The following is a 41,040-nucleotide window of genomic DNA, read 5'->3' on the forward strand; positions in this document are numbered from 1 at the left end:
TAAAATCGCTACTAATAAAAGAAGAATTAGAGAGATAAGTAGGGTAACCAGTAAAATCGCTACTAATAAAAGAAGAATTAGAGAGATAAGTAGGGTAACCAGTAAAATCGCTACTAATAAAAGAAGAATTAGAGAGATAAGTAGGGTAACTAGTGAAATCGCAACTAATAAAAGAAGAATTAGTTATTAAGTAGGGTAACCAGTGGAATCACTACTAATAAAAGAATAATTAGTGATATAAGTAGGGTAACCAGTGGAATTGCTACTAATAAAAGAAGAATTAGAGAGATAAGTAGGGTAACCAGTAAAATCGCTACTAATAAAAGACTACCCTGCCATTGAATTCGCAGAAATGAGTAGCGCTAAAGCTAGTTCCGTGAATTTTGATTAGTATTAGCGTGAATCAATCTCGATTATGATAGATAGAAAGGAGACTTCTCTTGCCAACTTATAACAAACTAGTACGTGACAGAATTCCCGACATCATCCAAAAGTCAGGGAAATTATACAATACAAGAATACTATCTCACTCTGAATATACAATGGCACTTAAACGTAAACTTCAAGAAGAAGTGAATGAATATCTACAGGCAGGGCACTTGAAGGATCAAGGTGAAGAGCTAGCTGATATTCTCGAAGTCGTTTATGCATTATCAGAAGCTCAACAAATGTCAGTTGATGAATTAGATGCGATTAGAAGGACAAAAGCTCAACAAAGAGGAAGGTTCGAGAGTAGGGTGCTTTTGATAGATGTGCAAGAATAAGCTTATTATCATCTTTAAGGCAAAATCAATGGCATTACAAAAGGATACATAAGAAAGCACATGATGCATGCATCATGTGCTTTCTTAATATATGTGAAAAAATCTAACAAGTTATCCTATATAACAACCAACAAGTGCTTTTATATCCATAAAAAGTACCTGATAGCGCTCTCATAAAAGCATTGTAATAGGAAGATAATCTGAATTTTCTTGTTTTGTAGTGTTTTTATGTCACATTTCCTTACAAGTTTGTTGACGTTGCCTTTTATAACAAAGATAATTAACGACATATTAAAGACAAGGAAGTTGGGAGGTGTGTTTTTATTGAATTGAAGATGGCGGTTGTTGGTCCTGTTCCACTTGGTCAAGAGATTTGTCACATTGCCTCAGAGTTTGAGGGGATAGATGTGATTCCACTATTTTATGAATCTGCAGAACAATCACCAAGGTTGATTGAAAACTATAAATTCCCAGTAGATATGTATATTTTTGCTGGTCCTTCACCATTTCAACTAGCATTAAAATTTATTCCAAATTCAAGTATGGCTTATTATATTCCTTTTGAAGGAGCGGATATTTACCGATTACTTTTACAGGTATATGAGCAGTATAACCGATTTCCAGTCATTAGCTACGATATTGTAGATCAAGACTATTTAATAGAAGTATATGAGGAAAATAATCTGACTCTTATTCCTTATTTTTTACATTCTCACAAGGATGGTTTTTTAGATAGTAACGCTTTAGTCCGTTATCATTTAAAGTTATTAAAGAATCAACAAGTTGAAGTGATTGCAACGACAATGAACGCGGTTTATGAGCAGCTAAAGTCGCAGGACGTTCCCGTTTTCTTAATAAAACATACGAAATCCACAATCCGCGATATGTTAGTTAAGGCGATATTAAAGGAGCAAGACATAAAGAAAAAGGAGCTTCAGCTGACGGTATTACGTTTTGAAATTAAGGCGATAGGGGTCCATGATAAGCAGGCTGTAAAGGAAATGATTACTGAAATTATTATTTTCGGACAGAACTATTTATTGAGTACAAGTAATGTAGAGAATATGGTCGTTAGTTTGTTTTCAACAAGAGGTGTGTTTGAAAAGGTAAGTAAGGAGCGAACAGATTTTACATTTATTGAAGCTATGAATCGCAAGAAGCAATTGCTAGTTCACTTAGGGATTGGTATAGGCGATACAGCAGAAAGTGCTAATTTTAATGCACAGAAGGCACTTGAACACGCAAGTTCGAATGAGCGTGGAAGTTGTTATCTTATTGATGAGGATAAGAGAATTTATGGCCCGTTAGGAACAAAGGAATCAGTTAGTTATCCATTATTGTTCAGTAACCGAAAGAATATTACCTTAACACTAAGAAGATTATATGCATGGTTATTCTTGGTGAGAAAGACAAAGGTAACAACGCGAGATATTAGTATGGGCATGAATACGAGTGAGAGACATGCTTCGAGAATACTAAAAAGCTTATGTGATCAAGAGGTAGCAGAAATAACGGGAAAGGAGTCCATGAATCAAAAAGGAAGACCACGCCATATTTACTTCATTCATTTAGATAAATTAAAGGAAGCGGCGAATTAGAGGTGAGGAGGCTTAAACGGTAATGAAGAAGATGTACCACTATTTTATCCTACTATTATTTGTCACAACGTTAGCAGCTTGTACCACTATGCCTAGTGCAGCAAACAATGGAAAAACATATGGGAATGAATTAATCATTGGTATGGAATCAGAAGCGGATGTGTTAGACCCCCACCGGGCAGGGGGGTGGGTAACGATGAGGATTAACTATCAAATGTTTGAACCATTAATCGGGGAAGATTTGAGCAAATCTTCTGGTGAAGCATCTGTACCAGAGCTCATTCCAGTGTTAGCGAAGAGTTGGCAAGTATCTGAGGACGGAAAGATGTATACTTTCCACTTAAGAGAGGGTGTCAAGTTTCATGATGGGACACCATTTAATGCAGAGGCTGTGGATTTTAATATAAAAAGATTAACGGATGAGAATTTTGAATATTTCGATAAAATCGGGTCGAGTCGTACATTTAGAACATGGAAGTTTTTTGATAGAAGTGAAGTGGTGGATGAATATACCCTCAATATTCATTTGAGCTCACCTTTTTCTGAGTTTCCAAGAATGCTAGCTCAGATTAATTCATTACAAATTGTTAGTCCAGAATCGATCATTACAGGGGGCAATGATAGCGTCGGGGAAAATCCCGTTGGAACGGGACCATTTAAATTTAATAATCGTAATCGTGGAGAGAATATAACGCTAGTAAAAAATAAAGACTATTGGGGCGAAAAAGCGAAGTTAGACACAGTTATTTTTAGACCAATGTCTGATCCAGCTAGTAGAGTATTAGCCTTGCAAAATGATGAAGTGGATATCATTGCTGTACCACCGCCTGATGGGATTGAAAATTTAGAAGAAAAAGGATTCGATATTTTATCGGGCACACCGCCACATGTATGGTACTTAACATTTAACTTTGATAACGAATATATGCAAGATCAAAGGGTTAGACAAGCGATTAATTATGCAATTGACCGAGAGGGAATTGCCAATCAGTTGTTAAAAGGAACGGTTTCTCCTGCCTATACCATACAATCTCCAGGGTCGGTGAACTTTGATCCGAGTCGTAAATGGTATGAGTATGACCCAGAAAAGGCAAAGGATTTATTAGCCGAAGCGGGTCTAGAAGATGGGTTTAACATGATATTACAAACTTCTGTAGATGGTTCGGGGCAATTAATGCCTGTTGATATTGCTGAATGGATTCAAAGAGATTTGAAAAAGGTAGGTATTGACGTCACATTGGATACGCAGGAATGGATTACTTATTTCTCAGGATATAGTGATGGCATGGATTCTTCTATTGCTATGAATCAAATGTCTGCTGGTAGAACATCGCCATTCTTTTTATCAATGGTCGCTCATTCGGACTTTGTTGCTCCCGGTGGCTTCAATTCAGGTAAGTATGCAAGTGCAGAAACAGATGAATTGTTAGACCGTGCGTCTACAGCAACAGACGATGTCGAGGCATTAGAAATATGGAGACAAACAGAAGAAAAGATTATGACAGATGCGGCTTTCGCACCAATTGTTCATGATACGGCACCTTATGTAGTGAATAAGCGAGTGAAAGGCTTTGTGGTTCCATCAGAAGAATGGTATACGCTCGCACCTGTTTGGATTGATCAATAAAAAGTGCTGGGAGGAGAAGTAAATGACAAGGTTCTTATTCAAACGAATATTATCAACAATTCCTGTACTTTTAGGAGTAACCATCTTTGTCTTTTTATTAATTCAATTAATTCCTGGTGATCCTGCAAAGTCGATTTTAGGAGGAGATGCGACAACTGAAGCGGTTGAGGCATTGCGAGTGGAAATGGGATTGAATGAATCGATGATTGTGCAATATACGAGCTGGATGGGGGATCTGTTACAGGGAGATTTAGGTTATTCACATACACTTCATACACCGATTACAGAAGAGCTTCTCCCACGATTTTTGAACAGTATGATTCTCACTGTTGCCAGTCTCTTCATATGTGTGGTTCTTGGAGTAATCTTAGGACTCATTAGTGCATTAAGAAAGGGCAGTATTTTTGATAAAGCAAGCATGGGTGTAGCTTTAATTGGTGCGAGCATGCCGGTGTTTTGGATTGCGCTTATGCTTATGTGGCTTTTCTCTTTAGAAATGGGATTATTCCCTGTAAGTGGCATGTACAATATGAGAAGTCCTGGAGGATTACCAGATTTACTACATCATTTACTATTACCAGCTTTCGCAACAGCAACAGTTTCATTAGCGGTGATTGCTAGACTGACTAGAAGTACAATTATTGATACGTTGCAAAAGGATTATGTGAAGTACTTTCAGTCATTCGGATTATCAAATTCGAAGATAAATATTGTACATGTATTAAGAAACTCCTTGCCTCCAATCATTAATATTTCTGGTATGCAAGTGGGTTACCTAATGGGCGGCGCCCTATTTAGCGAAGTTGTTTTTAATTGGCCTGGCATTGGGCAAGCGTTATATGTTGCTGTGACATCAAATGATTATCCAACGATACAAGCAGGAATATTATTGATTTCCATTACATTTGTCATCGTTAATCTCATTGTTGATCTCTTAAATGTATGGCTTAGTCCAAAGTTACAGGATTCAATTAAATCTAATGCGGGGTGAAGATATATGAAGGGATGGAAGATAGCCTATAAGGCTTTTTTAACAGATAAAGTAGCAACAGTTGGTGCATTGATTATAATTATTTCTTTCTTAGTCGCATTATTCGCTCCATGGCTCGCACCTTATCACCCGAATGAAGTGGCTGATGGTAGCATAAGGCTCATGCCACCAGGTACAGATGGTCATCTATTAGGAACAGATCAACAAGGAAGAGATATTTTAAGCCGAATTATCTTTGGGACACAAACATCACTCATATCAGCAGTTGTCCCTGTCGTAATTGCGGCAATGATAAGTATTGGATTAGGAATTATTGCAGGATTTTATCAAGGAATTGTTGGCAATATCATTATGCGTTTAATGGATATTTTCTTCGCATTTCCTGCCGTGTTGTTAGCAATCGCTATTGCTGCGATTTTAGGACCGGGTTTACTTAATGTAATTATTGCGATGATCATTGTCAGAATTCCTTATATGACTCGTGTTGTATATACTGATACCCTTCAAGAAAGTCAGAAGGAATACATTGAAGCAGCGAAGGCTTTTGGTGTGAGCCGTACGGAAATTATGTTTAAACAAATCTTACCGAATGTCCTGCCATCACTAATTGTCTATAGTACAACACTTGCTGGGGTAACGATTGTGACAGTAGCTGGTCTGAGCTTTATCGGGCTTGGTGTTCAGCCACCTGAAGCTGACTGGGGCAGAATGGCTAGTGACGGTAGTGATTTACTAATGCTAGGACATCCCTTTGTTACTTTCTTTCCAGGAATTGCGATTTTAATTCTGTCGTTTGCCTTTAGCATGATTGGTGATGGATTGAGAAACGCACTCGATCCATATGAAAGGTCGAAGGTGAAAAAGGAAAATGTGACCGCTAAAAAACCAATGGTCGCTTGATAATAAATGAAGGATGTGGTGGTGAAATGATTCAGGCGGTAGGACAGAAGCAAGCGTTTCTAGATGTAAGCCATTTAACGACGAAGATTCATACATCAGACGGTTCAATGACAGTACTTGATGATATTAATCTATCGATTGATAATGGTGAAATCATGGCAATAGTAGGAGAGTCAGGGTCGGGGAAATCGATGACTATCCATTCCATCTTACAAATGATAACGAAGAATTTACTAGATAGCTATGAAGGTGAAATTCAAGTGGAAGGGAAAAGTATTTTGGACATTGGGCAGAAGGAGATGCAGAAGATTAGAGGAAAAAAAATCTCACTCGTTGCTCAGAATGCAATGACTTCTCTAGATCCTTCTTATCGTGTAGGTAAACAGATTATCGAAATTATTTTAGATAAAACAAATTTATCTAAGAGGGAGGCGATAGAAAAAGCCATATATTTATTAGAGGAGATGGGGATTGATGAAGCCAAAAGAGTGTTTCAATCATTTCCACATCAATTGAGTGGAGGACTGAGACAAAGGGTAGTTATTGCCATGTCTCTCGCCTGTGATCCAGATCTTATTATTGCAGACGAACCGACTTCTGCTTTGGATCCCACTGTACAATTGCAAGTACTTGAGCTATTCCAAAAGATTAATCGTGAGTTAGGGACAGCTATTCTTATCATTACACATGATTTCGGCGTAGTTGCTAGAATAGCAGAAAGTGTGGCTGTGATGTATGCTGGACAAATTGTTGAGCAAGGGAAGACGAGTGAGGTGATTTACAATCCACAACATCCTTATACAAATAGTCTGCTCAACTGTATACCCGATTTAGATTGGATTTTCCAAGATAATGTGGGAAAGAAACCGTTATTTCAAATTAAAGGGGAGCCACCCAATTTAATGAATATAAGTAGTGGTTGTCGATTTGCAAGTCGCTGTCATATGGCTAAAGATATTTGCCATGCTAAACAACCAGACCTTAAAAGAGTGCATTCACTTGATTTGAACCACGCCGTTCGTTGTCTATTAACTGAAAGGAGAGAATCCTATGCAAAGTGAGTCCTTATTAGATGTAAGTGGTCTAACAAAGGTATATGGTAACAAAGGTTCATTGTTCGTACCGCGAAAGGAAATACTAGCTGTTAATAAGGTAAGCTTTTCTATTAATAGAGGAGAGACGTTTGGTTTAATTGGTGAGTCTGGTTCCGGGAAAACAACGATTGGTCGGATGGTGATGCGATTAATTGATGCAACGGCTGGCGACATTCAATATAAAGGTAAGTCCATTCTGTCGATGAAGAAGGGAGAGATGGATAAGTTAAGAAACGAGATGCAAATCATGTTTCAAGACTCTGGTTCGGCATTCAACCCAAGAAAAACGATTGGGGAGCAAATTCTTCATCCTTTGAATAAATTCTATCCTGGTAATGAAGCTCAGATTCAGTATAAAAAGGTGATTGAAATGCTTGATGTAGTTGGATTGCGTTCAGACTTTTACCACCGATATCCACATGAATTATCTGGTGGTCAAAGGCAGCGAGCAGGTATTGCAAGGGCATTGATCGTGAAACCGAAATTTCTTGTCCTAGATGAACCTGTATCAGCTTTAGATGTTTCAGTTAAAGCTCAGATTATGAATCTCTTAATAGAGCTACAGAAAGAATTTCAATTAACCTACCTTTTTATAGCCCATAATTTAGATTTAGTTGCTTACTTCTGTGATCGTGTAGCTGTCCTTTCAAAGGGGAAAATGATAGAAACGGCACCTACAATCGATTTGTTTAGAAAGCCTCAACATGAAGTGACACAAAAACTATTAAGTTCCATTCTAACATTAGATGGGGATTTAGGAGATTACTATCGCAAGCAATCTGTCATATAAAATGGAGGGGTTTTACATGGAAAATGTGTTTTTCAAAGATATTGAGTCCGTTGCACAGATGTTAAAGGTTCAGGAAGTATCGCCTATAGATTTAACGAAAAAGTTACTTGAACGGATTCAATCAATTAATCCTGTATTAAATGCATATATCACTTTGATGAGTAAAGATGCATTAGAGCAGGCTACGGTACTTGAAAAAGAATTAAAAGAAGGGATTATTAGGGGTTCACTCCATGGCATACCAATTGCCTTAAAAGATATATTTGAAACGAAGGGGAGCGTGACTACTTCTGGTTCTAGAATCTTTGAAAACTTCATTTCCCAAAAGGATGCCGAAATCGTAAAGCTACTAAAAAAAGCAGGGGCAATTATAATAGGGAAGGCAAATCTTCATGAATTCGCGATGGGGGCGACAACAGAAAATCCTCATTATGGTCCTTCAAGAAACCCATGGAATATATTGAAAATTCCTGGTGGATCGAGTGGTGGATCTGCTGTAGCCGTTGCAGCGGGGATGGCATTTGCTGCTATTGGTACGGATACAGGAGGTTCCATTCGCTTACCGTCTGCTTTATGTGGTGTTGTTGGTTTAAAACCAACATATGATTTAATTAGTACCGATGGATGTACGCCTTTAAGTAAGAGTCTGGACCATATTGGGCCAATGACAAGAACGGTTGCTGATAGTCGTATACTCCTTCAAGTCATGGCAGATGCCAAAAAGTTAGAACGAGTCGATCTTAGTATCCGACTGAAGGATTTAAAAGGTGTAAAAGTAGCTATTTGCAAAGATTATTTCTTTGAAGGAATGGATGAAGAAATAGCCATTCATATTCATCAGGCATTAGCTAAGCTTGAAAATCTCGGAGCAGAAATAATTGAAGTAGATATTGTTGGTATACAGGAGGCGCTACAAGCACAAAAAATAATTTTCAAAGCAGAAGCCTATGCTTTTCATGAATCTATGTTTATGGATAAATCACACCTCTATGGAGAGGATATACAGTTCCGCTTACAAGCTGGAAAAGATGTGTTAGCAAGTGAATACATTCAGGCCAAACAATATCAGCAAGCCTTCCAACAACATATCGAACATAAAATGCAAGCAGAACAAATTGATGTCTTCTTTTCACCAACGAATATAATACCGCCTTTTGATATTGGAAGTGTTGGTCCCGAAGAATCGGTGAATAATATTTTTCGATTAGGCAAGACACCACTAGGGAATTTGTTAGGGCTACCTATATTGTCGGTTCCTTGTGGTTTTACATCAGAAAGACTACCTATTGGGTTCCAAATCATGGGAAGGATGTTTGAGGAAGGGAAAGTATTAGCCATCGGTGAAGTATACGAACAATCAGAGGGTTGGGTATCATATTTAGAGAGAAATGAAGTTTATCAAATAGAGAAAACGATGTAATTTGCAAAGGGAAACTCTAGAGGGGTTAAGGCTCTAGAGTTCTTCCTTTTGTTAAAAACGCTGCTATTTCCTTGCTACTTCTAAGTGTGATTATCTTCAAATTTGGCTTAGTATCTTTATATTTACGAAACCGCTCATGCATTTTTGTCTTTCTTCTATAATAAGTAGTCACGATAAACTTAAAGAATACCCAGTCAATTTTTTCATGACAGCCTTCAGTTATATCAGGTCTTGATCTTTTATGAAATTGGATACGGCGTTTAAAAATCCGGTAGAGACAGGTGGAGAGAGGGAGTTCTAAGTAGATGATTGTATCTGCTGCTGCTGTTCTAATGGGGAAGGTACTAGTGTAATTCCCCTCAATAATCCATTCAGGTTGTTTTATAATGCCTTGTTGAAGGTGTATGAATCTCTCTTCTGTTGATTCTTTCCAATTGGGGAGCCAGTATAAGGTATCTAAATGATGGACATCTATTTGTAGCTTCTTGCTAAGTTTTCGAGCAAAAGTGGACTTGCCAACACCTGCAGATACACCTATAACCATGATTTTTTTCATACAATATACTCACTCCTCTTCTACATAAGCTTATTTACGCTATTAGAGAGCTTCATTTTCCTTTAAAATGATAGTAACTGTCAAGTAGGAGGAAAATAGAATGATTGAAGAAGAAATGTACAATCGAGCCATCACATTTATTGAACAGCGCTATCCTAAAGGGTGGGGTGGAGCGGCTGTGATTCATACTGGTGATGAACGTTATCTCATTAGTGTCGCACCAGTCACGTTTAACGCTAGTACGGAGTTATGTATTGAAGTTGGTGCCATTTGTGAAGCACATAAATTCAATATTGATGTCACACATTGTTTATGTGTCGTCCGTGATAATGAGAATAGCCCCTTTAAAGTTCTTTCACCATGTGGTATTTGTCAAGAGCGTTTGCGCTATTGGGGACCGGAAGTGAGAGTCGGAGTAACGACAAAAGAAAAGCTACTTAAGTTTGTTCCTTTAGGTGAACTTCAACCTTTTCATTGGACAAATGCTTATCCAGCTGAAGAAATCGAGAGCTTTACTAGCAATGTAGAAAAGTTGCGTTGATTAAGGATTAATGTATAGATATAATCAAATAAAGACATTTGTGCAAGTAGTAATAAAACCACACCCTTCATAAAATCATTTTAAAAATTGATTTTGTGCTAGGTGTGGTTTATTATGGAAAATTATAGTGTCAAGCCACCATCAACCATCACTGTTGTCCCAGTCATGTAGCTTGATGCATCAGATGCTAAGAAGCTCACCACGTTCGCGATTTCTTGAGGTTCAGAATATCTACCCATGCGCATCACACTGATTTCAGCAGGGACATAACCAGTTGTTTTCATTTGCTCTTCCACTCCTTTAGTCAGCGGAGTGGCTACGCCACCGGGACAGATGGCATTTACACGGATTCCTTTTGATACATATTCGAGTGCAGCCCCTTTTGTTAAACCAACTACAGCATGTTTACTTGCAGAATAGGCTGCAGCACTATGCTCAGAGCGAACGCCTGCAGTAGAAGCGGTATTGATGATGTGTCCATGGCCTTGTTGTTCCATCACTTTTAAAACCGCTTTCATACCAAGGAATACTCCTTTAGTATTAATATTCATCACACGATCGAATTCGGATTCTTCGATATCAGTGAACATCGAGAATTTTTGTACAACTCCAGCATTATTGAAAAATACATCAATGGTGCCGAAAGTATCCACTGCTTTTTGGACATAATGATTAACATCATCCGCATTAGATACATCTGCTTTAATGAAAATGGCTTCCACGCCTTTTTCTTTTACTAGATCGAGTGTTTCATTGGCAATTGTTTCATTGAAGTCAACGATAACTAAGTTAAAACCGTCTTCTGCTAATTTAATCGCAGAAGCGCGTCCAATTCCTCCACCTGCACCTGTTATAACTGCTGTTTTCTTACTCATATAAACATCCCCTTTTGCGAATAAAATTGGTCGACAAGTTCAGTGTTAGACACCTTGTCTATTTAAATGATAAACTATTTGAGATGTTGTTAGGTACAAAGAAACCTTCTTTTCTAAGAAGATAGACATAAATAAAGTATGTGTTGAGGATGGTGGTTTCGTGATAAAAGACCCAAGGGTGTTGCAAACTTTTGATTTGTTGTGCAAAGGGTTTACAAATTTACTCCAATCAGATGCCCTCGAGCAAATCAATATTAAGAAGCTAACGGAAGCTTCGAAAATCAACCGCACGACCTTTTATTTACATTTTGCCGATTTACAAGCTTTTGTTACCTATTATGTTAATCGCCTTTTCCAACATTGGTCGGATATCGTAAATAGTGTTCCTTCTCTTCCAGAACATAAATCACTACAAGAGCCTTATCCAGGTTTAGTGCAATTATTAGAATATATTAAAAGTGAACAAGAGCTTTATCATTGCTTATTAGTTGAGCATCGTTTGCCATTATTTACAGTAGCTTTAAGAGAATGGATGATTAAATTTACTAACCAAGGTTTTGGTACGGTCACACAAACTCCTACCTTAAGCGAATCGGAGAGAAAAGTAAGGGAAGTTCATATTCTAAGCGGTACGATTGGGTCCATTGTATGGTGGCTAGAAGAGGGATTTCCGATATCATCGCAAAAACTTGCAGAAGAATTGACCTTAATAGCGGCGAAGGGACCTTTTTATTTAAAATAGAAAAAAGTACTTGAAAATTCAGAATTAGAGATTATAATAGTAACTAATCAAACTTAATGCCTATTCATTAGCTATTAGAGAATAACCTTCTTTAATAATAACTAATGAACGAATGGCTATCTTAAACTATAACTGTCAAATGTATGGTGACAGTTGTATTTGAGATAGCCTATTTATATTGGTATGGGTAAACGAGAGTAGTTAGTTTTGTGACAATAATCATGTAAGCGCTTTGAAAAGTTAATATGTAATCAATATATTAAATGAAAGCTTCAGAGTGGAAATACTCCATCATGAAGCATGTACGCATATCTCCAATTACTAGTTTTGAAAAGAGCATAGGAGATAAATGGAATCGTTAGAGATGCATGAATGATGTAACCAGATATGGATTTAATTTTAGGAACAATGATTTTAAAAAAGAACTTCTGTAAAGCAGCCTGTTTATTAACGATTAAAAATTCCCTTTTTTAATCTCCATTAGTAAACGCCCGTCCTTTGAAATATAGATGGTGTACTGCTATCCATTTATTTAGAAGGTTTTTTATGGATTGTCAAAGGGAGAGAACAGAATGAAGATTCGTTCAGTTAACAGTTTTATTTTAGATATTCCAACAATTCGACCACATCAGTTGGCGATGCACACAATTACTAAACAAGCGATAGTATTGGTTTGTATTCAAAACGAAGAAGGTCAAGAAGGTTGGGCAGAAGTAGCTACGATCGGCGGTGCATCTTATGGAGAAGGTACACCGGAAGCGATTAAGGTCAATATTGATACTTACATTACACCGCATTTGATTGGTAAAAATGCAAATGATTACGCGAAAATAATGACCGATTTAAATAAAGTGGTTAGAGGGAATTATTTCGCTAAATCTGTAGTCGAGTCAGCGTTAATTGATTTAGCTGCAAAAGAAAAACAATTACCAGCATATGAATTACTTGGAGGGAAAATCCATTCTTCTCTCCCACTTGCGTGGACATTGGCAAGTGGCGATACAGCTAAAGACATCGCAGAGGCGGAACGATTTTTAGAGGAAAAACGTCATAGAATTTTTAAATTAAAGATAGGGAAGGGCGATCCATATAAAAATGTGAACCATGTATTGGAGATTATTCGCTCCGTAGGTGATCGAGCAAGAGTAACGGTAGATATTAATCAGGCATGGGATGAAACAACTGCTGATTATTGTATTGCAGCACTTCAAGAAGGTGGTGTTTCAATGGTAGAGCAGCCATTACCCACTTGGAACTTAGAGGGAATGGCTAGATTAACAGAGAAATATGCTGTTCCAATTATGGCTGATGAAGCAGCTAATTCTATCCATGATGTTTTTCAGATTACTAAACTGCGTGCGGGGAATAGCATTGCCCTTAAACCGTGTAAGCATGGTGGATTATTAGAAACGAAGAAGGTAGCAGCTATTGCTGAAGGTGCTGGATTTGGCCTTTATGGTGGGACAATGATTGAATCAACATTAGGAACAGCTGTCTGTGCTTCGGTTTACTCTACAATAGGTGAATTTACATTTGGTACTGAATTGTTTGGTCCTTTATTATTTAAGGATCGTATAACAGTAGACAATTTGCGCTTCGAAAATTTTGAGTTAATTATTCCAGACGGTCCTGGATTTGGAATGGAAATAGATAAGGATAAAGTTGAATTTTACCAAAGATAAAAAAGTGGTTAGGGCAGAATATTCTGATAGAATATAATTAACTGTATGGTTAAAGGAGTGTTATAAATGGCGATGTCAACAGCTTTCTTAACTGCGTATGCGAAGGCTCCCCAAAATACGCCTATGTATGAAAATAATAAACAGATTGGAATCATGCTAGAGATAAATAAACAAAGTCATACAATCGTTAATGTCGATTCTACTTTTATGACAGGACTTGCCAAAGATTATTTGAAGAGAATGATTATTGGGACAGATTTTAGTATAGATATATCAGACTTGATTTTAGATATAGAGATGAACTGTATTATTCCTTCACAACAAGCTTTAATTGTAGCCTTAAAAGTCGCGCACCAGAAGTATCGTGATACGTTTCTAAAAAAACCTATTGAATAATTGCCCGTTTATTTACGATTTCAAGACTCTACTTGAAATAAAACTAGATAAACTATTCGGCCTTTTAAAAAGAGCACTTATTAACTGTGTTGCTTTTTGGAGGGCCATTTTTTTTACCCATAATGAAAGCGTTTTTTAAAAGGAGTTAGATAAAATGAGTAATCTATTTAAACAAGTGAATCAAACGCTTTGGCAATCGCATAAGCGTTCGAAGGATTTATTAACATTTGCTAGTTTACGTGAAGTGAAAGAGACAAGTGTGACATCAACCTCATCAATCGCTAAAGAGGAAAAGAATAATCGTAAAAACAATCCAGGTTCGTATAAAACTAGTCAGGTTATCGGATTACTATTAGGTCCTGTTCTATTCTTCATGATCTGGTTGATACTTCCATTAAATGGATTGAGTGATGAAGGAAAAGCAGTCCTGGCTATTACAGCCTGGGTGTCAACGTGGTGGATTTTGGAGGTCATGCCTTTAGGATTAACCTCCTTGTTACCGATTGTATTATTACCTTTATTAGGAGCAATATCTGGTAGTGAAGCAGCAAGTAGTTATGGCGATCCTAATATTTTCCTCTTTCTTGGCGGGTTTGCGATTGCGCTTGCGATTGAGAAATGGAATCTTCATGAAAGGATCGCGTTGTCAATCATTAGTCTTGTAGGAACAAGTACGTCAGGTTTAGTATATGGATTTATGTTCGCAACAGGTTTTCTTTCTATGTGGATTTCTAATGTGGCGACTGTAATGATGATGTTACCGATAGGAACAGCGATTGCTTTCAAAGTAGGAGAATTAATGAAAAAAGAGGGACAGTATACTTTTGCAGAAGAAAAGAAGTTCACTCAATCTATCATTTTCTCTATTGGCTTTGGTGGAATTATCGGAGGAAGCGCGACACTGATTGGAACGCCACCGAATCTGATATTGGCAGGATTAGTAACTGAAATGTTCGGTATAGAAATATCATTTGCTAAATGGTTTTTGTTTGCTTTTCCAATGATCCTCATTCTAGGTATTGCAACAGCTTTTTATTTAACTAAAATCGCCTACCCCATGAATGTTAAAAGCCTGCAATCAGGAAAACAATTCGTAATAGATGAGAAGGAAAATCTCGGAAAAATGAGTTTTGAGGAAAAGGCAGTAGGGTTAGTATTCACGTTAACGGCTTTTATGTGGTTAACAAGATCTTTCCTCTGGACGGATATCATTCCGGGCATAAGTGACACAATGATTGCGATTACCGGTGCCTTATTACTTTATTTAATCCCAGCATCTAAAAAGCACGGAGGAAGATTACTCGGTCAGGATTCTCTTAAGAAAATGCCTTGGGATGTCTTGCTTTTGGTCGGAGGAGGTTTAGCCATTGCGGCTGGATTCAGTCAAACGGATCTATCATCATGGGTTGGTAGTCAGCTATTATTGTTAGAAGGAACGCCATATATTGTCATTCTGGCTATATCGACCTTATTAGCAATTGGTATTACTCAGATTGCACCTAATACTGCTGTGACAACTATATTTGTACCTATTGCGGCTACGCTTGCGTTAGCAATTGATGCACATCCGTTACCATTAATGACAGCTGTTGCTTTAGGTGCTGGTTTTGCTTTTATGCTACCGATTGGTACACCATCTCAAGCAATTATATTTGGTACAGGGAAAGTAACGATTGTTGATATGTTAAGAAGAGGAACACTAGTTACCATTTTAGCCACTGTACTGATTATTTTATTTGTATACTTCCTATATCCAATGGTATTTGATCTGAACTTGTTCGAATATCCATCAGCTTTGAAATAAAATAAAACAAAGCCTTGCTCCTTATATAGGAGAAGGCTTTTGTTATACTTATATCCCTTTTTTATAGAGCACAAAAGAATAAACAGTTGGTATGATGACAATAATCACAACTAAAATAATCATGATCAGAATCTGAGCAAAGTTGATAAATCCAGTGAGTATCATACCAAGCCCACCAATAATCCACAAATAACCGGCTAATCGATGGGTTTTATTCCAATTTTCCTCACTTGTAAGTGTCCAAGGTAGCTTGATTCCTACCGTGAAATTTTGCTTACTTTTAGGCATATAATTTCCACAAATGATGAAAATGAGTCCTACCAGAATAGGGGCAATAGATTCAATACGGATGTCATAGCCGAGTGCTTTGAATAAGGTGATGGGTACGATGATAAGCGTCATAATTGGAATTAACCATATAATTAATTGTTTGAGTGCTTTAGCGGTATTTTCTTTCTTTGGGTCATTATTTATCATAAAAATAGTAAATAAGTGAATGGCGGCCATTAATAGGGGCAATCCCCACACAGCAATGGCCTTAGAGGTGAAATTATCAGCTTCACCTGCTGTATTCCAGTGGATGGCGATTTGATCAGGTAAATCAGGATATACAATCAAGCCAGGAATAATAGGAAGTAAACAAAGTAACGTCGTAATCACAAGTGTCCTATTCATTTTTCTTGTCATTTTCTTTCCCTCCAAATTGTGTAAACCACAGCATAATTTCTTCAAATACAGAAATATTTAATTCGTAATAAATGAAGTTCTTATACTTGCTTTCAAGTATAAGATCTGCCTTTTTTAGCTGTGATAAGTGATAAGAAATGGTTGCTCCTGTCATTTCAAAATGCTTCCCAATCTCACCGGCAGATAGCTTTTTATCTTTCAGCAAGACAAGAATCTCTCTACGCACAGGGTCTGAAAGAGCCTTAAATGTATCTGGAAACCCCACGATAACACCTCTTTAATCTATTTAGAAATATCTCTAAATAGATTATATAACATGATATGTAAAAAATCACTATCTGTTTCGAAAAATTTCTAAATAGGTTTGCGAGGGGCTCTAGGTTTAGGAATATTCATCCCCCATTATGAATGTATAGATCGTTTTGGAATGAATCATAATCGTTATATAAGTGATTGTAAAAAGGGGGCCATGTATCATTCAAATTGAAAGGGAAGTGTATTAAGGAGAATGACCTGAATAAGAAGAAGTAATAGGCTAAAAAATGAGGTCAAACATTGCTTTAATCATATGAAATTGAAAGAAGCGAAAAAAAATAACACGAAAAAATGTTAATGTTAAACCAACATTTTTTCGTGTTACAGATAGTTGCAATGTTAATTAACTGCGATGCTTTGTATCATTGCGAAGTAAGCCATTAATACAAATAAAACAGAAGCTAAAAAGGAAAGTGCAACATGTTGTTTCATTTTAAAGAGGACTAAGCTTCCACCAAGGCAGCTAAGGGCAAGAATGCCGAATATGATGCCCACTTCAGTGAAAATAAATGAAACTGAAATTCCTTCAAGTGTTCCTTGATAGAACAGATTTAATATCGGTGCATAGCCACTATGAGCAATTAGATTGTCAATGTTCATTGGGGGAGACTGCTCATTAAAAATACCTGTAAGGATAAAGATAATGGTTATGATAAGAAATTCTGCACGAACCCATGGCTTCGGGTTGAATGAAGACTCTCTTTTTAGGCGGTGTTTCATCCAAAACCCATTGATCAAAGCGAATACAGTTAAAGGCATAACAAAAAGTAGTTTTAGCAATAGGCCTTGACCATATGAAACCAATAAGGCATCTTTATAATCTGTTTCAGCAGTCGTCACATTCGTTAGAAGAATACCACTTAAAACAATTAGTAAAAAGCAGATAATGGCTGTTAGATGGAACCATTTTAGAAAAGGCAACCAACTAGTTGTTTGCCGTGAAAACCAGGATACGACGAGTAATACCCCTGCCCAAGTAGAAACGGCAATTAGATGAAGGGCATGAATTCCAATCCCATAAACTCCTTGTATACTGCCAGCATGGCTTGACCAGGCTACACCGATGGTAAGAAGGAAGAGAAGAATCATTTCTCCAATAATGGAAATCTTTCTTTTATCCTCACCAAAAAGGGTAATGTAAAATGCCAGAACGATACAAATGATGAATGTGAAAAGCCAAGCATTCCCTACGCGGAAACTGAGTAATATATTTTCAAAGGCAGAACCCAGCCCATCAAGTTTGGTGAGATGGGTAACTAATTGTATTAAGGGAATGAAAGATAATACGGCAATCCCCATTGTCGCCACTAATTGTATTGAGATGGATACATTTACAGGTGGCTTAGAATTTGCAGGCACCCATCGTAAAATAAAGGTGCCTGCAAGGAGAGCAAAACATAAATAGAGAAGTGCCTCACTCAAAATGGTTATAAAAAACATCGTTTATTTTTTCCTTTTTAATAAGATGATCGCAATAATCGCAACAATGGCAACAAGGATGATACCAATCAATAACCCGTTTGAGTTTGATTCCGTTTCATCCGCTGTTTCGTTGGATGGTGTTGTCTCGTCTTCTTCTACAGTTGGCTCCTCATTTTCTGTAGTTGGAGCAATTTCTGCTGTATCTTCTTCTACCTCTTCTTCAGGAACATTGACTTCAAAGCCGTAAGATTCTTGCATAATATGACCATCTACTCCGATGATTTCCCAGCTTACCGTATAATTACCGTTAGCGATTGGTTCAGAGAAAGTAGCGATTAACTCATCTTCCTTAACAGTGATGTCACTCGCCTCGACTACTTCGCCTTCACTATTTTCAATTTGCAAAGAAGCGTTATCTTCTATAACAGTGTCAAAATATAATTGAATCGTATCAATTGATTCCGTAACAGTCGCACCATCTTCAGGGTTTGAACCATTTAAATGAGTATGTGCAAAAGCGGTATTTGTGCTAATTAATAAACATGTCACTACGAACAGTAGCATAGATAATTTTTTCATATCATGACCTCCAAAACTTTTTTTCGTAATTAGCGTACTAAATTGGGAAAGGAGATACAACCTTTTACCTGTGTACGATTGGTGTCGTTTTTGTGAATTTCTAAAATACTGCTATGACAAAACAATCTCTTAAGTAGCGATAGGCGGCCCCTTTACTTAACAATTAAACACAATCAATTAAAAATGAGAACACCAATGTAGAAAAAATGTTAGATTCATGACATTAATGTGTAGAAAATATGGAATTTGTATGTAAATATCCTGTAACTAATTACCTTAGGTTGTACGTCGAATCCTTTTTATCTTTCCATAAATCCCTCATATATATTTCTTGCCAATTAAAATATTGTTCTTATCATTTTTTGTCGTTAAAATCTAAATGATGAAAATATTCACAAAAGGAGAAAGGTTAATGAATCGAGTAGATGTAGCTTATTCACTGATTGTCGATGAAAACGAAGAAAATATCTTGATGGTAAAGAATATTAAACATAATAATTGGTCCCCACCTGGTGGAGGGGTAGAGAAAGGAGAAACATTGTTAGAGGCAGCAATTAGAGAAACGAAGGAAGAAACAGGTTTGGATATTGAACTTGGTAATATTGTCTCAATTAATGAAGCTTTTATGGAACAGGAAAATTTTCATGCGATTTTCTTTACTTTTAAGGCGAAAGTCATTGGTGGAGAGATTGAAATAAATGATAGGGAGACGATAGAAGAGGTGAGATGGATGAGTATCGCAGAAGCGGAATCTTGGATGCCTTATCATCAAAAGGGTATTCGATATTTATTAAAACAATCTGCACTTTATTATTTTGAGGGAAATTAGTTTCGTATAAAACGGTCTCCATTAGCAAAAAATGTTAAAAAGGAGATGTTTTTCATGAGGAAATTCGCCATTTTTCTGCTTATATATTTACTCGCTTGCCATGTAAGTCTGGAGGAGGTACATGCTGAAGAGTATAAACAACATGATGCCAAAGATAAGGAACAAGTGGTAGACCAGTTTGTATTAGCTATATTGAATGATGAGGTAAGGAATGCAGTAAATGATTATTATAAAAAGGATACTGTAATCCAATTTGACTGGCAAGCAAAAGACTATAACGTTGTTGAAATGAAGCAATGGAAGAAAGGTAATGAACTAGGACATTCTTTTCTGATTAGTTTAACGGTATTGCCATATGATAATAATAAGTCTAGTCAATTGGGTATTGATACAATTACTTTTGGCATTTCGCCTCAATCCTTAAACACACAGAAAAACAATAAGAGTTTAGCATCTACGGAAGTTGAGTTATTAGATTATAAACATAGAGAGGCTGTGTATAAGGGGAGTTAGTTCAATGGAAGAGAGGAGATTGGGTTGAAAGAGATATCTAGAGTGGTCGGGTTCATAGCGGGATTAATAAGTATGATAATTTGGGGAATGTTTACTTTTTTTAACCCTTATTCTTCTGACTTTGTAGGAATAGGTACAGCCTTATTAACCTTCTTCTTGTTGGCACTCCCTGCTTTGTTCATTATTATATTTATAAGGGTCTCGAATCAGTTCATCATGCTCATTGCTGTTATTTGGTCATTGCCCTGTTCACTTTACTTTGCATTAACCCCAGGATTCTTCGCTATAGCTGGTTTAGCTTGGTTATTATATTTAATAAGTTTGATTTTGATGACTCTTCATAAGAAAAAATATAATTCAGTCAATTCAATTTGATAAATGAAGGAATATATGATAGATTAATAAAAAAATTGAGGTGAAGAATGATGCCTATAAAAGATAATTGCTCATTTTCACAATTGCATCATCATATAATCTAGCTTTGCTATTTCGATCTTGAAAATCGTAAATAGGAAGGCTATTTTTCATTCAACCGTATTTGATTAAGTTCACACTTATATCAAGTGCGGTTTTTTTATTATATAAAAAAGGAGAATGTAGAATGAAGAAAATGCAAGAACAAAACGTAAAAGGGACGCAAGATTATTTACCGGAAATTGCAAAGGTGAGAAGAGACATTACTCGAACATTGGAGGAGGTATTCGTTCAATACGGATGTGAACCGCTAGAGACACCGATACTGAATTATTCAAAATTAATGGCTTCCAAATATAGCGGTGGAGATGAGATCCTTAAGGAAATGTACAATTTATCCGACAGAGGACAAAGAGAGCTGGCTCTGAGGTATGACTTAACCATTCCATTTGCTAAAGTGATAGCGATGAACCCTCAATTGAGGATGCCTTTTAAACGTTACGAAATTGGGAAGGTTTTTCGGGACGGTCCTATTAAAACGGGCAGACTTAGAGAGTTTACCCAATGTGATGTAGATGTAACTGGCATTGAAAGTCAGATGGCAGAAGCCGAATTAATGCTTATGGCCCTTGATGCGTTTGAGAGAATTGGTCTTCAGGTGGAGATTCAATATAATAATAGGAAATACCTAAGCGGAATGTTGGCACTCTTTGGAGTCGATAAAGGCCAACTCAATCAAGTGATATTGGTCATTGATAAGCTGAATAAGATTGGTGCCGATGGCGTGATGAAAGAACTTAATCATCTCAATCTCTCAGGAAATACATTAAGTAGTATTCAAAGGTTTTTAGAAGATGAGGAAAACTCAACGTTATCTTCTTTTGAATCTTATGAATCCACTCAAGTACAAGAAGGGGTCAAAGAAATCGCTGAACTAGAAAGTTTTTTGCAGGCCTTAGCTATAGAGGGACAATGTAATTTTAATCCTTTTTTAGCGAGAGGGTTAGAAATTTACACCGGCACAATTTATGAAATCTTTCTTGTGGATAAAACAATTACATCAAGTATTGGTAGTGGAGGAAGATACGATCAAGCGATTGGAGGTCTTATTGGCACAAATGAAACCATGCCAACAGTGGGAATATCCTTTGGTTTAGATGTCATTTCTACAGCATTCATAGCGAGAAATGTTCAGGATTTAAGCCCCTCTCCAGTTGATTATTATGTGATACCACTTAGTAAAAATATCGAGGCATTAACAGTTGCCAATGACTTAAGGAAAAAAGGATACAATGTATTGCTAGAAATGAGTAAAATGAAGCTTCGCAGAGCACTTGAACGTGCAAATAAAGAAAACATAAAAAAAGTCATTATTATTGGCGAAAATGAAGTGAAGAACAATAAGTACAACGTGAAAGATATGGGAACGGGGGAGGAGATAGAGGTAGTTTTTCTTTTTAAATGAAAATAGAAAAGTTTGCTGCAAATAGTTAATGGAAGGAAGTGTAATTATTATTATGTATATTTATACATTTGGTGTGAGGAAGGATAATATTTGAAATTATGTAGTATAATAGAGCCCTTGATTGTTAATAAAAGGGCTCTATTAGCATAATGTGTACTATAGATAATCATAAAACAGTAGCCAATGATTGTGTGCCAATGATTATTATGATTCCGAAACCGCTTAGAAACAAATTTTTAATGGATTTAGTCATTATTTACACCTCCTATATATGATATTCTTCCTAATAAATGATAGAATAAAATATGTAATAATGCCTGCTTTTTGTCATATATGAAAATCGGAGGGCTTAATATGAATAAATTAGGACATGTTTTTAGAACGATACGTCTTGCCAAAAACCTCTCATTGAAAGATATAGCTCAAGGAAATATTAGCATTTCGTTCTTATCTAAGTTTGAAAGAGATGAATCAGACATTTCCCTATCAAATTTTTATTCATTATTAAACAAAATAAATGTGACAATAGAAGAGTTTAGTTTCATAGCCAACGACTATAAATTACTCGACCAAGAAGTTTTATTAGATGATATCAAATCAGCATATGAGAGCAACAATATTATTCTTTTAGAAAAGTATAAAAAGAAAGAAATGGATTTATATATCGAGACAAATAGTCCTACATATAAGTTTAGTTATATTATGATTAGCGCAATTATACATACACTAGACCCGTCGAAGGATGTCTCTCAAGTAGATAGGGATTATATAAGTGAATATTTATTATCTATTGATACGTGGGGATATTTTGAGATTGTCCTGTTTGGAAACTCTATGAATTTATTGACTATGGATTCAATGGTTATTCTATCTAAGGAAATATTAAAAAAGACTAAAATGTATATGAATTTGAGAGTCAACAGACAAGAGGTTATTAGAATTTTACTCAATGCTGTGATTTTTTGTGTTGAAGGAAAAAGATATGCAGATTCTTTATTTTTTATTAAGACACTGGAAGATTTATTAAAAGATACAGGTTTATTTTTTGAGAAAACAAAACTCTTATTCATTAGAGGATTGTATGAAATTAAGACAAATAAAATAGAACTGGGAACTAAAAATTGTAAAAAGGCAATTCAAATAATGTATGATTTAGGATCTGTTGAGATAGCTGCAAATCATGAAGAATACTTAGATAACTGCTTGTCTAGATAGTATTTTCAAATATGACATTGAAATCTTAACATTTAATACTATATATTAAAATAAAATTAATACAATAATAATAACAAGTAAGGTTAATTTTGGTTATTTGTCGTAATTAATAGCTATTTGTTTTATTTATCAATAAAGCCTGAATTTGAAATTGTTATTTATATTTAGTTTTAAGAAACTCAATTCAAATATAGAAAGATGGACTCGTTATGTCACAGAGATTGAATGAAAAGGAATTAGATGCCGTTATTGATATTCTTAAGGATGTTGTAAATGTTCATAAAACATTGTTTGATGATTTACGACCAATGCAAGAGGAGAACCCTAATCATCAGATGTTTTTGTTGCAGAAGGAAAAAGTGGAGTTTTATCAGACAATTATCCAGAAGTTAAATCAGCAACATAGAAAAGTGAATTGATGTTCGGTAGCTAGTCAAATGAATCTATCTTCATTGTAGAACCACACAAATCTTGTGTGGTTCCCTTTTTTTCCTTTACCCATGCCGTTTTGAATGTAATCATGACTGTTTTGGTGATTAAATCTATTTCCTCTTTAATTATGTAAATGACAATACTTTTCAACTTTGTTGTCCACGTGCTTTTATCAAGATTTTTAAAAAGGGATAAGGTTCTAGCCAGTTGGTTTGTGGCAAGTTGTAGCCAAGCGTTTTCGCTAATGTATCCCTTGTTAAGAGTTTTTCCACTGTACTTATTTAGAACCGGTTATATCAATGATACCTACAATCAAGATAAGGACTCCTTTAAGTAAAGTATATTGAACAGGGAGCTGCTTTTAATAGGTTAATTGAGTTCATGCCTGAGCACTTTTAAGGGTTATAGGGTTGTCTTTGTCCAATCCTAGTAAAAATATGATGATACTTCTTAGTGTCCTTACTATTCGAACCGTCCGTTAAAGCTTGTCCTTCTTAATTAAGGTAATTTTATTTCATTTTACTTCTATCAGTTAAATGTCTAATATTAAGTTAATAGGAAAGGGATGAAGCAATGCATTCATTAGTTTTTCAAGAAAAATGGGCCTCAACCTTATCAGAAAAGGACCGTAAAGAGATTGAGGGGATCTATAGTCAATCTGTTCCTCATCTACAAAAGGGAATGATTGGTTTTACCTCTATTTGGCAAGCAAAAAATCATCGAGAGGACTTATTGATATCGGTACTGATTCAAAATACAACGAAAGAAGCTTTTGTTTTAGAGCATACTGTTGTGTCTTATTTAGCTGAGGATGGAACCCAACTTGCTCAACATATTTTTACAACGAATCAAATACATGTTGAGCCAAATACGTCAATGCCATGGACGTTTATATTTCCGGGTGCAGGGGATGTACTAGAAAGAGGCGCAGGAAGGTTAGTTTTAGTAGATTAAAAAGCCATCTCCAACTGATTGGAGATGGCTTGTTTCATTTTTATTTTCCAGGCTTAAAGTTCATTTTCATCGCTTTTGCCATGTTTACTGGTAGGTCTGTATTTTCCATTGTGCCAGTAAACAGTTCTGATCCTGGGCCATAAGTATAAACGGGGATATCAATTCCTGTATGGCCGGTACTTGTCCAACCGACAGATGCTCTTTCTGAAATGATTTGATTGATAGATGAAGCTGGATTATCAGCATTTTTGATTGCATTGACTTCAGCTTTCGTTAAATCAATCGCTGCATATTCTTTTAGCACTTTCTTAGCGTTTGTCCGTTTCTTATTAAGTTTGGATGCCATATAGTCACCTGTAGCCGTCACATCTCGTAGCATTTCCACATTGGCACTACCATTTCCGTAACCGCCAACAGACATTCCGCCTGTATCATGATCTCCAGCAACAACAACAAGCGTATTGCCATCTTTCTTAGCGAAATCCATTGCTTCAATGACAGCTTCTTCAAATGCTTCGCTGTCTTTCATTGCCCATGCTGCATCATTCGCATGCCCTGCCCAGTCAATTTGACTTCCTTCCACCATTAAGAAGAAGCCGTTTTTATTCTTTTTCAATGTATCGATAGCCGTTTCTGTCATGTCTGCTAGACTAGGCTGTTGTGTGTCTTCGCGATCAAGCTCCGGTGCCATTCCTTCTTCGGCAAATAAACCAAGCACTTTATTCGTTTTCTTCACACGATCCAATTCTCTTTTATTTGTAACTAATTGGTAGCCCTCGTCTTTCGCTTCATCAATTAATTCGTCAGTAAAGTATTTTTGTCCTCCACCTAAGATGACATCCACATCATTGTCGAGTAATTGAGGGGCAATATCTGCTTCATCTGCACGAGAAGCGACATGTGAAGCAAAAGCTGCTGGAGTCGCATGGGTAATCGTTGAAGTGGCAACTAGCCCAGATGATTTCCCTTTCCTTTCTGTTTCTTCCAAAATTGTTTTTAGTTCTTTACCAGTCGGGTCGGTGCTTATCATACCATTATTGGTCTTTACGCCAGTTGCCATCGCCGTTCCGGCAGCTGCTGAATCTGTAATATTGGAGTTCGCTGAGTATGTACGTTGCATCGCGATGTTCATCGAGTCAAGAACGGTATCCTCACCTTTATACCAACGATAGTTTGTTGCATAGGCCGCGGAAAAACCGTCAGGAATAAGGAAAATGACATTTTGTGCTTTATCTTTCCCCTTTGGCTTTCCTTTCGCTTCTACTTCTTGCTCAGGTAGTACGGTAGAGATGCCCCCGACAGCAATGGTAGATACAAGTGCGAGTGACAATAGTTTCTTTTTCCAAGTCTTTTTCAACATGTTTCTTCCCCCCTAAAATGGTTTGTACAAGATAACTATAAGGTCGAATTTTTAACGGTTGATAAAGAGAGGGTGAAAAAAGAGTAAAGAAGAAAAAATGGGTAATTAGTGGCGGAAAGGAGTGATTTGGAAGGGTTTTTACGATTGAAAGGAAAGAATGCTTGCTGAATTTGTTGTGGCAATCGCACTTTTGTTCTAATTTATGTAAAAGTTGCGTGAAGGGGGTGTAAAGGACTTTTACACACATGAATAATTATCGCGATTAGTAGATGGGGGACCACTACAAATCGCGATTGTCTGTCAGGTCATATTTCTAAGCTGTTGTTCCATTATAGAAACAAATTCATCTTCTTTCCAAATGGTGAATGTTTCTTTTATATCATACTGTGTTAATAATGCGTTAACGATTTGATAGCCAAGGTAATAGCCTAAGCGGGTCTGCTTGAAGTTTTTCCCTCCATTAATAGAGAACCATTCTTTATAAATTGTATGACTATCGTTAATGGTCTTCATATCATAAAGAAACTGTTTCGCGATTAAACTTTCATTTTTTTGAGTGAAGTCAAGCCACTTTCTGTCTTCTTCAAAGGCGAAATGTTCGTCTAATCGTGCTTCTACTAATAGCGTGGAAAGGGTCGTTGCGATGCCTTCTTGTAAGAGCCATGTATAGGGATGAGTCCAATTGACAAGATGCCAGTCTTGCGAATAGATGTCATTATATAAATAATGCATGACATGTCCAAACTCATGGGCAATAATAATTTTAATATAGGTTTCGTTATAGGGGAGTTTTTCTAGACAAAAGGCTACATCAGGTTGATATTGCTGATACACAAAGGCATTGCTCCCATATAAGCCGACGAGCAAGCGGACTGTTTTAGTATATTTCACATTAAACATCGCTTCATATCGTTGAAGTATATTTGGTATGTGTTCAAGAAATAAGTCTCTCATCGGTAAAAGTTCTGGTAGCTTAGGTGGGTGTTTCTTCAATGCTGCTCGTTTTTTTGTTTCAATATGTAAACAATGATGGGCGAAATAAACTTCATAGTCTGCTTGAAATTGATGATAGTACTGTTCTAAGTATTCGGATGTTGGTTGATAATGGCTCACAAAATCTCCAACTGTATCAACGATTCTCAAATGATGCTGCCTCCTTATTAGTTTTAATGCTAATAAAGTGTTCGCTTCTCAACTGTTAGAATCCTTCCATTTTCATTAAGTGAAAAGGAAATCTAAGAGCAAAGGCGAATATTTTAGCAATAAGGAGCTGATAAAGAAATGAAGGAACGTCTAGTAAGAATAGGAACGACTTATCTACCTGTAATAGATGTGGAACAATCAGCAAAGTGGTATCAGAAACATCTGGGTGCAGCTGTTAATTATAGGGATCAACATAAAGCTATTCTAGATTTAGCGAATCAAAGTATCTTTTTAATAAAAGCAGAAGATGGAGAGCGTTCCCAATTTCTTGACATAGAAGGCAGAGAACATTTTTCTGTTACTTTTGAAGTGGACGGGTTAGCTGAGCTGGAAAGATTGCATACCCTTTTTATAGAGGAAGAAGTGTTGGTAGGAGCAATTGAAGATCGTGGTCATGCGGGCAAGAACTTTATTTTCTACGATTGTAATGGCAATCAATTTGATGTTTGGAGTGAGTTAAGTCCAGCGTTTAAACAATGGAGAACGGATGTTATCTATGATTGAGATGATAGACGAGGATAATAGAGAAAAAGTGAGTGATTTTTTCGCGAATCATTGGGGAACGACAGAGATGGTTCTCTCCTCTGGCGTCTATCATTGTGATGAGCTGGATGGCTATGTATATAAGAGTGCTAAAGGTGAGATTGTTGGCCTAGTGACTTATATTAGGCATAATGAAGATATATGTGAAGTCATTTCGTTAGACAGTGTATATGAAGGGCAGGGAATTGGTTCAAGTTTGATGTGTGTTATTGAAGAAAAGGCAAGAGAATTGGGGGCAAAGGCGGTTCAGCTCATCACAACCAACGATAATCTACATGCATTATCTTTTTATCAAAAACGCGGCTATGTATTAAAAGCAGTTTATCCAAACGCAGTAGAGAAAGCGCGAACTGTAAAACCTTCCATACCATTTGTGGCAAGTAATGGTATTCCTATTCGAGATGAATGGTTATTATATAAACTGCTTATATAGCACCCTATTTTAAGCAATATTTTATCAGATTGCTCCAACTCATTGGTTATTTCACCAAAGAAGGGGTATGGTAATAGAATCATAGAGTAGTAGGTGAAAGGCAGATGGAGAACTGGATTACAAGTGTGATAGAGCAGTTTGGTTATGTTGGGATTTTTTTGTTGATTATGTTGGAAAATATCTTTCCGCCCATTCCATCTGAAGTAATCTTAACTTTTGGTGGATTTATGACGACTACTACGAATTTAAGTGTAGCTGGCGTTGTCGTAGCATCGACCTTAGGGTCAGTAGGTGGCGCAGTGGTTCTTTATGGTGTTGGCTTGCTGATTGACATCAGAAAAGTGGAGCGAATCGTAGAACGTTGGGGTCATATTTTAAGATTAACCAAAAAAGATATTCATAAAGCAAACGGTTGGTTTTCAACATACGGAAAGTGGACCGTTTTCTTTTGTCGTTTTATCCCTTTAATTAGGAGTTTAATATCTTTACCGGCAGGGATGGCGCATATGAATTTTCTTGTTTTTCTTATTTTGACAACGGCTGGGACATTGATTTGGAATATCGTCCTCGTCCTTATTGGCGCTGCGGTAGGAGAATCATGGGAGTCCGTGGTCGGTTATATGGATATGTATTCCTATATTGTTTATGGCGCCATTGCTCTTGTGTTTATTGTTATAGTGATGATTTTTTTGAAAAAGAGAGTTTTTCATAAAAAGTAAGGTTGTTACGAGAGGGGGAACAACCTTACTCTTTATTAGTTGTTAAGGTGAAAGCCTCTATTTGTTCTCCCCACTTGACCGTTACATCAATCTTTTCATCCTTTAGTAAATGCAAGCTGTTGTCTAAACTACCACTATCTCTAAATACCCGCGGATTAGGTATATCTTCATTTTCATCGAAAGCTCTCGTTCCTCCACCAGCAAACTGACTTGTCTCGAAGCTAAAGCTATAATCTAAAACATTCTTTAACCCTTCTGGATTCCCCTTATATTTAATCGTAAGCTTATACTCTCCACGTTCGTCTGACAGTATGATATAACGAAGCTCTCCTTCCGAATGTTCACTTTCTCCCTTATATAAATAAGGCGAGTCATTGCAGGCAGACAGGATGGAAACTAATAACAAAAATGACAATTATTTTCTTAATTCCTCATACTTCGTTTCATTCTTACATTTATTGATATATATGATAAAAAGCAAGGGATATTTCCTGCCATTTTAGCTGAACGTTTTAGTAGGTTAAAAGTTCGATACAACTAATCTTCAACATTCACTCGTATAAACCTTTCGACATCAAACCAAATAAACCCATTTTTACGTTATAATGGTGAAAAGATAGGAGGGGGAAAGATGGAAGATATCATTCTTGATATTCAAAATTTATACAAAAGATACGGATCTAAGTTGGTGTTGAATGGTGTCTCACTACAGGTAAGACGTGGAGAAATTATTGGTTATATTGGACCGAATGGCGCGGGAAAGAGTACAACAGTGAAAATTCTTCTAGGGATTGAAGGAGATTTTAATGGAGAAGTAAAGATTTTTGGTCGTGATATTGCTGATGGAGACGTTAATTATAAAAGAAGGATTGGCTATGTGCCAGAGATGGCAGAAGTGTATGATAATTTAACGGCACAGGAGTATTTAACCTTTATAGGTGAGTTGTATGGTTTGCCGTTTGACTTTGCGGAATACAAAGCGAAGCGTTTAATGGAGCTTTTTGGGATTGGAGAGGTCTTTCGTTCTCGTATCTCATCCTATTCGAAAGGGATGCGCCAGAAACTATTAATTATCTCAAGCTTACTACATAACCCTGATGTGTTGTTTTTCGATGAACCTATTAATGGATTGGATGCTAATAGTGTAATGATATTCAAGGAAATTATGACGAGACTTGCCCAGCAAGGGAAGACAATCTTTTATTCTTCTCATATTATGGATGTCGTTGAGAAAATCAGTAGTCGAATTATTTTGCTCCATGATGGGAAAATCGCCGCAGACGGTACATTTGATGAGCTGAAAAGTCAGAATACAGAAGGCACGCTTGAGCAAATATTTAATCAACTTACAGGATTTAATCAACAAAAGGAAATCGGAGAACGATTTGTTTCAGTGGTAGAGGAGATGGCATAATGCAGGACATCCCAACACTTAAACTACTCGATCCTTTGAAAAAAGTCTTCGAGAAATTTGATATTGATTATGAAGTGATGAGAGCAATATTAAAGGTGAAGTTAACGATGGATGGTCGTCGCACACCGACAATGTTAGCTCAAAACTCGCAAAAGAAGGATAAGGGTAATCAATTTATTAAGTCATTATGGTTATATGTATTATTTGGGCTCTTTATGATCCCTTTGCTTTTTATTGGTGAGCATTATTTATTTCAAATGAGTATGTTTTTCGGTATGTTTACTTTTTTTATTATGACTTCGATGATTTCAGACTTTTCCAGTGTATTGTTAGATATTCGCGACCGCAATATTCTTTACCCTAAGCCTATTAATCGCAGAACGGTTAGTGCGGCGAAAATGATGCATATCATTATTTATTTAGGGTATTTATCTATTGCCCTTGTGACGATTCCATTAATTGTTGGTCTGATTAGACATGGCATTCTTTTCTTGCTGCTTGCTGTTATTAATCTTATTTTCATTAATTTATTTGTGGTTGTTCTTACTGCCTTATTTTATTTCTTAATCTTACAATTTTTCGATGGTGAGAAACTTAAAGATTTAATCAATTATGTACAAATTGGGTTGTCATTGATGATTATGGTTGGTTATCAGCTACTAGCACGATCATTTGAAATCATCAATTTAACCATCACAATTGAACCGCAGTGGTGGCAAGTATTTATCTTTCCTATGTGGTTCGCCGCCAATATGGATTTACTCTTAAACCAAAGCACAGAGGGATTTTATCTTCTGTTTGCCGCCTTAAGCATCATCGTTCCATGTACAGCGATCATCCTATATTTAAAATTCAATGATATGTTTGAACATAGCCTGCAGAAGCTGACTTATCAAGGGAAGTCAAAGGGGATGAAGAAGGCGAAATGGCGAAAATGGCTACTTCAACTTTTCTGTCGCACACAGGAGGAAAGAGCATTTTACCGTTTTGCTAGTGCGATGATGAAAAATGAAAGAGATTTTAAACTGAAAGCTTATCCGTCGTTAGGGTTTTCAATAGTAATCCCTTTTATCTTCATTTTCGGTGTATTAGGTGATAATGGGGAAGACCTAGCAAATAGTCATACCTATTTAACAATTTATTTTAGTTTACTTGTCATTCCGACGATTATGTTGCTAATGCCGTATTCCGTTAAGTATAAAGGGGCCTGGATTTACAGAACAGCTCCAATTATTGAGCTAAAGCCGATTTTTTCTGGAACGATTAAAGCCTTCTTAGTGAAACTGTTTTTACCACCGTTTTTACTCCTAAGTTTGGTTTTTACTTTTTTGTATGGTCTGAAGATTATTCCAGAATTAATCATTGTATTACTTAATGCCTTTACATTTGTTGTTATTTGTTTTGCGATTCTTAAAAAAGCCATTCCGTTTACAGAGTCTTTTGATCAATATACTCAAACAGGAAATGGAATCATCGCATTCTTCCTGATGTTCTTGGCTGGTGTATTCGCTATTTTGCATTATGTAAGTACGATATATCCTTATGGAACCTATATCTATTTAGGTTTAGCAGTTCTTTATTTAATGGTTAGCTGGAAAGTTGCCTTTAATATTGGTTGGGAAAAAGTAATTGAATAGTCATATTGTTGGAAGGAAAAGCGCTCTATTAAGTGGGAGATGCTTTTCTTTTTTTTGTATTTGTAAAAAGTATTGCATACCTTCATTTGTTTGTGTATATTGTATATAAAGTATATATACAATATGTTGGTGAGGGTTAATGATGCAAATAATCATTTCTAATCAATCGAAAGAACCGATTTATGAACAAATTTGTGGACAAGTGAAAACGCAAATACTGAAAGGCGAGCTTGGAGCAGGGCAGGCTTTGCCTTCTATGCGGCAGTTAGCGAAGGATCTTGGCATCAGTGTCATTACCACAAAGCGTGCTTATGAAGAGCTTGAAAAGAATGGCTTTATTTATTCTGTAGTTGGTAAAGGATCATTCATATCCGAACAAAATAATGAAATGATGAAAGAACGAAAAATGAAGGTAATTGAAGAACAATTACTGTCTGCCGTGGAAAATAGTAAGGAAATAGGCATTCCACTTACTGAATTAATCGAATTACTTTCATTTCTATACAGGGAGGAAAATTAATGGAGAATGTAATTGAGTTAAAAGGTGTCCATAAATCATTCGGGAGTTTTCAATTAACAGACATGAACCTAACTGTGAAAAAAGGGTTTATTACTGGGTTTATCGGGGGAAATGGGGTAGGGAAATCCACAACAATCAATTTGATGATGAATTTACTGCAACCGGACAAAGGCGACGTGAAGGTATTTGGACTTGAATATAAACAATTTGAAAAAGAAATCAAACAACGGATTGGCTTTGTTTTTGATGAGAATGTCTACTATGAACATATTACTCTTGCTCAATTACGCAAACTTCTACGCCCTGCTTATCGTAATTGGGATGATGCATTGTTTGATGAGTATGTAAGAAAATTTGAGCTGCCTTTAAAGAAAAAAATTAAGACATTCTCCAAAGGCATGTTAATGAAGACTTCTTTAACAGTTGCTTTGTCGCATCATGCTGAACTGATTATCATGGATGAACCGACATCTGGCTTAGACCCAGTTTTTCGGCGAGAATTATTAGATATTTTACAAGAAATTATGGAAGATGGGACGAAGACGATCTTTTTCTCTACTCATATTACTTCGGATTTAGATAGAATAGCAGATTATATTACTTTCATTCATAATGGTGAGCATATTTTCACAAAAGAAGCTTTTCGCATTGAAGAAGATTACGCTATTGTTAAGGGTAGCATCGAGTTATTAGATCGCGATACGGAAAAAGAGTTCATTGGCATTCGCAAATCCTCATCGGGTTTTGAAGGATTAACAGCGAACAAAAGAAGAGTACATGACGTATTTGGTGATTTAGTCGTCACTGAAAAGCCAACAATTGAAGATTTAATGTTTTATACGAAAAAGGGGGAAGAGAGGCATGTTTAACTTGTTAAAAAAAGATTTTATCTTACAAAGGAACACGATGATTTTTTTGCTACCAATTTTTATTTTATTCTTAACCCAAAATTCTTCAAGCATATGGAATGCGCTCATTTTCAGTATTGCCTTGGCGATGAATGCATTTGCCATTGATGAAAAACCGGAGATTAACAAAATGCTCAATGCATTACCTTATACAAGAAAAGAAATCGTAAGCTCAAAATATTTTGGTACACTTATATACACCGCATTAGTCGTTCTGGTAGTATTTGTTTGGAATATTTCAATTCATGCGACGTTTACAAGCTGGAAAGAGGCATTACTTATTTTTGGTCTTGTAATGTTGGCTATTTCTTTCCTATTTCCGTTTTCTTATCAATTTAAGAGTCAATATTTATTAATTGGTACACTGGGATTATTTGGGGTAACTATGGTAGTAGCGAGGGTTTTCGACTTGAATATGGCTGGGACTTTAATGTCTACTTTTGAGTATATGGTTTCATTAAATGGTAGTGAAATACTGCTCCTCGCTGTATTAGTGAGTTTCGTTTATTTGATTTCTTGGGCGGTCTCATTGACTATTTATAGTCGTAAAGTATTCTAACTCATAATGGGGTGTTGGGAAGATGACAAAAGAGTATCTTTATAAACAACCGAAGACGATTCTCAATAAAGGAACTGGCTATCTTTCAGGATACACACATACTCTGAATCCTTATACGGGCTGTACATTTGCCTGTGAATATTGTTATGTAAGACAAATGCCTGTTTCCCTTTTTCGAAAAGGAGAATGGGGTGAGTGGGTCGATGTAAAAAAGGAAGCTGCTCTGTTGTTAAACAAAGAATTGAACAGGGAAAAGAAGAAAGGAACCGTCACAATCTTCATGTCTTCGAGTACAGATCCTTATCAACCGGTGGAGTATAAGGAAGAAGTCACAAGGTCACTTTTAGAGGTATTTGTTAGCAACCCAGCAGATTTTCTCCTTATTCAAACACGAAGCCCGCTTGTTACAAGGGATATTGATTTACTAAAGAAATTAGGAAACAGGGTTCGAGTCAGTATGACGATTGAGACCGATGATGAGGAAATACGTAAGCAGTTTGCAAACGAAGCCCCGCCTATTCAGGCGAGAATGAATGCCTTAAAAAAACTAGCAGATGCCAATATCCCCACACAAGTAGCAGTTGCCCCCATACTGCCTAGCAGTGAGGAATTTCCCACAAAATTAAAAGAATATGTTGATCGTGTATGTATCGATGATTATTTTTTGGGTGATGGCAGTGGTGGAAAACGGACAAGTCGTTTAGGGATTGAAAAGAAGTATCACGCATTAGGATTGGAAAAATGGTATCAACCGTCTGTTATCACTTGCGTAGAGAAAAGATTTAAAAAAGTTTTCCCACCAGAACAAATCTATATCAGTCAAGCAGGATTTGCCCCCTCATAACTATAAACATATATAGAGGTACACTTTAAAGATGGAGGTTAGTTATTGTGAGTTTACAATTAATAAAGGCAGCTAGAGATGGAGACAAAGATCATTTATTAACATTGTTAAATATCGGGGCGAATATAAATGCACTAGATGACGAGGGGAATACAGCCGTTATGGCTGCGACCCAACAAAATCAAGTGGAAATTGTGCAAGTGTTAATAGCGCATGGTGCAGATATCAATATTCGAAATAAACGATTAGATAATGTGCTTTTATACGCAGGTGCTGAAGGACTCCTTGAAATTGTTCAATTAGCTATCCAAGCAGAGGCCGATACAACAATCACTAATCGCTACGGTGGCATTGCCATTATTCCGGCATGTGAACGGGGACATATTGAAGTTGTAAAGGAACTGCTCACACATTCTGATACGGATGTGAATCATATCAATAATTTGCACTGGACAGCATTACTCGAGGCCATCATTTTAAGTGATGGTGGGAAAACACATCAAGAAATTGTTCAATTACTTATTGATCATGGAGCAGATATTACGATTACAGACAAAGATGGGGTAACACCTTTGCAACATGCGAGGGATAGAGGGTATCGAGAGATGATTGAGATAATGGAAAAGGTAAAAAAGTAAGTTAGTTAATTACTCTCTTAAAATTGTAGATATACAATTAAACGATAAGCTGACTCCTCAAAAGGTGTCAGTTTTATTTATTTTTCCTTCGATTAGAAAGTACAAATAGTAATTAGACCCATAGGCATCATCGTCCTTACCCTTTTTTCAAAGGTGATGAACAGACATATCCTTAATCCGGTTTTTGTTAGGGTATAGTTTTAGCTAACTGCCCCGCACGCTGTATTGACGACTGATAACGGAAAGTGGGATGTATTAAATGAAATGCTCCTTATAATAACCAATCTTTTTCACTGTCGTATGAGAAACTTCAAATTCCTTATGATACTTGATTCTAAAGAATTTTCATGGAATCAAATCACAGAATAAAAAGTATTCACCTCTTACAGCCCAGCCCATATACTAAAGCGAATGAGATTTAAGGAAGGCGAGTGAGTGGTATGGCTGTTTTATATATAGATTATCAATCACCTAATAACCAATATATGTATGACTTACGAAATAACCAACTTTTCAAAAGGGATAACCAAAACTATATTAATGCTTTAGGGAGGGATCAGCTAAACACGCTTGGGAATGTGTCAATGTTAGATATTTTTCTTAGTAAAGAGAAATATGTAGAACCTCATATTCATCAAAATGCTTCAGAACTGGTCTATTGTGTGAGAGGTTCTGCGGTCGTTTCTTTTATTAATCCCTTTACGAATGAGTTGAAAAATATACCAATTCAACCAGGGCAAGTAGCAAATGTCCCTCAAGGTTTTTGGCATTATGAGGTAGCGACCGAGGATAACACGCAATTATTAGCTATTTTTGATGCTCCTTATCCACAAGCTATATATGGCTCAGATATTTTGCGATTAACTCCAAGTAAAGTGATGTCTGCTAACTATTGTCTTGATCAGAATAAATGGGAAGAAGCGATTTCACCTATTACTAACACAGTAATCATTGGCCCATCGGCGGATTGTCAACGACAAACAACCCAACATCATTATCCCCATCAACACTATTACCAACCTAATTCTCAAACTCAACATACTCAACAAAAACAATTTCACCCTATTCAGTATCAACCATATGATTGAAGCTTTTAGAATTAGCTGCCTGCTGAGGCAGCTCTTTTATTTTGAATTGATATGACAAAGTATTAGCCTATAGGCAAGAATACAATCAAAAGGAAGTTGTACAAATAACATAATTATATAGATTAAAAAAAGGGAGGTTTCATCGTGTTAGTAAGTAGAGAGAAAAAGAAATATTGTCGTAAATGTAATAAAAGATATTACTCCCATTGTGATAACTGTAATATATGTTGTCCTGGTACAATCATTATCGGTATGACTGGTGTAACGGGTCCAACCGGTCCAGTTGGAATTGGAGTTACCGGTATGACTGGTGTAACGGGTCCAGCCGGTCCAGTTGGAGTTGGGGTTACTGGTATGACTGGTGTAACGGGTCCAACCGGTCCAGTTGGAGTTGGAGTTACCGGTTTAACTGGTCCAACAGGCCCCACTGGTCCGGCAGGAATAGGAGTAACCGGTCCAACTGGACCATCAGGAGGACCTCCAGGACCAACAGGAGTCACAGGTCCCACTGGTCCATTCGGTGGTCCTACCGGTCCTACTGGTCCCACCGGTCCAGCAGGAGGACCTCCGGGACCAACAGGAGCAACCGGCCCGATTGGTCCCACAGGACAAACGGGTCCAACCGGTCCGACAGGAATAGGAATTACAGGCCCCACAGGACCATCAGGCGGCCCTGCTGGTCCAACAGGAGTTACAGGTCCCACCGGCCCAGCGGGAGGTCCCACCGGTCCGACGGGTGCAACCGGTCCAGCGGGAGGCCCACCAGGTCCGACAGGAGCAACAGGTCCCATAGGTCCAACGGGCCCCACTGGTCCAACAGGAATAGGCATACAAGGTCCGACGGGTGCAACTGGTCCAAGTGGTGGAGGTGGTGGAAATTTCCTTCAAACATTAACAATGGGTAGCATCAATGCAGAATTACCATTTAACGCAGGTGGAGGGAACTTTCAGGCAGTCGGTGCATTAGTATTTAATCAAACAGAGCAAACGGTATCAGAACTTTCCTGCTACATTGTTCAAGATGGGAACGTAACAGGCGATTTTCAAATGGCTATCTTAAGTCCTGTGGGTAATAATAATGCAACCGTAATAGCGGTCACACCTTTTGTTACTACAATTACACCAGGAGTATTCAACTTACCACTCGTTTCACCAGTCACATTACTAGCAGAAGAACAATACTATTTAGCTGTATATAATCAAGTAAATGGATGTAATATTGGTGCTGAAACGGCAGGTTATGCGAGTACACAAGATGCACCATCAATTAATTTCAGAGCACAAAATTTGCAGGGGTTTTTTATTGGCCAAAACATTAATACAAGTGATGTAAGTCTGCAACTATCGCCATGGGTTGCAGCTCAATAAAGAAATGATGAATGGAACAATTATATGCTATGAATTCAAAGAACAAAGCTAAGATAGTCTTTGTTCTTTTCTTAATTACCATCTCACCTAAGGGTTGCAGCTCAACTTGGATATTTCCCTATAGAACTCTTTTTCTTAATAATAGAATAACCCCCACTATATAAGGCAAGCAATCCCTTATACTTCACACGGCATCGATACCAATTTAGCACTCAAAAGTTAGAATTATTACATTATTTTCCATTATTAATTTAATAGAAGTAAAAAAACTATGGTTTATTTGTAAAAAAATACAAAAAAGTAAATTGTGATATATAATATAGTTATCTGAAAAACCTTCTAAAGAGAGAATGACAAAGGAAAGAAATACAAATGGAGGTGTATTGTTAATGGAGAATATTATACCCATTGCGATTATATTCCTTGTATTTGGTATTAGTTTATATATGGTATATTGGGGAATTTCGCAGCTTTATCGGTTGTTTTTTCAACCAAAAGTACAAGATCAGCAGAAATTGCTGACGGAGATAGCAGAGCTAAAAGAAATGGTCCGTTCAATTGAAAGAGAAATGAAGCAACAAAATATCGAAAAGTAGGTTAAGTGATGACTATTATTCATGAAAAAAACAATCGCTGGATTTCACTGATTGCTGAGCCACTTCATTTAAGCTTCTATCCCTTACAAAGTGGCAACCGGTATAAAGTAGAGCTTATTAGGCATTCAGTAACGAAGAATCAGCTCATTAAAAGAGTTTCTCATGCTCAATTTATTGCAGATGAACATGGGAAAATTGACTTAGCAACCGCAAAGCCATATGAAGGCACTTATACTGAAACGGACGCAATGGGTCTTTTTTGGTCGATGCAAATAGAAGAACAAATAGAAAATAAAAGCGAGCCGTACATAAGATTAAATCCTCATGAATATGAAATTGCTCTTTATAGAAATAATATTTGTTTAGATAAGAAAATAATAATGAAGAAATGGTATAAAGATGAAAAAGTGGATAGTATCCCAATCAATGGTGATGGCTTGATCGGGAGGTATTATTATCATCGGGATCATAAAGTAAGACCTTCCCTTATAGTCGTTTCAGGTTCTGAAGGGGGGACAAACGATTTTGCTGCAAGTGCATTAACTGCATATGGTTTTAACACATTGGCTTTAGCTTATTTTGGTGAAGAAGGGTTAAATGATAGATTGGTAGAGGTCCCTCTAGAACTCATTGAAAATGCAATTATTTGGTTGACAAATAGAAGGGATGCTCACCCGAACTGGATAGGAATCCATGGAACATCAAGAGGTGGTGAACTAGCTTTATGGTCGGCTGTCTTGTTTGATGAAATCACAGCAGCTGTCTCTCTTAATGGTTCAGCCGTTTCTTTTGCAGGCATTGTGCCATGGTCTGAAGAAAGAACGTTACCGCCTGCTTGGAATTTTCGCGGACAAGCCTTACCCTATGCCTCTAAAGAAAACCCTGTAGAGGTAGCGTCTTACTGTAGGGCACGATGGATGAAAGGAGGGAATCCATTATCGTACTGGTACGATTGTTTGTATGAACTCAATAAAGCCATTATCCCTATTGAAGAAACCAAAAAGGAATTCTTATTGATATCTGGAAAAGAAGACGCTAATTTTCGTTCTTCTGTTTTTCATGATGTTTGTACACATGAACATATTCAAAAACATTTTTATGAAGCCGCAGGCCATGAAATTGGAATACCGTATTTACCGATTGTAGCCAATGGCTTTACCGGTGGTACAAAAGCACAAACAGCAAAAGCGAGCGTGCATTCATGGAAAGAAACAATCGATTTTCTTAGGAGAAGTTTCGCGAAAAAACTGGGAGATGAATGATCAATATGGTTTGTCGGTTTGAGTTGGATTAGCTAGTGCCTAATGGGTTGGAATCCTTATGTATTTATTGTATTAGAAATATTATTTATTGAAATTCGATAAAAATATTGCTAATATACAGTTATATATTTACAGAAAAGGAGTGCAATTCTTGCAGAACTTTTTCCGCATAAATGTCATTAGCATCTGTTTAGCTCTTATATTTTATCTTCCAATAACACTTATGGCAAACGTTTATCGATTTGCACGGTTATCAGGTTTTGAAACTGGAACAGTGAATATCATTATTATAAGTGCTATTTTGATCGGCTTTATTGCTATCACAGTATGGCTTATTTTTCTTATTCTTCAATGGTTTGAAAAGAGAAAGATTCATTATTGGTCGCTACTCTTATGGCTTCCTTATCTAGTTGTTTTCTCTTATGTAAACAGCGTCTTGTTTCCTATTACCTATCCTGGAGACAGCCCTAATCCCTCTACAGGATTATTTATTCTTGCAGGCTTTTTTGTCTATCCAATATACATATTTTCTCTTAATTCTGTTGCTTGGATGAGGGACTAGAGTTAATCAATTGTTTTTGGGGAGTGAAATAATGTGTCAGAGATTTTTATACACATTTATAAAAGAAGGAGGTGGCCAAAGCTGGCCCCTTCTTTTTCTCATTTATTGGATTTCCTTTACAGCGAGGTGAAGACTAGAGTAGGTTTTTACTTTAAAACTAACGCCAAGTGAAACCATTGTCTGAGCGATTTCTGGGCGAATACCCGAGATTTTCGCTGAAATGCCGACTAATTGAAGTGCTTCAATTACATCGAATAATTGCTTGGCGACCATCGTGTCAATAATGGGTACGCCTGATAAATCAAAGATGATATGCTCTAATTCAAGATTAGAAGCAGACGTTATTGAGACATGCATCAGTTTTTGTGCACGATTTGTATCCATAATACCAATCAAAGGGATGACCCCGAGTTTTTCTGTAATTCTTACAATGGGAATTGAAAGTTCTTCGGCTGCAGTTTCTGCACTAAGGATTCGCTGATTAAACTGTTTCGAGTAAGACATACTCAGCCAATAAACAGCACGATCTACTACAGCATCAAATTTTGAAATGATATCGTAAAATACATCAATACTTAGAGCGAAATCATTGGCCGTTTTCTTGATGATTTCACCGATCAGTGATCGATAGTATCTTACTTCCTCAATTGCAGTTTCAAGATTCAAGTTAAGATTTGCCCATAAATTAACCGTTTCTTTTCCCCATTCTTGTAAGGTTTCAAACGTGTGGTGTTGGGATGTTGTGATAGTTTTTGGATATTTATTTATTTAGTTTTCTCGG

46 protein-coding genes are annotated in these 41,040 nt (G+C 36.8%); 36 read left to right on the plus strand and 10 right to left on the minus strand.

All coding sequences use genetic code 11. The annotated features are described in order from the left end of the window. The 9 genes from U9M49_RS12820 to U9M49_RS12860 form a co-directional block, all read left to right on the plus strand. On the plus strand, positions 1–190 hold a 190-nt coding region (locus tag U9M49_RS12820; RefSeq protein ID WP_322909929.1), incomplete at its 5' end, for a hypothetical protein. Positions 191–440: 250 nt separating this feature from the next. Then, on the plus strand, positions 441–764 hold the full coding sequence (locus U9M49_RS12825; RefSeq protein ID WP_095370414.1) for a nucleoside triphosphate pyrophosphohydrolase: 324 nt from the start codon (positions 441–443) through the stop codon (positions 762–764). 329 nt (positions 765–1,093) lie between these two features. Next, positions 1,094–2,362, plus strand: a complete 1,269-nt coding sequence (locus U9M49_RS12830) for a hypothetical protein (protein WP_307317299.1) — start codon at positions 1,094–1,096, stop codon at positions 2,360–2,362. Positions 2,363–2,384: 22 nt separating this feature from the next. Further along, entirely contained in the window at positions 2,385–3,989 is a 1,605-nt protein-coding gene (locus tag U9M49_RS12835; RefSeq protein ID WP_307317297.1) for an ABC transporter substrate-binding protein, read from the plus strand. A 22-nt stretch (positions 3,990–4,011) separates the two neighbouring features. After that, a complete protein-coding gene (locus U9M49_RS12840; RefSeq protein ID WP_095370411.1) occupies positions 4,012–4,980 on the plus strand; it encodes an ABC transporter permease in 969 nt (322 codons plus the stop codon). 6 nt (positions 4,981–4,986) lie between these two features. Next, the gene (locus U9M49_RS12845) at positions 4,987–5,880 is read left to right on the plus strand and encodes an ABC transporter permease (RefSeq protein WP_322909930.1); all 894 of its coding nucleotides are present in this window, start codon (positions 4,987–4,989) and stop codon (positions 5,878–5,880) included. A gap of 26 nt (positions 5,881–5,906) precedes the next feature. Beyond that, entirely contained in the window at positions 5,907–6,941 is a 1,035-nt protein-coding gene (locus tag U9M49_RS12850) for an ABC transporter ATP-binding protein (protein WP_095370409.1), read from the plus strand. Beyond that, positions 6,931–7,764, plus strand: coding sequence for an ATP-binding cassette domain-containing protein (locus tag U9M49_RS12855; RefSeq protein WP_322909931.1), 834 nt, complete (start codon positions 6,931–6,933; stop codon positions 7,762–7,764). Before U9M49_RS12850 ends, U9M49_RS12855 begins: the two co-directional genes overlap by 11 nt. A 16-nt stretch (positions 7,765–7,780) precedes the next feature. Next, positions 7,781–9,184 (plus strand): amidase, encoded by a 1,404-nt coding sequence (locus U9M49_RS12860; protein WP_322909932.1) that lies wholly within the window; start codon positions 7,781–7,783, stop codon positions 9,182–9,184. Between the two features lie 25 nt (positions 9,185–9,209). Here U9M49_RS12860 and U9M49_RS12865 read toward each other — a convergent pair whose 3' ends face one another. Further along, positions 9,210–9,740 carry a topology modulation protein gene (locus U9M49_RS12865; RefSeq protein ID WP_095370406.1) on the minus strand — a complete coding sequence of 177 codons (531 nt, stop codon included), beginning with the start codon at positions 9,738–9,740 and terminating at the stop codon, positions 9,210–9,212. Between the two features lie 100 nt (positions 9,741–9,840). On the opposite strand from U9M49_RS12865, the gene U9M49_RS12870 reads away from it, so the two are divergent. Beyond that, a complete protein-coding gene (locus tag U9M49_RS12870) occupies positions 9,841–10,281 on the plus strand; it encodes a cytidine deaminase (protein WP_095370405.1) in 441 nt (146 codons plus the stop codon). A gap of 122 nt (positions 10,282–10,403) precedes the next feature. Here U9M49_RS12870 and U9M49_RS12875 read toward each other — a convergent pair whose 3' ends face one another. After that, positions 10,404–11,156, minus strand: coding sequence for an SDR family NAD(P)-dependent oxidoreductase (locus U9M49_RS12875; RefSeq protein ID WP_095370404.1), 753 nt, complete (start codon positions 11,154–11,156; stop codon positions 10,404–10,406). Between the two features lie 160 nt (positions 11,157–11,316). Here U9M49_RS12875 and U9M49_RS12880 point away from each other — a divergent pair, with 160 nt between their 5' ends. From U9M49_RS12880 to U9M49_RS12895, 4 genes are all read left to right on the plus strand, one after another. Then, entirely contained in the window at positions 11,317–11,898 is a 582-nt protein-coding gene (locus U9M49_RS12880; RefSeq protein ID WP_095370403.1) for a TetR-like C-terminal domain-containing protein, read from the plus strand. Between the two features lie 572 nt (positions 11,899–12,470). Further along, the gene (locus U9M49_RS12885; protein WP_095370402.1) at positions 12,471–13,580 is read left to right on the plus strand and encodes a muconate cycloisomerase family protein; all 1,110 of its coding nucleotides are present in this window, start codon (positions 12,471–12,473) and stop codon (positions 13,578–13,580) included. A 66-nt stretch (positions 13,581–13,646) separates the two neighbouring features. Then, entirely contained in the window at positions 13,647–13,976 is a 330-nt protein-coding gene (locus U9M49_RS12890) for a DUF3870 domain-containing protein (protein ID WP_095370401.1), read from the plus strand. A gap of 154 nt (positions 13,977–14,130) precedes the next feature. Further along, on the plus strand, positions 14,131–15,780 hold the full coding sequence (locus U9M49_RS12895; protein WP_322909933.1) for an SLC13 family permease: 1,650 nt from the start codon (positions 14,131–14,133) through the stop codon (positions 15,778–15,780). Positions 15,781–15,828: 48 nt separating this feature from the next. Here U9M49_RS12895 and U9M49_RS12900 read toward each other — a convergent pair whose 3' ends face one another. The 4 genes from U9M49_RS12900 to U9M49_RS12915 all read right to left on the minus strand — a co-directional run bounded on the left by U9M49_RS12900 (position 15,829) and on the right by U9M49_RS12915 (position 18,783). After that, the gene (locus tag U9M49_RS12900; protein WP_095370399.1) at positions 15,829–16,467 is read right to left on the minus strand and encodes an SdpI family protein; all 639 of its coding nucleotides are present in this window, start codon (positions 16,465–16,467) and stop codon (positions 15,829–15,831) included. Next, positions 16,448–16,732 carry an autorepressor SdpR family transcription factor gene (locus tag U9M49_RS12905; protein ID WP_095370398.1) on the minus strand — a complete coding sequence of 95 codons (285 nt, stop codon included), beginning with the start codon at positions 16,730–16,732 and terminating at the stop codon, positions 16,448–16,450. Before U9M49_RS12905 ends, U9M49_RS12900 begins: the two co-directional genes overlap by 20 nt. 389 nt (positions 16,733–17,121) lie before the next feature. Beyond that, on the minus strand, positions 17,122–18,222 hold the full coding sequence (locus U9M49_RS12910; protein WP_095370397.1) for a copper resistance D family protein: 1,101 nt from the start codon (positions 18,220–18,222) through the stop codon (positions 17,122–17,124). A 3-nt stretch (positions 18,223–18,225) separates the two neighbouring features. Next, positions 18,226–18,783: a copper resistance CopC family protein gene (locus U9M49_RS12915; RefSeq protein ID WP_095370396.1), complete on the minus strand. Its 558-nt coding sequence runs from the start codon at positions 18,781–18,783 to the stop codon at positions 18,226–18,228. A 412-nt stretch (positions 18,784–19,195) separates the two neighbouring features. On the opposite strand from U9M49_RS12915, the gene U9M49_RS12920 reads away from it, so the two are divergent. From U9M49_RS12920 to U9M49_RS12950, 7 genes are all read left to right on the plus strand, one after another. Next, positions 19,196–19,612: an NUDIX hydrolase gene (locus U9M49_RS12920; RefSeq protein WP_095370395.1), complete on the plus strand. Its 417-nt coding sequence runs from the start codon at positions 19,196–19,198 to the stop codon at positions 19,610–19,612. 54 nt (positions 19,613–19,666) lie between these two features. Then, positions 19,667–20,125, plus strand: coding sequence for a DUF3888 domain-containing protein (locus tag U9M49_RS12925; RefSeq protein WP_157733777.1), 459 nt, complete (start codon positions 19,667–19,669; stop codon positions 20,123–20,125). A gap of 24 nt (positions 20,126–20,149) precedes the next feature. Continuing rightward, positions 20,150–20,500, plus strand: coding sequence for a hypothetical protein (locus U9M49_RS12930; protein ID WP_095370393.1), 351 nt, complete (start codon positions 20,150–20,152; stop codon positions 20,498–20,500). Between the two features lie 226 nt (positions 20,501–20,726). After that, on the plus strand, positions 20,727–22,004 hold the full coding sequence (locus U9M49_RS12935; protein WP_095370392.1) for a histidine--tRNA ligase: 1,278 nt from the start codon (positions 20,727–20,729) through the stop codon (positions 22,002–22,004). A 354-nt stretch (positions 22,005–22,358) separates the two neighbouring features. Beyond that, positions 22,359–23,219, plus strand: coding sequence for a helix-turn-helix domain-containing protein (locus U9M49_RS12940; protein WP_322909934.1), 861 nt, complete (start codon positions 22,359–22,361; stop codon positions 23,217–23,219). Positions 23,220–23,428: 209 nt separating this feature from the next. Continuing rightward, a complete protein-coding gene (locus U9M49_RS12945; RefSeq protein WP_095370390.1) occupies positions 23,429–23,638 on the plus strand; it encodes a hypothetical protein in 210 nt (69 codons plus the stop codon). Between the two features lie 586 nt (positions 23,639–24,224). Next, the gene (locus U9M49_RS12950; protein WP_095370388.1) at positions 24,225–24,605 is read left to right on the plus strand and encodes an SLAP domain-containing protein; all 381 of its coding nucleotides are present in this window, start codon (positions 24,225–24,227) and stop codon (positions 24,603–24,605) included. 40 nt (positions 24,606–24,645) lie between these two features. On the opposite strand, the gene U9M49_RS12955 is transcribed toward U9M49_RS12950, so the two are convergent. Both U9M49_RS12955 and U9M49_RS12960 read right to left on the minus strand, forming a co-directional pair. Beyond that, positions 24,646–25,965, minus strand: coding sequence for an alkaline phosphatase (locus U9M49_RS12955; RefSeq protein ID WP_095370387.1), 1,320 nt, complete (start codon positions 25,963–25,965; stop codon positions 24,646–24,648). Between the two features lie 300 nt (positions 25,966–26,265). Beyond that, positions 26,266–27,108, minus strand: coding sequence for a hypothetical protein (locus tag U9M49_RS12960; protein ID WP_095370386.1), 843 nt, complete (start codon positions 27,106–27,108; stop codon positions 26,266–26,268). A gap of 138 nt (positions 27,109–27,246) precedes the next feature. Here U9M49_RS12960 and U9M49_RS12965 point away from each other — a divergent pair, with 138 nt between their 5' ends. From U9M49_RS12965 to U9M49_RS12975, 3 genes are all read left to right on the plus strand, one after another. After that, complete coding sequence (locus U9M49_RS12965; RefSeq protein ID WP_095370385.1) at positions 27,247–27,672, plus strand: VOC family protein; 426 nt, start codon at positions 27,247–27,249, stop codon at positions 27,670–27,672. Then, a complete protein-coding gene (locus U9M49_RS12970; RefSeq protein WP_095373525.1) occupies positions 27,665–28,144 on the plus strand; it encodes a GNAT family N-acetyltransferase in 480 nt (159 codons plus the stop codon). The genes U9M49_RS12965 and U9M49_RS12970 overlap by 8 nt, the downstream gene beginning before the upstream one ends. Positions 28,145–28,248: 104 nt before the next feature. Continuing rightward, the gene (locus tag U9M49_RS12975) at positions 28,249–28,863 is read left to right on the plus strand and encodes a DedA family protein (protein WP_322909935.1); all 615 of its coding nucleotides are present in this window, start codon (positions 28,249–28,251) and stop codon (positions 28,861–28,863) included. 25 nt (positions 28,864–28,888) lie between these two features. On the opposite strand, the gene U9M49_RS12980 is transcribed toward U9M49_RS12975, so the two are convergent. Beyond that, a complete protein-coding gene (locus tag U9M49_RS12980) occupies positions 28,889–29,278 on the minus strand; it encodes a hypothetical protein (RefSeq protein ID WP_322909936.1) in 390 nt (129 codons plus the stop codon). Positions 29,279–29,494: 216 nt separating this feature from the next. Here U9M49_RS12980 and U9M49_RS12985 point away from each other — a divergent pair, with 216 nt between their 5' ends. From U9M49_RS12985 to U9M49_RS13040, 12 genes are all read left to right on the plus strand, one after another. Continuing rightward, positions 29,495–30,277, plus strand: coding sequence for an ABC transporter ATP-binding protein (locus U9M49_RS12985; protein WP_307317243.1), 783 nt, complete (start codon positions 29,495–29,497; stop codon positions 30,275–30,277). After that, entirely contained in the window at positions 30,277–31,914 is a 1,638-nt protein-coding gene (locus U9M49_RS12990; protein ID WP_307317241.1) for a hypothetical protein, read from the plus strand. Before U9M49_RS12985 ends, U9M49_RS12990 begins: the two co-directional genes overlap by 1 nt. 142 nt (positions 31,915–32,056) lie before the next feature. Continuing rightward, entirely contained in the window at positions 32,057–32,434 is a 378-nt protein-coding gene (locus tag U9M49_RS12995; RefSeq protein ID WP_322909937.1) for a GntR family transcriptional regulator, read from the plus strand. Further along, entirely contained in the window at positions 32,434–33,303 is an 870-nt protein-coding gene (locus U9M49_RS13000; RefSeq protein WP_307317239.1) for an ABC transporter ATP-binding protein, read from the plus strand. Before U9M49_RS12995 ends, U9M49_RS13000 begins: the two co-directional genes overlap by 1 nt. Then, the gene (locus tag U9M49_RS13005; RefSeq protein ID WP_095370378.1) at positions 33,296–33,901 is read left to right on the plus strand and encodes an ABC-2 transporter permease; all 606 of its coding nucleotides are present in this window, start codon (positions 33,296–33,298) and stop codon (positions 33,899–33,901) included. The genes U9M49_RS13000 and U9M49_RS13005 overlap by 8 nt, the downstream gene beginning before the upstream one ends. Positions 33,902–33,923: 22 nt before the next feature. Next, on the plus strand, positions 33,924–34,745 hold the full coding sequence (locus tag U9M49_RS13010) for an SPL family radical SAM protein (protein ID WP_322909938.1): 822 nt from the start codon (positions 33,924–33,926) through the stop codon (positions 34,743–34,745). A gap of 47 nt (positions 34,746–34,792) precedes the next feature. Further along, positions 34,793–35,383, plus strand: coding sequence for an ankyrin repeat domain-containing protein (locus U9M49_RS13015; RefSeq protein ID WP_322909939.1), 591 nt, complete (start codon positions 34,793–34,795; stop codon positions 35,381–35,383). Between the two features lie 440 nt (positions 35,384–35,823). Beyond that, positions 35,824–36,471: a cupin domain-containing protein gene (locus tag U9M49_RS13020; RefSeq protein WP_322909940.1), complete on the plus strand. Its 648-nt coding sequence runs from the start codon at positions 35,824–35,826 to the stop codon at positions 36,469–36,471. Positions 36,472–36,774: 303 nt separating this feature from the next. Then, on the plus strand, positions 36,775–37,839 hold the full coding sequence (locus U9M49_RS13025; protein WP_416337101.1) for a hypothetical protein: 1,065 nt from the start codon (positions 36,775–36,777) through the stop codon (positions 37,837–37,839). Positions 37,840–38,228: 389 nt separating this feature from the next. Then, positions 38,229–38,435, plus strand: coding sequence for a hypothetical protein (locus tag U9M49_RS13030; protein ID WP_095370375.1), 207 nt, complete (start codon positions 38,229–38,231; stop codon positions 38,433–38,435). An 8-nt stretch (positions 38,436–38,443) separates the two neighbouring features. Beyond that, positions 38,444–39,697, plus strand: coding sequence for an acyl-CoA thioesterase/bile acid-CoA:amino acid N-acyltransferase family protein (locus tag U9M49_RS13035; protein WP_322909942.1), 1,254 nt, complete (start codon positions 38,444–38,446; stop codon positions 39,695–39,697). Positions 39,698–39,848: 151 nt separating this feature from the next. Beyond that, complete coding sequence (locus U9M49_RS13040) at positions 39,849–40,259, plus strand: hypothetical protein (protein WP_307317231.1); 411 nt, start codon at positions 39,849–39,851, stop codon at positions 40,257–40,259. A 102-nt stretch (positions 40,260–40,361) separates the two neighbouring features. Here the strand turns inward: U9M49_RS13040 and U9M49_RS13045 are convergent, their stop codons facing one another. Then, positions 40,362–40,925: an STAS domain-containing protein gene (locus U9M49_RS13045; RefSeq protein ID WP_322909943.1), complete on the minus strand. Its 564-nt coding sequence runs from the start codon at positions 40,923–40,925 to the stop codon at positions 40,362–40,364. Positions 40,926–41,040: the final 115 nt, after the last annotated feature.

Origin of the sequence: Cytobacillus sp. OWB-43, from assembly GCF_034651445.1 — a bacterium.
Classification (GTDB): Bacteria; Bacillota; Bacilli; order Bacillales; family Cytobacillaceae; genus Cytobacillus; species Cytobacillus kochii.

Coding starts and splice junctions, on each gene's coding strand:
- U9M49_RS12860 (WP_322909932.1), top strand. CDS start 7,781: ATGGAAAATGTGTTTTTCAAAGATATTGAGTCCGTTGCACAGATGTTA.
- U9M49_RS12970 (WP_095373525.1), top strand. CDS start 27,665: ATGATTGAGATGATAGACGAGGATAATAGAGAAAAAGTGAGTGATTTT.
- U9M49_RS12910 (WP_095370397.1), bottom strand. CDS start 18,222: ATGTTTTTTATAACCATTTTGAGTGAGGCACTTCTCTATTTATGTTTT.
- U9M49_RS12900 (WP_095370399.1), bottom strand. CDS start 16,467: ATGACAAGAAAAATGAATAGGACACTTGTGATTACGACGTTACTTTGT.
- U9M49_RS13005 (WP_095370378.1), top strand. CDS start 33,296: ATGTTTAACTTGTTAAAAAAAGATTTTATCTTACAAAGGAACACGATG.
- U9M49_RS12965 (WP_095370385.1), top strand. CDS start 27,247: ATGAAGGAACGTCTAGTAAGAATAGGAACGACTTATCTACCTGTAATA.
- U9M49_RS12890 (WP_095370401.1), top strand. CDS start 13,647: ATGGCGATGTCAACAGCTTTCTTAACTGCGTATGCGAAGGCTCCCCAA.
- U9M49_RS12935 (WP_095370392.1), top strand. CDS start 20,727: ATGAAGAAAATGCAAGAACAAAACGTAAAAGGGACGCAAGATTATTTA.
- U9M49_RS13020 (WP_322909940.1), top strand. CDS start 35,824: ATGGCTGTTTTATATATAGATTATCAATCACCTAATAACCAATATATG.
- U9M49_RS12915 (WP_095370396.1), bottom strand. CDS start 18,783: ATGAAAAAATTATCTATGCTACTGTTCGTAGTGACATGTTTATTAATT.
- U9M49_RS12995 (WP_322909937.1), top strand. CDS start 32,057: ATGCAAATAATCATTTCTAATCAATCGAAAGAACCGATTTATGAACAA.
- U9M49_RS12945 (WP_095370390.1), top strand. CDS start 23,429: ATGTCACAGAGATTGAATGAAAAGGAATTAGATGCCGTTATTGATATT.
- U9M49_RS12975 (WP_322909935.1), top strand. CDS start 28,249: ATGGAGAACTGGATTACAAGTGTGATAGAGCAGTTTGGTTATGTTGGG.
- U9M49_RS12955 (WP_095370387.1), bottom strand. CDS start 25,965: ATGTTGAAAAAGACTTGGAAAAAGAAACTATTGTCACTCGCACTTGTA.
- U9M49_RS12855 (WP_322909931.1), top strand. CDS start 6,931: ATGCAAAGTGAGTCCTTATTAGATGTAAGTGGTCTAACAAAGGTATAT.
- U9M49_RS12920 (WP_095370395.1), top strand. CDS start 19,196: ATGAATCGAGTAGATGTAGCTTATTCACTGATTGTCGATGAAAACGAA.
- U9M49_RS12950 (WP_095370388.1), top strand. CDS start 24,225: ATGCATTCATTAGTTTTTCAAGAAAAATGGGCCTCAACCTTATCAGAA.
- U9M49_RS12895 (WP_322909933.1), top strand. CDS start 14,131: ATGAGTAATCTATTTAAACAAGTGAATCAAACGCTTTGGCAATCGCAT.
- U9M49_RS12925 (WP_157733777.1), top strand. CDS start 19,667: ATGAGGAAATTCGCCATTTTTCTGCTTATATATTTACTCGCTTGCCAT.
- U9M49_RS12865 (WP_095370406.1), bottom strand. CDS start 9,740: ATGAAAAAAATCATGGTTATAGGTGTATCTGCAGGTGTTGGCAAGTCC.
- U9M49_RS12835 (WP_307317297.1), top strand. CDS start 2,385: ATGAAGAAGATGTACCACTATTTTATCCTACTATTATTTGTCACAACG.
- U9M49_RS12990 (WP_307317241.1), top strand. CDS start 30,277: ATGCAGGACATCCCAACACTTAAACTACTCGATCCTTTGAAAAAAGTC.
- U9M49_RS13030 (WP_095370375.1), top strand. CDS start 38,229: ATGGAGAATATTATACCCATTGCGATTATATTCCTTGTATTTGGTATT.
- U9M49_RS13025 (WP_416337101.1), top strand. CDS start 36,775: ATGACTGGTGTAACGGGTCCAGCCGGTCCAGTTGGAGTTGGGGTTACT.
- U9M49_RS12875 (WP_095370404.1), bottom strand. CDS start 11,156: ATGAGTAAGAAAACAGCAGTTATAACAGGTGCAGGTGGAGGAATTGGA.
- U9M49_RS12985 (WP_307317243.1), top strand. CDS start 29,495: ATGGAAGATATCATTCTTGATATTCAAAATTTATACAAAAGATACGGA.
- U9M49_RS13035 (WP_322909942.1), top strand. CDS start 38,444: ATGACTATTATTCATGAAAAAAACAATCGCTGGATTTCACTGATTGCT.
- U9M49_RS12840 (WP_095370411.1), top strand. CDS start 4,012: ATGACAAGGTTCTTATTCAAACGAATATTATCAACAATTCCTGTACTT.
- U9M49_RS13010 (WP_322909938.1), top strand. CDS start 33,924: ATGACAAAAGAGTATCTTTATAAACAACCGAAGACGATTCTCAATAAA.
- U9M49_RS12885 (WP_095370402.1), top strand. CDS start 12,471: ATGAAGATTCGTTCAGTTAACAGTTTTATTTTAGATATTCCAACAATT.
- U9M49_RS12870 (WP_095370405.1), top strand. CDS start 9,841: ATGATTGAAGAAGAAATGTACAATCGAGCCATCACATTTATTGAACAG.
- U9M49_RS13000 (WP_307317239.1), top strand. CDS start 32,434: ATGGAGAATGTAATTGAGTTAAAAGGTGTCCATAAATCATTCGGGAGT.
- U9M49_RS12850 (WP_095370409.1), top strand. CDS start 5,907: ATGATTCAGGCGGTAGGACAGAAGCAAGCGTTTCTAGATGTAAGCCAT.
- U9M49_RS12940 (WP_322909934.1), top strand. CDS start 22,359: ATGAATAAATTAGGACATGTTTTTAGAACGATACGTCTTGCCAAAAAC.
- U9M49_RS12845 (WP_322909930.1), top strand. CDS start 4,987: ATGAAGGGATGGAAGATAGCCTATAAGGCTTTTTTAACAGATAAAGTA.